Origin of the sequence: Bradyrhizobium sp. SSBR45G, assembly GCF_030159255.1 — a bacterium.
In the GTDB taxonomy this organism is placed as follows: Bacteria; Pseudomonadota; Alphaproteobacteria; order Rhizobiales; family Xanthobacteraceae; genus Bradyrhizobium.
Genome location: NZ_BSCT01000031.1, coordinates 1 through 57,671, shown reverse-complemented (window position 1 = coordinate 57,671; position 57,671 = coordinate 1). Strand labels below are relative to the sequence as shown.

Here is a 57,671-nt window from a genome sequence, read left to right as displayed (position 1 = left end):
CGAAGGCGGCCCGCGCAAGCTGCGGGTTGTCGGCCAGCATCGCCCATTGCGCGGGCGCCTTGGCCAGATTGTACAAGGCAATGCCGATCCCGCTGATCGTGGTGTCGAGCCCTGCCGACAGCAGCGAGCGCACCAGCAGCGCCGCCTCTTCCGCGCTGATCTCTCCTGCATCGGCGGCTTCGTAGATCTGCGCGCCGAAGCTTCCGGGACGCAGCTGGTCCCGCTGGCACTTCGCCGCCACCCAGGGCAGAACGGCCTCGGCCTTGGTCATCAGCGCGCGGAAATAGTCGTTCTCGGGACCGAACCCGGCAAACACCATCGCGCCATAGGTCAGGAAATTGTCCCGGCTATCGTCCTCGATTCCGAGCGCATCGGGAAAGACGCTGGTCGGAAACACCTCGGAAATGTCGCGAACGCCGTCGCAAGAGCCCGCCTTCACGAGCGGCTCAACCAGGGCGACGGCCTTGGCCTTGAAGCCTTCCGCGAGCTTGCGCATCACGCCCGGCGACAGCACGCGCGCCAGCACGGCGCGCGTCCGGGTATGAAGCGGCGGATCGGCCTCGAGCACGATGCTGGGCGGCCGCCAGGGCTTCTGCTTGAAATAGTTCGCCAGACCGGCGCCACCGGCGCTGCTGAAGTTGACCGGGTCCTCCAGGATCGCCTTGGTTTCCGCAAATCGCGGGACCGCCCAGATGCCGTATCTGGTGAGCCTGACCACCGGACCCGCCGCACGCAGTTCGTCATATCGACCGTACGGATCGTGCCGCGTCTCGGAACTGAATGGATCGAAATCGCTCGACACGACAGCAGCGAAAGCCATCGCAAACCCTCCCCGATGTTTTGTTGGACGGTAGATAAATGACCCTGGTCATTTAAGTCAAGGGACGTGTTGCCTCATCGCTTGCGCGGTTCGGCGAAGCGCGGCATTCCATGCGCCAGGGGAGGATGATCTGCAGTGCAAGGAACATCAGGAGGTACGGGGTCTCGACGCTTTCAGAAGCGCGCACGGGGTGACGCCGACAAGGAGGCGTTGAAATCCCGGATTCTCGAGACCGCACGCAAGGAGTTTGCCGCGGGGTCGCTGGAGTCCGTCTCGATCCAGAAGATCGCCGACAGCCTGGGTTATTCGAAGGGGACAATTCTCAAATACTACCCGACGAAGATCCTGCTGCTGCTGGCGGTCAAGCAGCAGAACCTCGATGCGGTCGCAGCCGAACTGGAGGCGGTCCGGACCCAGACCGCCGATGCTGAACTGCGGCTGCGCCGGGTGATGGAAACCTATGTCGCCTACTGGATCGCGAACCCAGACAATTTCCGATCGCTGTATTCGATGGCTGGTACCGTCGAGGACCGCCGTTTTCCGGATGGCACGTATTTTGGTGATACTGCGGTCGCCCGCCGCAGCTTAGAGATCTTCGTCAAGACCGTACGGGAGTTTCTGCTGTCTCAGGACGCCGACCCTTCCCCTGGCCTCGCCCCGAGGCTCGCCTCGGCATTGCTGTCGGCAGCCCACGGCGTGATCGCCCTGCCGCTGGGAACACCGACGATGAAGCAGCCCGATGCCCGCACCAACGGACGGCTCGTGATCGGCGCCATCGTCGATGCATGGACCGCGAAATTGAGGGCCGCTCGCGCCGAGGCCAGCTGGCCGCGCATCACATTGGCGACCTTTTTCTGAGCTGGAGCCCGCCGCGTTCGGGCTTGATCAAATCAACGGCCGAGGATTGGCTCGGGCGCCAACGATTGGCTGACATATTGGCTGACATCCAGTCGATCACCGCAGTTCGAACGATTCCTGATGGAAACGTGAGGCCGGCAGGCCCTGCCGCGCTGACGTTTGTGGCGCGACGAGACGATGACCTTGGTGCGCTCGCAGAGAAGCGCTATGGCGCCAGGTGCCTGCGCGACAGCTCGCTGTCCTGACGACGAGGAAGGTTGAGCCTGTCCCAGACCTTTACCATCGCATGAACCAGCTGGTTCGTGAGTTCGTCATCGTGATAGGGCGTTGGCGTGAGACGCAGGCGCTCCGTGCCCCGCATGACTGTGGGGTAATTGATCGGCTGGATGTAGATGCCGTGCTCCGACAGCAGCAGGTCCGAAGCTGCGCGGCACCTCTCGGGGTCGCCGACCTGCACCGGCACGATATGGCTCTCGCTCGGCATCACCGGCAAGCCCGCCTCCATCAGGACGGACTTCAACCGCGCCGCACGCGCCTGATGCCGCTCCCGCTCGGCTGTCGAGACTTTGAGATGCTGGATTGCCGCCGTCGCAGCGGCGCAGACCGGCGGCGGCAATGCCGTCGTAAAGATGAATCCCGGTGCGTAGGAGCGCACCGCATCGATCAGGTTCGCCCCCGCCGCAATATAGCCGCCCAAACAGCCATAGGCTTTTGCCAGCGTGCCCTCGATAACATCGATTCGGTCCATGACGCCGTCGCGCTCGGCTATGCCCCCGCCGCGCCGGCCATACATCCCCACCGCATGCACCTCGTCGACATAGGTCAGCGCGCCATAGCGCTCGGCCAGATCGCAGATACGATGCAGCGGTGCGATGTCCCCATCCATCGAGTAGAGGCTCTCGCACACGATGAGCTTGGGCCGTTCGGGGCCAGCTGCGCGCAGGAGCCGTTCGAGGTGCCCCATGTCATTGTGCAGCCAGATCTGTTTCTCCACGCCGGCCTTGCGAACACCTTCGATCATGGAGTTGTGGTTCAATGCGTCGGATAACAACAGACACCCGGGCAACAGCTTGGCAATCGTCGATATCCCCGTCTCGTTGGAAACGTAGCCGGAAGTGAACACCAGCGCGGCTTCCTTGCCGTGGAGGTCGGCAAGCTCCTGCTCAAGGACGACGAGCGGATGATTAGTCCCTGCGATATTGCGGGTGCCGCCAGCTCCCGTACCCATGCGCCACGTGGTATCGATCATGGCGCTGATCACCTTCGGGTGCTGGCTCATGCCCAGATAGTCGTTTGAGCACCAGATCACGACCTCGCGCCTGCCCTCTCCCGAATGCCAGATCGCATGCGGATAGCGGCCCGCCAGGCGTTCGAGGTCCGCAAAGACACGATAGCGCCGCTCCTGATGCAGCCGATCCAGTGCATCGTGGAACATCGCGTCGTAGTCGGGGAAGACGCCGGATGGTCGAATCTGATAGTTCATGAGAAGGCGCCTGCTATCTTCCGCGGCTGAACTGGTAGGAGCCCTGGACGAAGACGCCATAGCGCTCCGTCGTGTATCTCAGGACCTGATTGAACGAATCGACCGCGTTTGTGCTGAGATGCCACCAACGCCCACCGATGCCGATCCGGAAGTTGTCGGTCAGCTGATAGTTCAGGACAGTCTCCGCCTGGAAGCCGGTTCCTTGTCCAGAAGCAGGATCGCGCCCGAACGTGAAATAGTGCGTGTCGATCGCGTTCTGCGAGGTCCAGACATAGGCGGCCTCTACCTGCCAGTTGAGCCGATCCGACAGCCGCGTGTCGAGTGAGACTCCGGCCCGTCCGCTGTGCCACCGGTCCTGCTCGGTCACCACCTTGACGCCAGCGCCCAGGGCAGGACTGCAGATCACCGGATTGCCGCCCACCTGCGTGCAGCCTCGCGCGTCGACGGTTTCAGTCCAATACTGATAGCCGACGAAGGCACCAAGCCGGAAGCGGTCCGTCTCCAGGAGATTGAAGCCGACATCGAGATTCGCGTATTGCAGCCGCCCTCCGACATTGCTGACGGTCTTGGACGACGGATTGACGAAGGGAGCGAAGTCCTCGTCGACCAGCGTGCCCGAGCTGATCTTGCCCGCTCCGACATAGCCCTTCAGGAACATGTTGGTGAACGGGCCGTCGAGCGCATCGACCCTGAAGAACATCTCGCCGCTGTGCCCGGTCATGCCGCCATAGGCGAGCCGGGAGACCTGCAGCGTGGCGGCCTGGTCGGCGAAATAACGATAGCGATTCTGCCCCGAGCTGAACCAGTAGCGAACGCCGGTCTCCAGCATGTAGGACGGCATGATCGACGCCCGCGACTGCAGCGGCATATCGCCCGAGCCCACCCCCTGCCCGCCTTGCAGCGCCGCGGGCCTGGCCCAGGCGCAACTGACGATCGAGGCGTTGCACTTGGTAACACCGTCGGCGTTGAAATCGCGCCGCAACGTGACCGTCGCGAACAGGTCCTTGGTCGTCGTCTTGACGTTGGCCAGCGTGCTGTCGACGAACCGGTAGCCGATCTCCGTTTCAAGGCTGATCTCCTTCGACCAGAGATAGCTGACCAGCAGCGACGGCAGGATCGTGTACTCCTTCAGGTCGGTCCGGGTCCCGGACCTGTACCCCGCCCGCAGCCGCGGGCTGATGGCGAGGTCGGGCGTGATGGGATAGCGGGTGGCGAGATCGAGCACATAGAACTTCGAATCCGCCAGGCTCGCGTAGCGCAGCGCGCCCATGAACAGATCGCCCGGCTTGATGATGCCGTTCCCGGTCAGCTGAGCCGACAGGTAGTATTCGAGACCGCTCGCCGGCGTGCCGTCGACGCCTCCGGACGGCAGCGTGCCGGTCAGATTGGTCACCGTGGCGTCGGCGGCGACCTGCCATGTCTCGTTCAATGGCCGCGAATAGCTCACCATCGCAGACTGGAACGTGGGCGTCCGGTCGATCGCGAGCTGCCTGATCTCGCCCGCGGTATTGAACTTCATCATGTCGTAGAGAGTAAGGAACGGCTGCCCTTGCAATGCATTCCAGGTCGAGAGAAACGGCACCCGCCGATAGTCGAATGAGGCATTGACGACCGACTTGTCCTCGAACGTATAGGTTCCGGAGAACACGGCCGCATTGAGCGCACGGAAATGCGTGTCGTAGTCGATCAGGCCGAGCAGTGACTTGTTGGCATCGAAGTAGCGGAACTCAGCGCCGATCGCCTGGCGGTCGATGATGTTGCGGTCGTATTGCGTGATCAGGTAGACCGTCGTCTCGAGGCCGCCGAGAATTTTGCCGAAGTCGATGCTTGCGCCATAGAGCGTCTTGCCGTCCTTGAACGGTGCGTCGAAGCGGCTCCAGTTCGGCGAGCCCGCGAGCACGTTCAGGCGCAGCCCGGGGCTCTTCTGCCAGCTCAGCACCGCGCCGTCGAAACGGCCGATCACGCCACCGGTGTTGCGGGATTGCCGTCCGACGCGCAACGTCACGTCGGCTTCCTTCAGCGTGTAGTCGACCTGCGCGGTCGAGACGCCGTACTTGTCGTTTCCAGTATCGAACTGGCGCTCATGCGTGAACGCCAGCCTGAACTTGGTCCTGATGCGATCGTTGTCGGCGGTGCCGAGATAGTCGAAATTGGTCAGCAGCGTGTTCTGATGCACCCGGTGTGCGTCGGGATCGGCATTCGGGTTCGGCGCGATCGCCCTGTCCTTGACGGCGCTGGTCGTGTCGTTGGTGATGAAGGTGGTCGAGAGGCTGCCCGACATCGACCAGCGGGTATCGCCGTTCGGCCCCGCCGCCGTGGCCGGCATGCCCGCTCCCATGTCGCCGCCGTCGGGCGTCGCAGAAGGCATGTCGCGCGGCCGCGCCGGTGCGCTGCTGGTCGCGGTGAGAAGCGCGGCGAGCCGCTGCCTCACGCGCTCGGCGCCCTCGCCGCTCGGATAGCGGCGCAGATAGTCCTCATATTCGGCCTGGGCTGCAGCGGTCTGGCCGGCCTTCTGGCGCGCGACGCCGAGCAGCTCCTGGGCCTCGGCGCTCGAGCCGTTCTCGGGGAGTTTCAACACTTTCCGCAGGAGATCGATCGCCGCGTTGAAGTTGCCCTTCTTGATCGATGCGCGCGCCTCGTCCATCGAGGCCTCCGCAAACCGGATGTCCGCAGCGGACGGCTGCTGCATCGTGCGATTGTCGTTGCGGACCGACGCCGCCGCGCCGGGGACCGCAGCCGGTTTCGGCGCATCCGGAGCGGCCACGCTCGGCACCAGGGCTTTCACCTTGCAAGCCGACACCGGGCCCTTCCGGGCAATCACGATCGCCACCTGCTCGAAGCTGCCGGACTGCACGATCTGGTAGGTGAACTCGCCGGCAAACTGGACGACGAGGATCGGTCCCCTGTTCTGATCGAGCGTCAGATAGACGTCTTGGATGCCGGAGCCCTGGGCGTTGTCGACACGCACGCCTTCGCGCCTGACCACGCGCCGCGCCATGATGGCGTCCCGATCGACCAATTGCAGCGAGACGCTGAGCTGGCTGCCCTGATCGAGCGGGAAATGCCCGGTGTAACGGACACGAACGTGAAAATTGACCCGCAGAAGGCTGCAGTTTCCGACCGTGGTGGCGTTCGCGCCGGCCACAAACTGATCGATGACCGGCTGGGCCGGTACGACGCCGAAGGCGCCATCGAGCAGGATTGCAAGCAGGACGGACAGCAGACTGATCCGCCATCCCGCCGACCTCGCTGCGGCGACTTGTCCGGAGGGGCCGCGCATCACCAGCCGCCTCCATTGACCCGGTGCTGCCGCTGGCGGCGGGTGATGATGGTGGTCTGCGACTTGTCAGCATAGATATGGCACGCGCCGGTGCAGTCCTTGAGCTCTGCGACGGTGTAGTCCAGCGGCGCCGGCTTCACGAGCTTGGCGTGCTGCTGCGGCCGGAAATCACTGGCGTGACAGGCGGCGCAGTCGGGCTTGTAGGCCGGGAACTTGAACAGAACGGCCTGCGAGTTGCCGCTGTGACAGGCCGTGCAGCCAATTGCCGCGCTATGGTTCGGATAGCTCGCCGACATATGCCGGTAATTGACCGAGCTCCAGCTCACCGTCCGGTGGCAGCTCTCGCAGGGGACGTTGGTCACGAAGTGCTTCGGCGACTTGCCTGTGGCGTTCGAGCCGTTGTGACAGCTGGCGCATGGCGCGGTCAGGCTGGTGTGATCCATCCGTGCGCCCGAGAACGACACGGTGTTCTTGTGGCAGCTTTCGCATGGCGCGGTGGTGACCACGTGACGCGGCGGCTTTCCGCTCGCGGCCGTGCCGTTGTGACAGCTCGCGCAGGCCGCCATCGTCCCGGTGTGGCTGAAGCGGGCGCCGCTGAACGTCGTCGTGCTCTTATGGCAGGTCTCGCACGGCGCGCTGGTCGCGACGTGCTTCTGCGGCTTGCCGCTCGCGGCCATGTTGTTGTGGCAGCTCGCGCAGGCCGCCGTCGTTCCGGTGTGACTGAAGCGGGCGCCGCTGAACGTCGTCGTGCTCTTGTGGCAGGTCTCGCACGGCGCGTTGGTCACGACGTGCTTCTGCGGCTTGCCGGTCGCGGCCATGCCGTTGTGGCAGCTCGTGCAGGCCGCCGTCGTTCCGGTGTGGCTGAAGCGGGCGCCGCTGAACGTCGTCGTGCTCTTGTGGCACGTCTCGCACGGCGCATTGGTCGCGACGTGCTTCGGCGGCTTGCCGCTCGCGGCCATGCCGTTGTGACAGCTCGCGCAGGCCGCCGTCGTTCCGGTGTGGCTGAAGCGGGCGCCGCTGAACGTCGTCGTGCTCTTGTGGCAGGTCTCGCATGGCGCGCTGGTCGCGACGTGCTTCGGCGGCTTTCCAGGAGCGGTCATTCCGCTGTGGCAGGATGCGCATGGTCCTTGCGCCGTCATGTGATTGAATCTGGAGCCGGCCTCCGTGGTGCTCGATCCGGCAAGCCCTGCCCTCGGGTTGAACGTCGGCAGCAGCGATGGAAGCCGACCGGCATTCTTCGCTTCCGAGGAGTCGGCGCCAGCAGCACCGATCGAAGGCGCGAGCTTGCTGCGCCCATCGTTCGGCACGAGCGCTGATGGGGCGGATGTCATTTGCGGCAGCGTCGGCTGCGGCACGGAACCCGCCGTGCCGGCAGCTTTGGCTGAACCGTCGGGCTTGGGAGAACCCGGCGCGGCGGCGGAGACCCCTGCTTCAGACCCCGCGGTCGGGGCCGTCGACGTCGCAGCCGTGTTCGCCAGCGGCTTGCTGCTGAACAGGAGCGTCGAGCTGGATGGCGCAGGCCTCGCGGCAGCGCCGGCCGCGGCAGCAGACTGAGATGCCGCCGGAGCGGCGCTCATACCCGGGGCTGCATCGGGCGTCGTCGCCGCGGTCATGGTGCGGTTGGCGGTCGAGGCCGGCGTGACCGCCTTGACGGCCGGCGCCTGGGCCGGCACCACCGACCGGGCCGTGGTGGAGCAGCCTGCTGCCGGCTTCTGCGGATCGTCGTCCCAGGTGGAGAAGTTGGCGGCGGCGCGCACGTGGCAGCAGCCGCAATCCTGCGTCTTGGCGCCATGATCCGGCCCCTGCGCCCCTCTGCGGCCCTGGCTGCGGTACGAGCCGTTGTGACAGCTGTCGCAGCGCGTCGCGTGCACGGCTGCGTGGCTCATCGTGTAGGTCGTGAAGCTCGCCGCGGTGTTGCTGTGGCAATTCGAGCATTGCACGCCCGTCACCGGAATGTGTGGCGGGGTCGTCAAGCCCTTCGCGCTCGAACCGTTGTGGCAGGCGGAGCAATTGGTATTGGCCGCAGAGTGGGTGAACGCAGCCCCACCCCAGCTCACATAGCCGCCGCTGGCCGCCTTGCTGTGACAACTGACGCAGTCGGCTCCGCCGGTGGCGACGTGGTTCGGGAACGACGCCGTGCCCAGCGCGCCCTTGGTGCCCTGGCCGGTGAAGGAGCCGTTGTGACAGCTGTCGCAGCGCGCGGTCGCCACTGCGGTGTGGTTCATCGTGTAAGTCGTGAAGCTCGCCGCGGTGTTGCTGTGGCAGTTCGAGCACTGCAGCGTGCCGGTCGGGATATGCGGCGGCGTGGTCATGCCCTGCGCAGTCTTGCCGTTGTGGCAGGTCGCGCAATTGGTGTCGGTGGCAGCATGCTTGAACGCCGCGCCGCCCCAGCTGGTGAAGCCGCTGGCCGCCTTGCTGTGACAGCTGACGCAGTCCGCTCCGCCAGTGGCGACATGGTTCGGGAACGACGCGGTGCCCAGCGCGCCCTTGGTGCCCTGGCCGGTAAAGCTGCCGTTGTGACAGCTGTCGCAGCGCGCCGTCGCCACTGCGGCGTGGTTCATGGTGTAGGTCGTAAAGCTTGCCGCGGTGTTGCTATGGCAGTTCGAGCATTGCAACATGCCGGTCGGAATGTGCGGCGGCGTGGTCATGCCCTGCGCGATCTTGCCGTTGTGGCAGGTCGCGCAATTGGTGTCGGTCGCGGCGTGCTTGAATGCCGCACCGCCCCAGCTAGTGTAGCCGCCGCTCGCGGCCTTGGCGTGACAGCTGACGCAGTCGGCTCCGCCGGTGGCGACGTGGTTCGGATACGACGCGGTGCCCATGGCACCCTTGGTGCCCTGGCCGGTGTAGCTGCCGTTGTGGCAGCTGTCGCAGCGGGCGGTCGACACCGCGGCGTGGTTCATGGTGTACGTGGCAAAGCTCGCCGCGGTGTTGCTGTGGCAGTACGAGCATTGCAGCGTCCCGGTCGGGATATGCGGCGGCGTGGTCATGCCCTGTGCCGTCTTGCCGTTGTGGCAGGTCGCGCAGTTGGTGTCGGTGGCCGCATGCTTGAACGCTGCGCCGCCCCAGCTGCCGAAGCCGCCGCTCGCGGCCTTGGCGTGGCAACTGACGCAGTCGGCTCCGCCGGTGGCGACGTGATTCGGATACGACGCCGTGCCTAGCGCCCCCTTGGTGCCCTGGCCGGTGTAGCTGCCGTTGTGGCAGCTGTCGCAGCGCGCGGTCGACACCGCGGCGTGGTTCATGGTGTAGGTGGTGAAGCTCGCCGCAGTGTTGCTATGGCAGTTCGAGCATTGCATCGTGCCGGTCGGGATGTGCGGCGGCGTGGTCATGCCCATCGCCGTCTTGCCGTTATGGCAAGTCGCGCAGTTGGTGTCGGTGGCCGCATGCTTGAACGCTGCGCCGCCCCAGCTGGCGAAGCCGTTCGCGGCCTTGGCGTGGCAGCTGATGCAGTCGGCGCCACCGGTGGCGACGTGGTTCGGATACGACGCCGTGCCCAGCGCACCCTCGGTGCCCTGTCCGGTGAAGGATCCATTGTGGCAACTGTCGCAGCGCGCCGTCGACACCGCAGCGTGGTTCATGGTGTAGGTCGTGAAGCTTGCCGCCGTGTTGCTATGGCAGTTCGAGCATTGCAACGTCCCGGTCGGGATGTGCGGCGGCGTGGTCATGCCCATCGCGGTCTTGCCGTTGTGGCAGGTCGCGCAATTGGTGTCGGTCGCCGCATGCTTGAACGCCGCACCGCCCCAGCTGGTGAAGCCGCTCGCGGCGTTGGCGTGGCAGCTGACGCAGTCGGCGCCGCCGGTGGCGACGTGGTTCGGATACGAAGCGGTGCCCAGCGCGCCCTTGGTGCCCTGGCCGGTAAAGCTGCCGTTGTGACAGCTGTCGCAGCGCGCCGTCGCCACTGCGGCGTGGTTCATCGTGTAGGTCGTAAAGCTTGCCGCGGTGTTGCTATGGCAGTTCGAGCATTGCAACATGCCGGTCGGAATGTGCGGCGGCGTGGTCATGCCCTGCGCGGTCTTGCCGTTGTGGCAGGTCACGCAGTTAGTGTCGGTCGCGGCGTGCTTGAACGCCGCGCCGCCCCAGCTGGCGAAGCCGCTCGCGGCCTTGGCGTGGCAGCTGATGCAGTCTGCGCCACCGGTGGCGACGTGGTTCGGATACGACGCGGTGCCCATGACACCCTTGGTGCCCTGGCCGGTGAAGCTGCCGTTGTGGCAACTGTCGCAGCGCGCCGTCGACACCGCAGCGTGGTTCATGGTGTACGTGGCAAAGCTCGCCGCGGTGTTGCTGTGACAGTTCGAGCACTGCAGCGTCCCGGTCGGGATATGTGGCGGCGTGGTCATGCCCTGTGCCGTCTTGCCATTGTGGCAGGTGGCGCAGTTGGTGTCGGTGGCCTTGTGAGCGAAGGCGCCGCCACCCCAGCTGGTGAAGCCGCCACTCGCGGCCTTGACGTGACAGCTGACGCAGTCGGCGCCGCCGGTGGCGACGTGGTTCGGGAACGACGCCGTGCCCATGGCTCCCTTGGTGCCCTGGCCGGTGAAGGAGCCGTTGTGGCAACTGTCGCAGCGCGCCGTCGCTACCGCGGCGTGGTTCATCGTGTAGGTGGTGAAGCTCGCCGCGGTATTGCTGTGGCAGTTCGAGCACTGCAGCGTGCCGGTCGGGATGTGCGGCGGCGTGGTCATGCCCATCGCGGTCTTGCCGTTGTGGCAGGTCGCGCAGTTGGTGTCGGTCGCCGCATGCTTGAATGCCGCGCCGCCCCAGCTGCTGAAGCCGCCCGAGGCCGCTTTGCTATGACAGCTGGCGCAGTCGGCGCCACCAGTCGCGACGTGGTTCGGATACGACGCCGTGCCCAGCGCGCCCTTGGTGCCCTGGCCGGTGAAGGATCCGTTGTGGCAACTATCGCAGCGCGCCGTCGCCACGGCGGCGTGGTTCATCGTGTAGGTCGTGAAGCTCGCTGCGGTGTTGCTGTGGCAGTTCGAGCATTGCAGCGTCCCAGTCGGGATATGCGGCGGCGTGGTCATGCCCAGCGCCGTCTTGCCGTTGTGGCAGGTCGCGCAGTTGGTGTCGGTGTCAGCATGCTTGAACGCCGCGCCGCCCCAGCTGGTGAAGCCACTCGCGGCCCTTGCGTGGCAGCTGACGCAGTCGGCTCCGCCGGTGGCGACGTGGTTCGAGAACGACGCCGTGCCCAGCGCGCCCTTGGTGCCCTGGCCGGTGAAGGATCCGTTGTGGCAACTATCGCAGCGCGCCGTCGCCACGGCGGCGTGGTTCATCGTGTAGGTCGTGAAGCTCGCTGCGGTGTTGCTGTGGCAGTTCGAGCATTGCAGCGTCCCAGTCGGGATATGCGGCGGCGTGGTCATGCCCAGCGCCGTCTTGCCGTTGTGGCAGGTCGCGCAGTTGGTGTCGGTGTCAGCATGCTTGAACGCCGCGCCGCCCCAGCTGGTGAAGCCGCCCGAGGCCGCCTTGGCGTGACAGCTGACGCAGTCCGCGCCGCCGGTGGCGACATGGTTGGGATACGACGCGGTACCCAGCGCACCTTTGGTGCCCTGGCCGGTGAAGGAGCCGTTGTGGCAACTGTCGCAGCGCGCCGTCGCTACCGCGGCGTGGTTCATCGTGTAGGTGGTGAAGCTCGCCGCGGTGTTGCTGTGGCAGTTGGAGCACTGCAGCGTCCCGGTCGGGATGTGCGGCGGCGTGGTCATGCCCATCGCGGTCTTGCCGTTGTGGCAGGTCGCGCAATTGGTGTCGGTCGCCGCATGCTTGAACGCCGCGCCGCCCCAGCTGGTGAAGCCGCCCGAGGCCTTGGCGTGGCAGCTGATGCAGTCGGCGCCACCGGTGGCGACGTGGTTCGGGAACGACGCCGTGCCCAGCGCACCCTTGGTGCCCTGGCCGGTGAAGGAGCCGTTGTGACAGCTGTCGCAGCGCGCCGTCGCCACCGCGGCGTGGTTCATCGTGTAGGTCGCAAAGCTTGCCGCGGTGTTGCTGTGGCAGTTCGAGCACTGCAGCGTGCCGGTCGGAATGTGCGGCGGCGTGGTCATGCCCATCGCGGTCTTGCCGTTGTGGCAGGTCGCGCAGTGGGTGTCGGTCGCGGCGTGCTTGAAGCCTGTGCCACCGAAGCTGGACGTGCTGGTGTGGCAGGATTCGCACGGCAGACTGGTCTGGAGATGGTTGCTGGACTTGCCGCGCGCCGTCGTCCCGTTGTGACAGTTGGCACATCCGGCGACGATGCCGGCGTGATCCATCTTCATCCTGACGCGAAAGCTGGCCGTTGACTTGTGGCACACATCGCACGGCGCCGCCGTCGTGATGTGGCTCTTCGGCTTACCCAATGCCATCATGCCGTTGTGGCAGGTCGTACATGACGCCTTTGCTTGCGTATGATCGATCGCCCGGACGTCCTTCCATCCCGAAGTCTGATGGCAGCTCTCACAGCGCCGCGTGGTCATCGGATGATTGACCGACATGCCCGCCGTCTGCGCGCCGTTGTGGCAACTGGCACATTGCGTCTGCGTGCCCTTGAACCGCCCACCGACGTGGCAGGACGAGCACTCCACGCCGACATGGCTTCCGGTCAGCGGAAACCCGGTCGAGAGATGGTCGAATGAGCTCTGCGCGGCAGCATCCCCTGCCAACGCCAGAGCGAGCAGCATAGCGGCGAGCAGCCATCGCACCATGCAGTGCGAGGCTCGCCCCAACAGCCCCAGCTTGCTGTAGCAGCTGCTCAACTCCAACTCCGCTCTTCACTCTCGACCCGATCGCCTGCCGGACATCCGACGGCGACCGGCCGACCTCAATCCAGCCGAGATCGTTGAGCGCCCCGCTGCTCAGCGGTCGCCCTGACAAACCCAAGACACTCTTCGCGGATTTCCCCCTGCGGCCCGGCGGCACGCCTTCCCTAGAAACCGACTACTCGGAACGCCCCTTGCTCCTTCAATCGAGCGCTACGCCGCCCCCGCGACGACGGCTCCATCAACCAGACCGCGCAGCCTCCGCTACGCCTACGACTGAGCTTCCAGAGACGTGCAAAGCTGGCCCAAAACTGGGCCAAGCTGAACTCAAGCTGAATGGAGGTTGAAGTTTCTACAGCCCAGCGCGCGCGAGGCTTCCGCAACTCCATCGCGCAAGCCATTAGATTTGCAGACGAACTGATAGCCGTTGCGAGCTCATCTCAGCTCGACACGATGTCAGGCTTCCGGTGCAGCTCGGCAGCCGACCGAATCAGTTCCTACGAATCAGTTCCTACGAATCAGTTCCTGATCTGAACGTTGCGCCATCCGGTCGCGACATGACAGCGCTCGCATGTCTGGCCGAAGGTACCATTGTGTACGTCCGAGCTGCGATGACAACTGAAGCAATCCATCGGCAGCTTCAGGCCCGGCGGCGACTTCGCCTTGTGACAGGCCTCGCATGTGATCTTCTGATGAACGCCGACCAGCGGGAAGCGCGTCTGCCGCGCGTGATCGAAGCGCCAGAGCCGCCACCCGTTCGGATTGTGGCACGTGGCGCATCGTCCACCGAGCTTCCCCTGATGAAAATCCTTGTGGCAACTTTCACAGGCCATCGGCGTGTTCTTGTAGGTCGGCGTCCGGTGGCACTCCTCGCAGGGCACCGACTTGTGCAGGCCTATCAACGGGAAACGTGTGATTTCATGATCGAAGGAGAGCTTCTTCCGCCAGCCGATATCGCTATGGCAGGTCTCGCAACGCTCGCCGAGCTTGCCCTGATGCGGATCCTGCTTGCGGTGGCAGGATACGCATGACGTCGCGAGCTTGTCCCGATAGAGGTCGCCCGTATGGCAGCCCTCACATTTCACTTTGGCATGCGCATTTCGCAGCGGGAAGCGGGTCTTGTCATGATTGAAGCGGACCGTCTTCCACTTCTCCTGGTCGTGGCAGGTCTCGCATTTGTCGCCGAAACGGCCGCCATGAACGTCCTGAAGACGGTGGCATGAGCCGCACGACGTTTGCAGATCCTTGTACTGCTGGCCGGAATGACACGTTGCACAAGCGACCGACTTGTGGGCGCCCACGAGGGGAAACCGGGTCTTCGTGTGGTCGAATTCCTTGGTCGCACGCCATTTCACCGCCGTGTGGCAGCTTTCGCAGCGCTCACCGAGGCGGCCGCGATGCGGATCGAGCGCCTTGTGGCACTCGAAACAGGTCGATGGCGCGTTGCGAAACTTCACCTTTGCGACATGACACCCTGCACACGGGACGTTCCTGTGCGCATCGACAAGCCGGTAGTTCGTCATGTCGTGGTTGAAGGTCTCCTTGTCGAGCTGAACGATGTCGGTCCCTCGCCCCTTGTGGTCGGTGTGACACTGCCTGCATTCCTGGGTCAGCGCTGCCTGGTCGCGTCCATGCAGGCGCTCACGCTGCTGGCGATCGACCGCAATCTCCTTGTGACAATCGAGGCAGAGGCCCGACTGCGCCTTCCGCGTAAAGGCTTCGTGGCACTTTCCGCATTCGCTCTCCAGCTTGGCGTGCCTTTCGACCAGCGGGCCAGGCATGACGAGCTTCTCCAGCAACGTCTGCGCGCGAAGTCCGGCCGACGGCATGGCGACGCCGACCAGGACGGCGACAAGGACCGCGAGGCGCCACCGCATCACGCAACTCCGTCAGTAGTGATGGACGGCCCAGACATGCACGACGCCCGCCAGCAGCATAAGGAAAAACAGCGGCAGATGAAGCACATGCCACAGTGAAAACAGTCGTTCGAAGAATGTCAGCTCAGCGGCCTTCCGCACGGCCGCAGCATACCGCCGCACGACCGCTTCGATCCGCTTCTCGCGACGCCGGCGCTCGGACCACGACCATCGCGCACGCTTCGCTTCAGCGCGAATGAGCCGGCGCGCTTCTGCAACCACGTTGGCACGCAGCCGCCTCGTGCGCGCAGCAATGATCGCCCCTGTCCGCAGGCTGCCCAGCGCGGTTCGCGGCACCCTGTTGTCCAGCCCCTTGCTGAAGGCGGCCAGTTCCCGCGACACGAACGACGCAGCCTGCATCTCCTGCCCGAGCTCCGTCCTCATGGCCTCTGCTTCCGCAATCAGCTCCCTGACCCGCGCCTTCCCGCCATGAAGGCCCATATGGATCTTGCCGTAGATGTAGCGGCCGATCACACCGCTGATCGCCACGATCATCATGGCGAAGAACGCCACGTTGCTGTTGAGCGCTCCCAGCTTGAAATTGGCGTGGAACAGGATGAGCACGGGACCGACGACGCCGAGCAGCATGTGGGTCCTGAACCAGAACGGCACCGATCCGATCCCACGCAGCGACTTGAAGCGCTTGCGCATCGAATAGGCCAGCAGCGACAGCATCGCGACGCTGCCATAGATTCCGAGCCAGTATCCGGTGCCCGATCCCGGCGTAAGATACTCTTCCTCCTTCTGCAGCCAGCCGACAGCAATCGCTGCGAGAACGATGACCGTGACGACGACCGGAACGGTTCCTCGAAGAGGATTTCCGCTCGCGCGAGCGACCGCTGCCCTGCTCATGTGCCCGCAACGTCCAGTGAAACCCGAATGCCGGATCGGTGGATGCCCGGCTCGTCTGCGGATCTCCGGATCTCAATCGGGAAAACGCCTAGTGATAACCACTTGCAACTACTCCTCCTGTCTTTCGACACTGGCCTCATTAGTTCGATATCAGTGCGAGCCATATTTCCGCCGACGGCATCTGTTCAACGAATGATCCAAACCTTGTCTGCAAGACGACAGATCATTCTGGAATTTCTATGTCGACATCTCTTGAGAGGAATTTGCATCTAGCACCGCAGCAAACTGCTTCACGCGGAATCCGCGGCCAACGGCTCTCCTGTCCAGCTATTAGTTCGTAAGATCAGGGAGAGAGACGACATGGCCCTCGATCTCCTGATCGTCTACGCGGCGCCGATGCTCGGCGTCTGGGCCACCTACATGGCCGTGCGCAAGAGAAAAGAGATAAAGAGCGTAGCGAAGCTCTCGGCCGCCAAGGACGCCGGTCTGCTGGAGCCGGCATCGCTGCACCCCATCATCGATCCCGCCTTGTGCATCGGCTGCGGCTCCTGCGTCAGGGCTTGTCCGGAGGGCGACATTCTCGGACTGATCGGCGGCAAGGCCTCGCTGGTCGAGCCGTCGCATTGCATCGGACACGGCGCCTGCAAAGCGGTATGCCCCGTGAACGCTATCACGCTGGTGTTCGGCACCGAAACGCGCGGCATCGACATTCCAAACGTGGACGAGACGTTCCAGACCAATGTGCCGGGCATCTTCATTGCGGGGGAGCTCGGCGGGATGGGGCTGGTCCGCAACGCCATCGAGCAGGGACGTCAGGCGATCGACTCCGTCCGCAAGCTCAAGACCATCGGCAAGTCTGACATGCTCGACGTCGTGATCGTCGGCTGCGGTCCGGCCGGACTCTCCGCCAGTCTCGCCTGCCTGCAGCATGGGCTGCGCTTCGTCACCCTCGAACAGGATTCGCTCGGCGGCACCGTCGCGCACTTCCCCCGCGGCAAGCTGGTGATGACCGCTCCCTTCACGCTGCCGCTCGCGGGCAAGTTCAATTTCAGGGAGCTCAGCAAGGAACAGCTGATCGCCTTCTTCATGGGCATCGTGCGCAAGGCCCGTCTCAAGGTGAACGTCGGTGAACGCGTCGAAGCCGTCACGCGAGCCGGAGAGAGCTTCGATGTCAGGACGAACCGCGCCAACTACAGAACGCATGCCGTGCTCCTGGCGATCGGACGCCGCGGAACGCCGCGCAAGCTCGAAGCTCCGGGCGAAGAGCAGGCCAAGGTCGTCTACCGGCTGGTCGACCCCGAACAGTATCGCGGCCAGCACGTGCTGGTCGTCGGCGGCGGCGACGCCGCATTGGAGGCCGCGTGCTCCATCGCCGACGAGCCTGGAACGACGGTGACCCTGTCGCATCGCAGCGAGTCGTTCAGTCGCGCCAAGCTGAAGAATCGCCAGCGAGTGGAGACAGCCGTTCGATCCGGGTGGCTCCGCGTCATCTACAACTCGTCGGTCAAACGGATCGGCCGTGACGACGTCGACATCGATGTCGGCGGCAGCTTGAGCACGATCCGAAACGATGCCGTCATCGTCTGCGTCGGCGGCATTCTGCCCACCGCATTCCTGAAGAGCATGGGTATCGAGGTCGAGACGAAGTATGGCACGGCGTAAGTTCTCTGTTGTCCTCATCAACCTGACCTGTCTCGTCAGCTTGAACATGGCGTCGGTGGCGCTGTCTGACGATGCGCCGATGGGCACAAGTTCCGGCGCGAGCCAGGCTGCCGATACGGCGATCCGGGCCGGACGTCCCGAGGAAGCCCTGAAGCTGCTCGAGCGCGCCGCCAACGCCGGCGATCCCGAGGCGCAGTACCGGCTTGCATCACTCTACCGCTCGGGTCTCGGCACCCGATCCGATGACGCGCTGGCGTTCAGATGGATGGAAACGAGTGCGAGGAAGGGACACGTCAAGGCGCAATACAATGTCGCGGCGATGTATCTCGCGGGACGCGGGACGCCGGCAGATCCCGAGCGCGCGCGAGATTGGCTGCGCAAATCGGCGGCGGCCGGCTATCAACCCGCCGAGCGGTTGCTGGCCGACATGGCCAATCGAACTTCGTTCCCCCGGCCCCGCGACACGGAGCGCGCAGCACCGCGCAAGCCGCTTCCGACGCTCGATGCGCAGGCCGCGATACGAAACGGCCATCCAGCCATCATCGATGCGGCCCTCCGCGGTCAGCTCGATCCGATGCGCCAATTGATCGCTGCCAGGGCCGATGTCAATGCCGTCAACGAGGACGGCGATACGCCGCTGGCGATCGCCGCGGCCGCCGGGCATCTGCGGCTGGTGGACCTGCTGCTGGCCTCAGGCGCCGACCCGAACACGCGCAACAGGCGCGGCGACACGCCGTTGATGCTGGCCGCTGACAAGGACCACGCAGACGTCGTCAAACTGCTGCTGACAAAGGCGGCCGACCCATCGGCCGGGCGACCGGACGGCTCGACCGCGCTGCTAATGGCGGTCAGCCGTTGCAACGGCGCTGCCATCGCCGCGCTTCTCGGCGGCGTTTCGGGCAGTCTGCCAACGACAGCGGACGGCCGGACCCCGCTGATGATCGCTGTCGCATCATGCACCGATGCTGCGCTCGATCCGCAGCTCGTTCAGAAGTCCGACCTCGATGCCGCTGATGCGCAAGGCCGTACCGCACTCTGGCACGCCGCCAACAACGGCAATGCACGCGCCCTCGAGCAATTGATCCGTGCCGGTGCCGACGTCGACCGCGCCGACGCCGACGGAAAGACGCCGTTGCTGAACGCCATCGAAGGCCGCAGCGCCCCGGCCTCGCTGCTTCTACTGGACCATGGCGCCGATCCCAAGCGTGCGACCACAAACGGAAATACCGCGCTGATTCTCGCTGCTCGCGCGGGGCTCGCCGATGTCGTCGCTGAACTTCTCAGACGCAAGGCCGATCCGAACTTGCGCAACGCCCAGGGCATGAGCGCATTGATGATGGCCGCGAGTGACGGCCATATCGGCATCGTGCAGAGCCTGCTTGCCGCCGGGGCCGAGAAGCAATTGAAGAACAAGCGGCGCGAACGTGCCGCGGACATAGCGACCGCCAGCGGCCACAGCGACATTGCCAAGCTCCTGGAATAGCTGACGAGCGGTTCTGCGTCCGCTTCTGTACCAGCGCCGATGCGGCCGCCGCTCACCATGTGAAGGTATCAGCGCGCATCCCTCGCCCAGCAATACACTTCGTCGCAAGACACTCCATCATATCGCTCACCGAAGAGCCCATGCGACTGAGTTGCACTTACACTACGACGCACGTCGAATGATCATCATCATTCGGTACGAATGATGCCTTATTCGGCGCATTGAGTGTCAACTCATCACAGACACTTGATAGTTAGTCGCAGGAATATTCGCTGCGGTCGGGGAGCCAACATGACAGCGGAGGCCGGATCCTTTGCACTCATTCTCGCGCTCGTCGTGTCTCTGGTGCAGTCGATCGTTCCGTTCGCCGCGCTGCGTCGCCAGTCCGCGATGATCGCCGGCTTCGTTCGTCACGCCGCCCTGACCCAGTTTTTGTTCGTCGCGATCGCGTTCGCATGCCTGACGTCGCTATTCGTCCACTCCGACTTCTCGGTACAGGTCGTCGCAGCCAATTCGCACACGCTGAAGCCGCTGCTCTACAAGATCTCTGGCGTATGGGGAAACCACGAGGGATCCATGCTGTTGTGGGTCCTGATCCTCACGGTGTTCGGCGCGGCGGTTGCACTGTTCGGGACGAACCTGCCCGACAGGCTGCAGAGCAACGTGCTTGGCGTCCACGGCATGATCGGCCTTGGCTTCCTGGCCTTCATCGTCTCGACCTCGAATCCGTTCGCGCGGCTGATCGATGCTCCCCTTGAAGGCAACGGGCTCAATCCGATCCTGCAGGATCCCGGTCTCGCATTTCATCCGCCGTTTCTGTATCTGGGCTATGTCGGCTTCTCGATGGCTTTCTCATTCTCGGTTGCCGCGCTGATCGAGGGCAGGGTCGATGCGAGTTGGGCCCGCTGGGTACGGCCGTGGGTACTGGCGGCCTGGTGCTTTCTCACGATCGGAATCACGCTCGGGAGCGCATGGGCCTACTATACGCTCGGCTGGGGCGGCTGGTGGTTCTGGGACCCAGTCGAGAACGCCTCCTTCATGCCGTGGCTTGCGGGGACAGCGCTGCTGCATTCCGCCCTGGTGGTCGAGCGTCGGAGCGCGCTGCAGAGCTGGACGATCCTGCTGGGGATCGTGACCTTCTCCTTGAGCCTGATCGGCACTTTCCTGGTGAGGTCCGGAGTACTCACCAGCGTTCATGCCTTCGCACAGGACCCGTCGCGCGGCGCATTCATCCTGGCGCTGATCCTGCTGGCAACCGGCGGAGCACTGACGCTTTATGCGATCCGGGCGCCAGCCCTGAAGCACGGCGCATTGTTCGCGGCCGTCAGCCGTGAGAGTGGCCTCGTGCTCAACAATGTGCTGCTGACCGCAGCCGTGGCCACCGTCTTTCTCGGCACGTTCTACCCGCTGATCGTCGACATGCTGGGCAACGACAAGATCTCGGTCGGCCCGCCCTACTACAATATGACATTCGTTCCCATCATGGTCCCGCTGCTGCTCGCCATGGTGATCGGCCCGGTGCTGAAGTGGAAGCGCGATCTGCTCGTCACGGCGCTGCAGCGGCTCCGCCTGGCCGGAGGGCTTGCGGCATTCGTCGTCGTTGCCGTTCTCATTGCGACGTTCGGGCAGCGTTTCCTGGTCGCGTTGTTCTTCGGCATCGCCGTTTGGCTCGTCGTCGGCTCGCTGATGGTCCTGATTCATCGCGTGCGACTCGGCCCGGCGACCCCGCTGGCGACCTCGCTCAGCCTCGCGCGCACCACCCCGCTCGCGGTCTACGGGCTGGTGCTGGCCCATGCTGGGATGGGCGTCACCGTCGCCGGCATCACGGGAATGACGGCGTGGGCCAGCGAAAAGGTGCAGATGCTGCGGCCGGGCGAGAGCCTGCAACTCGCTGGCTACGACATCAAGCTGCGCTCGATCGGAAAGTTTCCAGGCCCCAACTACGAAGCCGAGCGGGGTGTGTTCGACATCACGCGCAACGGCAAGCCGTTCACGCAGCTGTCCAGCGAGCGCCGCTTCTATCCCGTCCGGCAGCAGATGACCACCGCCGCGGGCATCCGCACCAACCTGATCTGGAACGTGTACGTGACGCTCGGCGATCCCGACGACAAGGGCGGCTGGGCGGTGCGCTGCTACTATCATCCTCTCGTGCCGCTGGTCTGGATCGGCGCGCTGATGATGGCCTGTGGCGGCTTCATTTCGCTGGCCGACCGGAGACTGCGCGTCGGCGCGCCGCGCCGGGCGATGCGGGCCGTGCCGACTGCCGTTCCCGCCGAATAGGACGAGACATGCCGCGCCTTCCTTATCTCATCCCCGTCGTGGCCTTCGCCGCCCTGGCCGTCGGGCTGGCGTTCAGCCTGACCAACGATCCCCGGCGGATGCCCTCGACTCTCATCGACAAGCCGACGCCGCGCTTCCAGCTCGCATCGCTCGACGGCAAGAGTGCCGGTCTTGCCAGTACCGATCTGCAAGGCGACGTCCTGCTGCTCAACGTGTTCGCATCCTGGTGTCCCGGGTGCCGCGTCGAGCACCCGATGCTGCTCAAGCTCGCAGAGAGCGCCGCAATCCCGATCTACGGGCTGAACTGGAAAGACGATCGGAACGACGGCAAGCGCTGGCTTGCCAAGCATGGCAGTCCCTATGCACGTGTCGGCTCCGATGAGTCCGGCCGGACCGGCATCGATCTCGGCGTGACCGGCGTTCCCGAAACCTTCGTGATCGACCGGGCCGGGCGGATCCGCTTCCGCTATCCCGGCCCGCTGACTGAGGATGTCTGGCGTGAGGATTTCGAGCCGCTGCTGAAGGCGCTCAGGAGTGAGTCATGAGCGGCCGGCAGATCAGGCGCCTGGTCGAAGCGCTGCTCCTCACCTCGCTCGTGTTGACGGCGATATGGTCGCCGTGCCGTGCCGTGTTGCCCGACGAAATGCTGCAGGACGAAAGGCTGGAAACACGCGCGCGCGCGCTGGGCCAGCAATTGCGCTGCGTCGTGTGTCAAAATCAGAGCATCGACGATTCCAACGCACCGTTGGCCCACGACCTGAGGGTCCTGCTGCGCGATCGCCTGCAGGCCGGCGACAGCGATCAACAAGCGGTCGACTTCCTCGTCGCGCGCTACGGCAACTTCGTTCTGCTCAGGCCGCCGTTGCAGTGGAATACGATTCCGCTTTGGATCGGTCCGTTCCTGGCGCTGCTCACGGCGGTCATCGTCTTTGGCCGTTACATGCGCCGCGCGGCTGGCAATGCGACATCTCCCGAGGCAGGGCCTGCTGCGCCGCTCAGCGCCGACGAACTCAAAGCCATCGAGGTGATCCTCGATCGACGGAGCCTTTCATGATGCTTTGGCTGATCCTGACGGCGATGATTTCCGTGGCCGCCGTGCTCGTCTCGGCGCCCTTCATCCGCGGCTACGAGCGGAGACAGCTGGCCTCGGCGCGGGAAATCGCCGTCCACCGCGACCAGCTCCGCGAGATCGAGAACGACACCACGCGCGGCCTGATCGACAAGTCGGACGGCGAGACCACGGCCAATGAGATCAGGCGGCGCATTCTCGCCGCGGTCGCCGCCGAACAGCCGCCAGCCGCCTCCCTCACCAGCTCTGAACGAAAGTTCGCGCTCACGGTCGTCACGACGACGGTGGTGTTCGGCTCCGTCGCTCTGTATGCGCTCGTCGGAAATCCGGATGTACCCGCAGCCGGGCCGGGCCAGGCCGCCAGCAGCACCACCGCAAGGTCAGTCGGCGAGGCGCGATCCGACGCCGGCACCCAGGCCATTGCCACGCTCGAGCAGATGACCGGGCAGGACGGACGCGACCGGCCGCAGCAGAGCAGCGGACTGCCGCCGGTCGAGGAGATGATCCAGCGTGTCCAGACCAGACTGGAGCGCAATCCACGGGATGCCGACGGGTGGCGCCTGCTCGGCTGGTCGTTGTTCAACATCGAGCGTTTTGCCGAGGCGGCACAGGCCTACGGGCGCGCCACCGAACTGCGGCCCGGCTCGGCCGAATATCGCAGTGCGCGAGGCGAAGCGCTGGTGCGGGCCGCGGACGGCACCGTCACGTCAGACGCTCACGCGGATTTTGACGAAGCCCTCAGACTCGATCCCAAGGACGCGCGCGCTCGCTTCTTCATCGGCGTCGTGAAGGAGCAGGAGGGAGACAAAAAAGGTGCGATGGCCGACTGGACAGCCATCGTCTCGGAGGCCGATCCGAACGAACCGTGGCTGCCCGATCTCAAGCAGCGGCTGGATGCGCTTCGCCGCGAGCTCGGAGAGAATGACAGCTCGCCCTCGCCTGTTCGGCCTGACCTTTCCGCCGAGCGCATGCAACAGCTGCTGCGCTCCGGACAGACAGCCGCGAGCGAGACGGCCGAACCGCACGGCCCCCGAGCCGCGGACATCCGCAAGGCGGAAATGATGTCCACGGATGACCGCAACCTGATGATCCGCGGCATGGTGGACGGCCTTGCGGCACGGCTCGAGCAATCACCAAGAGATGCAGAAGGCTGGATCAAGCTGATCCGCTCGCGGGTAGTGCTGGGCGAGGTCGAGGCGGCGAAGCAATCGCTGCAGCGCGCCCTGTCGATTTTCGCAGAGGACGTCGCCGAACGCACGCGCATCGCCGACACCGCGAGGCAGCTCGGGATCAATCCATAGCGTTCGGGGCCGATCCGCGTCTCGGCATCGTCGGCCTCCTTCTGCAAACCGGAGTCGTGGCAAATGCGCATTCTGCTCATCGAGGACGAGCCCGTCTACGCCGAGCGCATCAAGGAAAGCCTGGCCGACGCCGGCTTCGAGGCGGATCTCGCGACCGATGGCAGGCAAGGCTGGATGCTGGGCAATAGCCAGCCCTATGATGCCGCGGTGCTCGATCTCGGTCTGCCGTGCATTTCGGGCCTCGACGTGCTGCAGCGCTGGCGCCATACGGGACACACGCTGCCGGTGCTGATCCTGTCCGCGCGCAGCGGCTGGGCCGAGCGCGTCAACGGTCTCAACGCGGGCGCGGACGACTATCTGGAAAAGCCGTTCAAGACCCAGGAGCTCGTCGCACGGGTCAAATCGCTGCTACGCCGGGTCAGCAACAGACCTGAGGCGGTGCTCCGTCTCCGTCAGATCGAATTCAATCCTGCGGCAGGCTCGGTCAAGAAGGACGGTGAGATTGTCGATCTGACCGCACTCGAGTTACGTGTCCTCGAACTCCTCATGCGCCGCGCCGATCATATCGTGTCGCAGACCGAGCTGCTGGACCACATCTATACCGGCAACGATCATGGCGACTCCAACACCGTCGAGGTCTACATTGCCCGGCTCAGGAGAAAGCTGGGACGCGACTGCATTCGTACCATCAGAGGCATGGGATATCGCTTCGGATAGAACAATGTTCCGTCGCAATTTCCGGGCCCGAATGATGGCCGTCGCCGCGATCTGGATTTCGATCGTCTCGTTCTCCAGCGGACTCGGGCTGTCGATCATCATTCGCCGTGTCGTCGAGGCGCACATCGATCATGACCTGCTTGATCATGCCCGCGAGCTCGTCGATCTCGTCGAGCTCGATGCCGCGCAGCGGCCAATCATCACCCGTCATCTGAGCGACCCGCGTTTCTCCCCTGCCCGGTCCGGCATGTATTGGCAGGTCATTCTGCAGAACGGCAACAGCGCGCGTTCGCCGTCGCTGCAGGATGATCTCTTTCTTTCATTGCCCCCCGACCAAGATCGCGACGGATCCCCGAGCACCATGGCGGCGCTCACGAATATGGAGGGGCCGACTGGGCCGCTGCGCATGATTCGAACCGTCAGCGAGCCGTCTCGTCTCGGGCAACCGGTGGAAGTTCGCATCGGTGCGGATGAGCGGCTGATAAGCGACGAGATGCAGCACCTGAATCGGACGCTGGTGGCGATGCTGGGCTTCATGGCGCTCGCCATGGTAGGCACAGCCTACGCACAGGTCGTCTACGGATTGCGGCCACTGCAACGCATGGGTCGCGCCATCATGGACGTGCGCAGCGGCAAGACCACCCGCCTGCCCGAGGACCTGCCGGGGGAAATCATGCCGCTGGTGACCGAGTTGAATGGAATGATCACGGCCAATCTCACGATGGTCGAGCGCGCCCGCGGGCTCGCGGGCAATTTTGCACATGCGCTGAAGACACCGCTGGCCATTCTCGACGAGGAAGCAGCGCGGCTGAGGGCGTCCGGCCAGGAGCATCACGCGCGAGCCCTCTCCGAGCAATGCTCGCGAATGGCGCTGCTGATCGACTATCAGACAGCGCGCGCCAAGGCGTCCGGAATCGCAAATGCGGGCGCGTGCTCGCTGTTGGCAGACGTCCTGAGGAGCGTCATCAACACCTATTCGCGATTTGGTCCGGGGCACGAGCGGCGGTTCGAGGTTGAAGGCCCGACCGACCTCGTCGTGGCCTGTGACTCCAACGATCTGACCGAGCTGATCGGAAACCTGCTCGATAACGCCGCCAAATGGGCGCGCGACCGCGTCGTGATTGCGATCGAAGACCTCGATAGCACCGTTTTGATCACGGTGGAGGACGATGGGCCGGGCATTCCAGTCGAACATCGAACCCGCGTGTTCGATGTGGGCACGAGACTGGACGATACGAAGCCGGGGACCGGGCTCGGTCTCGCGATCGCCCGCGACTTGATCAGCCTCTATGACGGTCGACTGTGGATCGAGGATTCGAGAATGGGGGGTGCCGCTCTCAAGCTCGTGCTGCAAAAGAAGACCAGCTCAAGCTGATTCTAACTCGGCTCCTTCTGGCACCACCTCGCCTCAAATACTCCCATCTTGCAAATTACCCCATGGGGGTATATTCGTCCATGGGCGACCTGGCGAGGTAGAATGGCTTCGGTCACGATTTCTTGAGCGGGATCAAGGATCTGCGTCCGTGCCGGAGTATGCTAATTGAGTAGCGCTGCGGCCCGAAAGGTAAGTCGATTCACGATGCGGCTCGTCCGTACCCTCCTCGCGTTTGCGATCGCCGTCTCGCTGGCGATGCTGCCGCTCGGCGCGTCCGCCGCCGGCTACGCGGCGCCGTCGGGTGAGATGCGCGCGACGATGCACATGACGGCCGGCGATGACATGTCGATGGACGATTGTTGCCCGGACGGCATGAAAGGGACGACTTCCCACAAGGACGGCGACAAGTGCCGGATGGGCTTCTGCTGCGTCGGCGGGGCTCTCGCACTTGGTGAAGTACGCGTCCTCGGCTTCGAGTTTTTCTTCCTGCCGGCGAGCAAGATCGCCATTCCCGCGGATCAGGTGATGTCCTACCGCGGCGGCAGCCCTCCCTTCCGCCCTCCTCGAACCTGATCTCGCAGACCCGGACGCGCGCAGCACGGCTGCGCGCGATGACGGCTGACGTGTGCGCCCATGGCGCCACGGCCGAGATCAGATCATGAGGACAGGACAATGCTTTCCAAATTCGCGACCGCGGCTTTCGCCGCAACCCTTTCGCTTGCCGCTTCAGCGGCGATGGCGGGCGCAGGCGACTACACGTTCGAGCCGGTCAATCCGGAGATGAAGAAGGGTGACGACGTCACGCTCGCCGTCCGTCTGACCAACAAGCAGACCGGGAAGCCGGTACCGGATGCGGTGATCTTCAAGACCCGCGTCGACATGGCGCCGGACGGCATGGCCGACATGGAATCGGCAGTCTCGCCGCTCCCGTCCAAGGAGCCTGGCGTCTACAACTTCAAGACCGATCTGCCGATGGCCGGCCGCTACCAGGTCACGCTGTCCGCGAAGGTGCAGGGCGAGACCGAGACCGTCACCGGCAAGGTGATCGTCAAGGCGACGAAGTGAGCCTCCGGGCGCCGCCCGGCGGCGCCCGGACTTCTCTCACCCATTCACATGGACGCGCGCCCTGAGCGCGCGGGTAGCACATCATGAACACGCAGCGTCTTTTGACGGCACTCGCAATGATGGCCGGCATGGCCCTCGGTGCCATTTGGTACGCGAAGGGCGAGCATTGGTCCGTCCATGCTGAAGCACCCGCAGCCGCGTCCGCGGGCCGAACTCCGCTCTATTTCCGCGATCCGAGCGGCGCGGCGCTATGGTCGGCCGGCCCCAAGAAGGATGAGCGCGGGCGCGACTACCTGCCCGTCTACGACGACGATCAGCCCGCCCCCGAGCCGGAGAAGCCGAAGCAACAAGCGGACTCATCGCGCAAGATCATCTACTACCGGAACCCTATGGGCCTGCCCGACACCTCGCCGGTGCCGAAGAAGGATCCCATGGGGATGAACTACGTGCCCGTCTACGAAGGCGACGACGTCGATGACGGCGCGGTGAAACTCTCACCAGGCAAGATTCAGCGGACCGGAGTGAAGTCGGAGCCCGTCGAGCGGCGCACCGTCCGGGTCTCGGTGAAGGCTCCCGGCACGATACAGTTGGACGAGCGCCGCGTGTCCGTGATCGCCATGCGGGCCGAGAGCTTTGTCCAGAAGATCGCCGACGTGACCACGGGCAGCCGCGTCAAAGCGGGCCAGCCGCTGATGGACATCTACAGTTCGGCGGTCGCTTCCGCCGCCGCGGAGTATCTGGCGACGATCACGTCCAGGACCGTCGGGGGCGTTGAGATGTACGGCCGCGGGTCCCGGCAGCGGCTGGTCAATCTCGACGTACCGGAATCGGTGATCGCGGAAATGGAACGAACACGGGTCGCGCCCGTCACCATCCGCTGGTCCGCGCCGCGCGACGGGATCGTGCTCGAGCGCAACGCGATCGAGGGCATGCGGGCCAATCCGGGCGACGTGCTGTTCCGCATCGCCGACACCTCGGTGGTATGGGCCTTGGTCGACGTTGCCGAACGCGATCTCGGCAACATCGCCGTGGGTCTGCCCGTGACGGTCCGCGCGAGAAGCTTTGTCGGTCGCACCTTCGCCGGCAAGATCGCCGTCGTCTATCCGCAGGTGAACCGCGACACCCGAACCGTTCGTGTCCGGATCGAGCTCGCCAACCCCGACGCGGCGCTGCTGCCCGACATGTATGTCGATGCCGACATCGACACCGCCGATCCCGCGCCGGTCCTGGCGGTCCCCGACAGTTCCGTGCTCGACACCGGCAGCCGCCAGGCCGTCCTTGTCGACAAAGGCGAAGGGCGCTTCGAGCCCCGCGAAGTCAAACTGGGGCGCAGAGGCGGCGGCTACGTCGAGGTGCGGGACGGTCTAGCCTCCGGCGAAGCCGTGGTCACCTCCGCCAACTTCCTGATCGATGCGGAAAGCAACCTGAAGGCGGCGCTGAAGGGCTTCGCCGAAGCCGGCGCCTCCCAGTCCGAAGGCGCTTCGCACAGCGATATGGGAGAACACAAATGATCTCCCGCATCATCGCCTGGTCGGCCCGCAACCTGCTTCTGGTGCTGTTCGGCACCGGCTTCGCGGCCGCTGCCGGGCTCTACGCCCTGGTCCGACTTCCCCTCGACGCGATACCAGACCTCTCTGACACGCAGGTGATCGTCTACACGGAATACCCGGGCCAGGCCCCGCAGGTGATCGAGGATCAGGTCACGTATCCGCTGACGACCGCCATGCTGACGGTCCCGAAGTCGAAGGTCGTGCGCGGATTTTCGTTCTTCGGAGTGTCATTCGTCTACGTGATCTTCGAGGATGGGACGGATATCTACTGGGCGCGCTCGCGGGTGATGGAGTTTCTGAACGGGGCCGCCTCCCGGCTTCCGGCCGGAGTGACGCCGACGATCGGCCCCGACGCGACCGGCGTCGGCTGGGTCTATCAGTACGCCGTCATGTCAAAGGAGCTCAATCTCGCCGAGACGCGCACCATCCAGGACTGGACGCTGAAATTCGCGCTGGCCAAGGCCGAGGGCGTCGCCGAGGTCGCCAGCATCGGCGGCTTCGTCAAGCAGTACAACGTGGTCCTCGATCCGCAGCGCATGCGGGACCGCGGGATCAGCATGCAGAAGATCCGGGAGGCGATCCGTGCTTCAAACGCGGACGTCGGCGGCCGGACCGTGGAGCTGTCCGAGTTCGAGTACGTCATCCGCGGCAAAGGCTATATCAAGAGCATCAACGATCTCGGCAATATCGTCCTGAAGTCCAGCAACGGCACGCCGGTGTTGTTGCGTGATGTCGCCACCGTCGAGCTCGGTCCTGACGAGCGGCGTGGCATCGCCGAGCTCAACGGTGAAGGCGAGGTCGCGAGCGGCATCGTGCTGCAGCGCTTCGGGGTCAACGCCCTCGACGTCATCGAGAACGTCAAGAAGCGCTTCAAGGAAATCGCGAGCAGCCTGCCGAAGTCCGTCGAGATCGTCCCGGTCTACGACCGCTCCAACCTGATCTACGCCGCCATCGACACCCTCAAGCATACGCTCCTCGAAGAGAGCATCGTCGTGGCGCTGGTCTGCGTGGTCTTCCTGCTGCACGTCCGCAGCGCGCTCGTCGCCATCCTGATGTTGCCGGTCGGCGTGCTGATGGCGTTCGGCGCCATGAAGCTGCTGGGGCTGGGCTCCAACATCATGAGCCTCGGCGGGATCGCAATCGCGATCGGTGCCATGGTGGATGCCGCCATCGTCATGATCGAAAACGCGCACAAGCATCTGGAACGAGCGAAGCCGGATCAGTCGCGCGTCCAGATCCTGATCGAAGCGGCCTCAGAAGTGGGGCCGGCGTTGTTCTTCAGCCTGCTGATCATCACCGTGTCGTTCATGCCGATCTTCACCCTGGAGTCTCAGGAGGGACGGCTGTTCAGCCCGCTGGCGTTCACCAAGACGTTCTCCATGGCCGCGGCGGCGCTCCTCTCGGTGACCCTGGTGCCGGCGCTGATGGTGATCTTCGTCCGCGGCAGGATCGTCCCGGAGCACAAGAACTTCATCAACCGTTTCCTGATCTGGATCTACCGGCCGGTCATCAAGAGGGTGCTGCGCGCCAAGACCCTCGTGATCCTCGCGTCGTTGGCGGTCCTCGCAGTTACGGTCTGGCCGGCCCGTCAGCTCGGCACCGAGTTCATGCCTGCGTTGAACGAGGGCACCCTGCTCTACATGCCGACGACGCTGCCGGGCATCTCGGTCACCAAGGCAGCCGAGCTGATGCAGATGCAGGACCGGATCATCAAGTCCTTTCCGGAGGTCGCGTCGGTCTACGGCAAGGCGGGACGGGCGGCGACTGCGACCGATCCCGCGCCGACGGAGATGTTCGAGACCGTGGTCAACCTGAAGCCGAAGGAGCAGTGGCGACCGGGCGTGACTGTCGACAGCCTGATCGCCGAGATGGACAAGGCGCTGCAGTTTCCCGGTGTCTCCAACGCCTGGACCATGCCGATCAAGGCACGCATCGACATGCTCTCCACCGGCATCCGCACCCCGATCGGCGTGAAGGTAATGGGCACCGACCTGGTCGAGATCGACCGTCTTGCCAAGCAGATCGAGCGCGTCCTCAAGGCCGTGCCAGGGACTTCATCTGCCTACGCAGAGCGAGGCATCGGCGGCTACTATCTGGAGATCACGCCAGACCGGGAGGCGCTCGCCCGTTACGGACTCCTGATCCAGGACGTCCAGGATACCATCGCCGCGGCGCTCGGTGGCCAGACGGTCACGACGACGGTCGAAGGCCGGCAGCGGTTCGCCGTGAACATGCGCTATCCGCGCGACCTCCGTGACAGTCCGAAAGCCATCGCCAGCGACATCCTCGTGCCGATGCCGGCGGGGGGCGCCGTGCCTCTGGGAGAAGTGGCGAGGATCGAGCCCGCACGCGGGCCGACGTCGATCCGGACGGAGAACGGGCAGCTCGCCACCTACATCTATGTCGACATCCGCGATCGAGATATCGGAGGCTACGTCGCCGACGCACAGCGCGCGGTCAACGACAGCATCCAGTTTCCCGCCGGCACCTACGTGGTCTGGAGCGGCCAGTACGAATATCTGCAGCGGGCCGCCGCACGGCTGAAGGTCGTAGTGCCGGTCACTCTGACCATCATCTTCCTGCTGTTGTACCTGAACTTCAGGGCGATGACAGAGACCTTGATCGTGATGCTATCGCTGCCGTTCGCGCTGGTCGGCGGCATCTGGATGATGTGGTGGCTGGGCTTCAACCTGTCCGTCGCGGTGGCGGTCGGATTCATCGCGCTCGCCGGCGTCGCCGCCGAGACCGGCGTGGTGATGCTGATCTATCTCGATCACGCGTTGGCCGAGGTGAAGGCCAGGCGCAGTGTCGAGGGGCGCGCTTTGACCCGACGAGATCTCCATGATGCGATCATGGTGGGCGCCGTCGAGCGCGTTCGACCGAAGATGATGACCGTGGTTGCCATCATGGCCGGCCTTCTGCCGATCATGTGGAGCACCGGCACCGGATCCGAGATCATGCAGCGCATCGCCGTGCCTATGATCGGCGGCATGATCTCGTCGACGCTGCTGACGCTGATCGTCATCCCGGCGATCTTCGGCCTGGTGAAGGGGCGAGGGCTGCCGCCCGGCGAGCAGCCGGTCGCGGACCATCCCGTTGACACGGCGGCGGACGTCACGCGCGCGCCGCAAGCCGCAGCGTAGGACAGTTGGTTCTTTTCCGAAAAGAGGAGGTGGACGTCATGAAATCAGTCGTTTTGGTCACTGCCTTGCTGGTCCCGGTGCTGGCCTGGGCACAGACGCCGTACGCCGGCATGCAGTCGCGGCAGGTCAAGGCACTCTCCGAGCAGCAGATCGCAGACCTCCAGGCCGGACGCGGCATGGGTCTCGCGCTCGCCGCCGAGCTCAACGGCTATCCGGGCCCCTCTCATGTCGTCGAACTCGCGGACCAACTGGGATTGACTGCCGAGCAGCGGAGCAAGGTCCAGGAGATGTTCTCCGCGATGAAGACCGAGACCACTCCGATCGGCAACAGGTTGATCGAGCAGGAGAGCGATCTGGATCGTCAATTCGCGGAGCGAACGATCACGGCCGAGAGCCTGAGGTCGACAACAGCGGCGATCTCGACGACGCAGGGACAGCTCCGCCAGACCCACCTCAAATATCACCTGCTCACCGCCGCGGTCCTCGATAAGGCCCAGTTGGAGAAGTACGCCGAGCTGCGCGGGTATACGGCCGAGAGTCCGGCAAAACAGCACGACCACCAGCGCCACCACTAGGAGACACGACTTGAAGAAGACGATCCTTGTCTGTGCCGTAACCTTCGCTACGGCCCCCTGCCGCGGCCATCCCCCTGGTTGACCTGAATCAACTCGCATCAAGCGGCGAGGGTCACAATCCATTCAATGCCAGACCTCAGGAGGACTACGATGCGAAGTCCAACGCTTGCAGCAGCCTTGCTGCTCACGATCGTCGGCAATCCCTCTTTCGCGCAATCACCTGCCGAGCATCAGGGCCATCATCTCGACCAGAAGGAGGCACCGGCAGCCAAGGAGCCGGCGGCTCCGGAGCCGCCGCGCGGCGCAGGATCGTCCCAGGGCATGAACCGTGGGGGCATGACGAACATGATGGGCAGTAACATGTCGATGTCGGACATGCCGCGGATGATGGGCATGATGCGGCAGTCCGGCGACGGCATGGAGACGATCGACCACGTGGAGGGACGGATCGCCTTCCTCCGGACAGAGCTCAAGATCACCGACGCCCAGGCGCCGGCCTGGAACGCGTTTGCCGACGCGCTGCGGGCCAACGCCAAGGCCCTCGGCGAGTTGCGGACATCGATGATGTCTCAGGCCGAGTCCGGATCTGAGACTTTGGTAGACCGGCTGAGTTGGCAGGAGAAGTGGTTGGCCGCCCGGCTCGAGGCCACGCGTGCGATGAAATCCGCGTTGATCAATCTCGTCGCCGGCTTTTCCGACGAGCAGAAGACGACCTCTGACGATCTACTCGCGCCGCAGATGGGCATGATGCCGATGATGTCAGCCATGCGGAGCGGAGCCATGATGGGCATGGCAATGAGGCCAGGCAAGCCGATGCATTAGGGCCTTGCGGACCCCGACGACGCCGGATGACTACACCGTCTCGGCCCCCATCGCAGGCAAGGTTCTGAGGATTTCGCATCCGCTCGGCGAACACGGACCGTCGCGGCACGTCGGCGACGAGGGTGTCGCCAACCAGACCGTCATCGCGCTGATGCAGCCGACATTGCCAAGCTTCATCGACATGCGCTCGCGCGACCAGCTTCAGGCGGAAGTTGCGGCCGCCGACGCATTGCCAGCGTCGCAGAGGCATCGACCGTGCCTCAAACGACAGCTCCAAACAACTTTCCGATGCCTGCGGTGAGACCCAGGGCGAAGGCTCCCCAAAATGTCACGCGAACGGTGGCGCGCGGAATGTTCGCTCCGCCTGCCTTCGCGCCGATCGCCCCCAGCACAGCGAGGAAAGCGAGCGAAGCCGCGGAAACGATCGGAACCAGCGCATTTGCGGGCGACACGACGACCATCAACAAGGGCATGGCGGCCCCAACCGAAAACATCATCGCAGAGGTCAGCGCGGCCTGGACAGGCCGCGCTGCGGTGATCTCCGAAATTCCCAGTTCGTCTCGGGCATGAGCCGTCAACGCGTCTTTCGCCATCAGCTGCTCGGCCACCTGCCGCGCGAGGGGCTCATCGACACCTCGCTTGACGTATATCTCGGCAAGCTCGTCGCGCTCAAATGTCGGGTTGTCGCTCAACTCCTTGCGTTCCCGTGCAAGGTCGGCCTGCTCCGTATCCGACTGCGAGCTGACGGAGACATATTCACCGGCGGCCATCGACATCGCTCCAGCGACCAATCCCGCGACACCCGCGATCAGGACGTCGTTTCGTGTCGCTGCTGCGGCAGCGACACCGACGATCAGGCTCGCGGTGGAAATGATGCCGTCATTGGCTCCCAGAACGGCCGCTCTGAGCCACCCGATCCGGGCAACCAGGTGGCTTTCAGGGTGGACGTGAAGACGGCTCATGCTTTTCTCCTGATAATGCCTTGGAGCTTAGCCACTGCCACGGTACTCAAGAATGTCCCAGACTTCATGACATTCCGTTGAAGCAATTCGGAGCCGATCGAGGTCACCATCGGCGGGCTGTCCTGACGGACGCCGGTCAGGTGCACGTCAACACCGCGCAGGCGAGTGCACCTTGGCAGTCCATCGATCGGCATTGGGCGCCACGGTTGTATCCTTCAATCTGCGACGCTCTCAAACGTGCCCATTCGCCTGTGATGCTGACGCGGTACTCCGGCATCGGTCAGCTTCCCGGCAATGCGTCCTGGGACTGGCAATCAGAAGCATGAGCAGAGCGATTGATCAGATCGTGAAGGCCGAGCGTTCGGCCGCGGTCGTCGAAACGTCCGGACCATCCGTCGTGCCCTACAGCCGTGTCGCGTGCTCTAATTGTCCGAATGAGGCAGCATGCGCATCAGCGTCCGATCGCGGAAGATCCAGTGATGGATCAGCGCAGCCGCCGCATGCAAGGCGGCCAGGACGACGAGGGCATGGGCGAGAAGCTCATGAACTTCCTTGACGTTGTGAGCGAACACGCGGTCCTTTGTCCATGGCGACGCGATCTCGGAGATGCCAAACAGCAGCAAGGCATCACCCCGCGCAAATTGCAATACGATTCCAACGACAGGCACGGCAAACAGCAGCGCATAGAGAACGTAATGCGCGACACGTGCGGCCGGATCCTGCCACTTTCCCATCCAAGTCGCGAACTCGGTCACTTCGGATGGCGGAGAGGGATCGGCCAGCCGCCAAACCAAACGCACCACCAGTAGCGCGAGGATCACGATCCCGGCCGTCGCATGGACGAACAGACCCGACTCACGCGGTGCCCCTTTAGGCAGCACGTCACCGAAGACGCCAAGCGCCCAGGCGACGGCCACGAGAACGACCGTGAGCCAATGCAGAGCCTGAGGAATCGCGCCGTAGTTCCTCGCGGAGTTGAACAGCTGCATCTCGAAATCCTCTCGCCGCTATATACCTTTTGCACGAGCGCGCCTCGTTGACGTGGATCAACCGCTCGTACCCGATCGTCCTTTTGGACCATACGGTGGGCTAAATTCGCACTCGATCTGGATTGTCGCGATACTCATGATGGCGATCAGCGTGCAGTACGTATATTGGGCGCCAGACTTGGACTTCCGGTCGCCGGCCTCGCTTCGGGCTTCATTTCGAGCACAGCAACCATTGCCGCGATGGGAGCTTGTGCGGCCAAGGCCAAGGAGGTGCTCGCCGCTGCCGTTGCCGGCGCCGTGTTGTCCACGATAGCGACCATCATTCAGATGGCACTCGTTCTGGCGATTACGAGCATGACGACGTCGCTATCCCTTGCAATTCCTCTGACGATCGCCGGAATGGCTGCCTTCGCCTGTGGCGCGGCATTCACCGTGCTCGCGCTGCGACGGACAACGGACGTCGAATTGCAGGGAGGCCGCGCGTTCAGTCTTTGGACGACACTCGTGTTTGCAGTCACGCTCTCCATCATTCTCGTCGCATGCGCCGCGCTGCAAGTTCGATTCGGCGAGAACGGCATCATCTTCGCTGCGGCCATTGTTGGCCTCGCCGATACGCATTCCGCTGCGATATCGGTCGCTTCGCTTGTTGCGTCGGGAAAGCTCACGGCCGCTGATGCGCTCCTTCCGATTCTGGCTGGGCTTTCAACGAATACGATGAGCAAGATCGTTCTTGCCACCACGAGCGGCGGACGTTCCTTTGCTGTTCGCGTCGTCCCGGGGTTGATCTTGGTTGCTTTAGCTGCATGGGCTGGTGCACTTTACGGTCAGGCGGCCGGCTGAGAACAAGACGGGCTTGGATGTGCCCGGATTTTGATCATCCCCTTCCCCAGCCGAACCGTGATCGAGATCGGTTTTGCCGTGGGGACGCGCTAGGTGCGCTTGTCATTCCATCCGAGGAGAACGTCGAATGTCTATCGGGGCTGCTGGCTCGCCGGCCGAGTCGAAGCGCCTTTTGCGGTCACTGACGCTGACCCATGCGGTGCTCTATGGCCTTGGCGTCACCATCGGAGCAGGAATCTACGTCCTCGTTGGAATCGCCGCAGCACGGAGTGGCATGCATGCGCCACTCGCCTTCATCGCTGCAGCACTCGTGATGGCGTTCAGCGCAGCCACATTTGCCGAACTGGGAACGCGCATGCCAGTGAGCGCCAGCGAGGCGGCCTATGTGCAGGCCGCCTTTCGTCGCGAATGGTTCAGCCTCGCGGTCGGACTTCTCGTGGTCGCGACAGCAACAATCTCGGCTGCGACCATCAGCGTTGGCAGCGCAGGCTATATTGCGGTGTTCCTGGCCATTCCGGCGCCATGGATCATCTCGGGCGTGGTGCTTGCGATGGGGGTCGTGGCATGTCTCGCCACGGTACAGTCGGTCACGTTCGCGGGGATCATGACGCTCGTCGAGGTGGGTGGCCTCGTGCTGATTATCACGGCCGGCCTCGGTCACGGAACCGACGTTGTCACCCGCCTGCCGGAACTTTGGCCTTCCGCGCGTGATGCGACGGCCTGGATTGGAATCGGCGGAACGACGCTCATCGCAGTCTTTTCCTTCATCGGCTTCGAGCATCTGGTCAACGTCGCGGAAGAAATGAAGGAGCCGAGCCGTACCCTGCCCCGCGCGCTGTTTCTGACCCTCGGCTTGACGGCGCTGATCTACGCGCTGGTTGTGTGGATCGCGGTGACGGCGGTGCCCCCACAAGAACTCGCACGCTCGTCGGCACCGCTCGCGCTTGTCTTCGAGCGGCTGACGGGCCTTCCGCTCGTTACGATGAGCGCAATTGCTGTTGTGGCCACGCTCAACGGCATCATTGTTCACATGATCATGATCGGCCGCGTGATCTATGGTCTCGCCGATCAGGGCAACTTGCCCAAGATCCTTGCACGGTTGAACCCGGTGACGCACACACCGCTTCTTGCGACGGCGTTCGGTATTGGAGCGATCCTGGTGCTCTCACTGGCCGTCCCGCTTGGTGGCCTTGCAGATTTGACGGCACGCTTCACTCTGGTTGTTTTCGCAATCGTCAATGTCGCGCTGATCCGAATCAAACGTCGACATGAAGCGTCGCCGCCGGGTGCGTTCATTTGCCCAATGTGGGTACCGTTTCTGGGTCTTGTCTCCAGCCTCCTGCTTCTCATTGTCGATCTTATCGCGTGACCCTGGTCAGGACGTGGCCGTTGGCCATCGTCTCTTACCTTGACCGCTTATAGGGTACCCCCCTATCTTATTCAGATGTCACACACCATCAAGCAAAAGTCGAAGCTCCTGGCGCGGGTGAAGCGCATCAAGGGACAGCTGGACGCGGTCGAACGCGCGCTGGAGGCCGAGCTTGGCTGCACGGACGTCCTGATGCTGGTCGCGTCGGTCCGGGGTGCCGTCGGCGGCCTGACCACCGAGCTGATCGAGGACCACATCCGCCATCACGTGGTGGATCCGGATCGCGAGAAGGATCCCGAGAAGGCCAGGGGCGCAGCCGACCTGATCGACGTCGTCAGAACCTACCTGAAGTGAATTTCATGACCGATCTGTCGCAACTGCTGCAACAGAGCAGCGCGCACGCCTGGCTCTTCGTCCCCAGCGCGATCCTTCTCGGAGCGCTGCATGGCCTCGAGCCCGGCCATTCCAAGACCATGATGGCGGCGTTCATCGTCGCGATCCGAGGTACGGTCGTCCAGGCCGTCCTTCTTGGATTGTCGGCGACGATCTCGCACACGGCGGTGGTGTGGGTGGTTGCCCTTCTCGGTCTCTATTTCGGCCAGGATCTCTCGGGAGAGCGCAGCGAGGCCTATCTCCAGATCGGGTCGGCACTCATCATCTTCGGCGTGGCCGCCTGGATGGTGTGGCGCACCTGGCGCCAGCAGAACGAGGAGCACCATCACGATCATCACCACGATGAAACGCAGGTCGTCGCGCTCGCCGGCAGGACGCTTTCGATCGAAGTCTTCGAGGACGGCGTTCCGCCGCGCTGGCGGATCCGGAGCGACGGAGGCGGCCTCCCCTCCGCTTCGGACGTCAGGATGACGACCATCCGGGCCGACGGCACCGAGCAGACCTTCGCATTCGTCTCCCGCGACGGATATCTGGAGAGCATCGACGAGACTCCGGAACCGCACGCCTTCAAGGCGCGCCTCGCGCTCGCCGGTGACGTCACCGAGATGCTGTTCGAGGAGCACGATCACGACCACATGGACCTCGGCGAACAGGATGACGCCCACGCACGCGCTCACGCCGCGGACATCCGCAAGCGCTTCGCCGGACGCACCGTGACGACGCCGCAAATCATCCTGTTCGGTCTCACCGGTGGCCTCATTCCGTGCCCGGCGGCCATCACCGTCCTTCTGCTCTGCATCCAGTTGAAGCAGTTCAGCCTCGGCTTCGTGCTGGTCCTCTGCTTCGGCGTCGGCCTCGCCATCACGATGGTGTCCGCTGGCGTCGTCGCCGCTCTTGGCATCCGGCACGTCGAACGCCATTGGAGCGGCTTCAGCCGCTTCACGCATCGCGCGCCCTATGTGTCTGCCGCGTTGATCGTGCTGGTCGGCCTCTACACTGGCTGGTTGGGCCTGCACGAATTGATGATCTGAACCGGCGGCCGCGCCGATTTGCCGTGCCGAACGGCGGCACGGGCCATTGCACGGCGGACCATGCCGTCAAACGCTTTCGACCGCACCTATCGTCATTTGTCCGCCGACCACGTCATTGCGTTGATCGGCATCGAATTGATGACCGTAGCGCCGGGATTGCTGGCGCCCGTATCTCCGGCGGCGCGGCGCAGCGATCGCATTGAAACTGCACCGCACCAACTTCGTAGTTCCGTAGCGGCTCAAGCACCGTCGAGAGCATCGTTTGGCTTCCGGATCGGGTGACTTCGCGGCTCAACTCTTCGTGCTGGCGGTCTTGTCGAGGGCCGCGCGCAAGCCTTCGGCGAGTTTGACGGCGTCGTCGTTCGCCCAGAAATGCATGAAGAATAGCCGGGGCTGCTCGTTTAGCATGTGGCTATGAAGAGCGGTCACCTCGATGCCGTGCGCCCGCAGCGCCAAAATGACCGGGTTGACCTCCTCGCCGGTCAGTACGAAGTCGCCTGTGATGGCCGCCTTGCCGCCACCGGTCGGCTGGAAGTTGATGCCGATCGCCACTCCCATCGGACCGACGGGAGTCAACGGCAAGCCCTCTTGCGTGATCGGATCGCGCCGCTTGATGTTGAATTGGTAGACGCCGCCATTGGCCTGGCCGTTGACGCCGATGATCTGGTCGAGCTTTGCCGTGTCGAGTTCGACGACCGACGGCGGACTGGCGGCTGTCGCGACGGTCAGCGGGGTCGCGCTTTCAGCAAGCGCATCGTGAATTGCCGAGGCCAGCTTGACCGCGTCCCCGTGCCCGGCGACGTGCATGTAGAAGGTCGCCGGATTTGCGCGCAGCAGATGATTATGCACGGCGGTGATTTCGAGTCCGCTTGCGACCATCTTCGCCATCACGGGATTGATCTCGTTCTCGAGCAGTACGAGGTCGCCCATAACCATGGTTCCGCCGTGCGCAGGCTTGAACGCGACCCAGCCGCCGAGCGCCAGCGTCGGCTTGATTGCCACGCCGTCCAACATCACGGAGAGATCGGTACGGGGAAAGCCGTAGCGATGGACGTCGTCGGAGACGGCGGGCTTGCGCCCCAGCGTCTCGTCGACGCTCTGCCAATCGACGTTTTGCGCATGGGCCGCCGAGACGAAGGAAACGGCAGCAGGTGCAAGGAAACATGCGCCGAGGGTGAAAAGTGCGCGAATTGTCCGCTTCATGTGACTGCTCCGAACTCAGTTTTGTTCTTTGATCTGGCCGCTGCTGTCGACGACGAGCCGGACTTCCTTGCCGCTCTTCATCGCCTTGACGGTCGTGCCTTCTGGCGTCGACTTGATGTCGCTGACCTGCGAGTAGCCGGCCGCCTGGATCTTGGCGATCAGTTCTTCTTGGGTCAGGGCTTGGGCGGGCGACAGCCAGCCCAAGATCGCCGTGAGCATGGCGGCGGTACCAATCATTGCTGTTCGCATTTGCGTTCTCCTGGCATGTAGCTCTGCCCCGATGCAGCGGAGAATGACGGGCGATGCCTCCGCTGAGCTTCTGGCCCTCGTGGCAAACCACGACGAGCGTTCGGCGGAGAGGTCCCCGTCGATGCACGACATCGACCAGCATCAGCGCGACCGCCGTGCCTACCGATCGTGAAGCTGTCGGACAAAATGGAGATGAGGAATGAAGGCATGCTGCGCCCTTGGTGAAAAGGACGCGATGCTTGGGCATGTCGCCTCGCGGGGAGATCGCAAATCCCCGATAGCGCAAATTGAACCCCCGAGGCCGAACGCTGTCAACACCTCCGCAGCGAAGATGCCACGCGGGAACGTCACGAAGATTTCACTGGTCCGGAGCCGCCCTGGCGATAGCGACATCGCCCGGCCGCCCGTCATCGGGGAGAAACCCTGCTCGGTCGTCTTGAAAGGGCCTGCCGTTCTCCCATACAATGGTTCCGAGGGGACAAGCAGACTCCCCGTGAGACTTCGGTCCAAGCTCTGTGCAGCACGTATGACGTGGAGCTTGCGCATGACCGAACGCCGATCGCCTTCCCTGTATTCCGTGGCCGTGCTCTCGCGAGGAGATGCTGAGGCGCGCCGGAATGCGAGCACGAAAAGCAGCCGCTTCACCGACGTTTTCGAGGCGCTCGCCGCCGTCGGCGTCGAAGCTCGCCCAACGATCTACGATGAAAGTTTCGCCGAGGATGTCCGCGAAGAGTTGCTCGCGGTGGACGGCGTGCTCGTGTGGGTCAATCCGATTCAAGACGGCAGAAACCGCGCCGGTCTCGATGCCCTGCTACGCGACGTTGCCGCGCGCGGGGTGTGGGTAAGCGCTCATCCGGACGTCATCCTCAAGATGGGCACCAAGGAGGTCCTCTATCGGACCCGCGCGATGGGCTGGGGAAGCGATACGGCGCTGTATCGAACCTCCGGGGCGATGCGCGCCGAGTTGCCGACGCAGCTCGCCGCCGGCCCGCGCGTGATCAAGCGCAACCGCGGCAATGGCGGCCAGGGCGTCTGGAAGGTCGAGAAGCTGTCGAATTCCGCCAACATAAGGGTGCTGGACGCGACCAAGGACGCGCCCGAGGAACTCGCGCTGGATGATTTTCTGCGTCGCTGCGCCGAGTATTTCGAGAACGGCAGCGTGATCGACCAACCGTTCCAGCCGCGCCTCAGCGAGGGCGTCGTGCGCTGTTACATGGCGGGCGAACGCTGCGCCGGGTTCGGCTCCCACAAAGTCAAAGCCCTGGTCGATTCGCCGGCTGCGCGATCAGAGGCTGGACCGCGGCTCTATTCGTCCCAAGCCGATCCGCGCTTCCAGCGGCTGCGCCGGTTGATGGAGGACGAATGGACGCCGCAGCTGACCTCGTTGCTCGATATTGCGCGAGACGACTTGCCCATGATCTGGGACGCCGACTTCATGCTCGGCCCCGTCCAGGCGGATGGAAGCGACAGCTACGTGCTCGGTGAGATCAATGTCAGCTCGGTGCATCCCTACCCCCAGGAAGCGCCGGCAGAGATCGCCAGGGGAGTTCTCGATCGGCTGCAGCACAAGCTTTGACGCCATGCTGACAGTCAGCGGACTCAAGCGCCTGCACATCTCCGTGTCGTTCGACTTGCAGGACGGCGAATGCGTCGCCCTGCAAGGGCCTTCCGGAGTCGGGAAGACCGAGCTGCTTCGCTCCATCGCCGATCTCGATCCCAACGAGGGAACAGTAAAGCTGGACGGGACGCTCAGGGAGGCGATACCCGCCCCGGCCTGGCGAAAGCAAGTGACCTACCTCGCGACCGAGCCTGGCTGGTGGTCCGACATTGTGCAGGAACACTTCACGGTCTGGGACGATGCTCGACCTCTGGTCACACGCCTAGGATTACCGGACGGCTGCGGACCTTGGCCGATCCAAAGACTTTCGACCGGCGAAAGACAGCGGTTGGGGCTTGTGCGGGCGCTCATGCTCCGATCGCGCGTGTTTCTGCTGGACGAGCCAACCTCGGCGCTCGACGCCGCATCCACCACGGCGGTGGAATCCCTGATCGCCGAACGCATTGCGAATGGAACGAGCGTCGTTTGGAGCACCCACGACAACGCGCAAGCCCGCCGCATCGGGACGTTCGTGGGGCTGAACGGGCAGGCCGGCGCCTTCGTCGGCGCCGGGCTGGCGATGGGTCTGTTCGTGATTGCCGGCCCCCTGCTCGATTTGCTTTAAGGCTCCAATGATCCGGTGCTCTGGCTGTTGCCTTTGTTTGGTTGGCTTCCGCCACTGTTCACGATGGGCGTGGTCCGTGTCGGGCGCTGGCTCTCGTCCGACGACGAGAACTGGATCCTCGGTGCGATCAAGTCCGCCCTGGTCAAGGGCAAGCGCGCGGGCCTTGCCTGATCGCTAATTCCTCATCAGCAGGTCGAACCGCCGGCGGTCGATCGCCTCGCGCTCGGTCAGCCCGGCCGCCCTGCAGAGATCCGGCGCATAAAGCTGGCATCGGCGCTGCTGCGTCTCGATCGCGGCGTCGATGCGGTCCAGCAGGCTCCTTGGATCCATGCCGGGTGGCGCCGCGATCTTCCCCCTCACGACATGCTTCTCCATTCTCTCATGGTTATCGTGATCGCGATCCGGGTCGCGCCAGCAGTTCGCGCACAACATGACGGTGCTCTCGGAATGTGGGTAGATCACCGCATCTTCCTCCAGCGCCTCGCTCAGGTCGGCCAATTGCCTGTTCGCCTCCTGGGTTCCGGCAAAGTCGAAGACCTGATAGCTGCGGCGGATCAGCGTCGCCAGATGCGGGAAGACGGGGACCTTGATCTCGCCGTAGGTATGATGGGTGATCGGCGCACCGTCGAACAGCACGTCGTCGCCATAGTCGACGCCGAGCTTCTGGTAGAGCACGCTGCGGACGACGCCGTGACACGGGCTCAGCCGTTCGATCCAGATCGTCTCTTCCGCGCCGGGATCGTCACTGTCGGCCGAACGTTCGGCCAGCGGACGCTCGGCCAGTTTCACTTTGCATTGGCCCAGATTGCAGTCCGGCAGGCCGAAGCGGCCGATCGCGATGTCCAGCCCGAGGCCCTTCCAGACGTCGAGCGCGACCGCCGCATTCCCCGCGCCGGTGGCGCAGATCCCGAGGTTCCATTGGTAGCTCTGGATGGGCTCTTCAAGCAGACTGGCCGCGACCTGGTTCGCCGACATGCCCTCGGCGAACCGGCCGCGCGTCTTGTAGAACAGTCCAAGGCCATAGTGATATTGAGCGTTGCTCGGATCGATCTCGGTGAGCGCCCGGTAGCTGCGCTCAGCCGTCTCATCGTGCTGGCGCGCCAGCATACGGGCAGCGGTGGCCAATCCATTGAGAATCGACTCATGTTCGGGCTTGCCCTCATAGTCCGCAACCAGCTCGTTCAGCCGCTCGAACACCGAGGCAAAGAGAGGATTGTCGGGCGGCGGCGCGTTGAGATCATCGATGTCGCGCACCGCTTCGAGGCAGCGTCCGAGCCCGGTCAGGACGCGAGCGTCCTGGTCGTGCGCGCGTGCGATCTCCGACAGAATGTCGGCGGCGACGTCCCGCTCCAGGCAGAACTGATCGACGACCCATAGCAGCGCCATGGCTGCCTCTTGCTGGCGGGACTGCGCGGTCCGCAACGGCGCCAGCTTCTGCAACGCCATTCCGGCACGCCCATCCTGCGCGTCGGCGAGAGCGCCGCGCGCCAATGTCTCGATTGCGTCGGACGAGAGGACCGCGCTTGGACCGTTCGACGTCATTCACCGTTCTCCTCTCACGCCTCATGCGCGCTTCGAAAATCAACGCTCGGCACTCCATGTGCTACAGACCGGGGATCGCGACCAGGAGCAAGTTTGGAAAGACGCAAGAGATGCCTCCCGGATCGGTTCACTGCCGGCTCTCTCCGGGGCGCGCGCCGGGTCCGGGCGGTCGTCGCCGCATTGCACGCCATGCGCGCGGGGGTTCGTCCCACTGATCCCCCGTCCTGGGCTTGACCTCTCAAAAGAGCCCTTAACCTCCCGAAAAGGCTGCAGAAATCGACGTCGACGGTCGACGGGTCCGCCTACTACCTTCCGCCTATAAGAGCGCGCGGGAGGTGATGGTGTAATTCGCCCGGATGATTGCAGCGCGACTGCACATCGGGGGCCAGGCGCAGCGCTTGCGCCATCACAAACAAACAAAACGCGGAGGGAACTGATGAATTCCACGAGCAGGAGATTCTTGGCTGGCATCTCGACGGTCGCCTTCCTCATGGCGGGCGCGTGGGGTGTGCGCGCCAACGACTCGGCACTGAAGGCTGCCAGCGAACCCGGGTCATGGGCGATGACGGGCCATGACTACGGCAACACCCGGTTCAGCCCGCTCAAGGACATCAACACCGAGAACGCCGGCAAGCTGTCGCTGGTCTATTCGTTCTCGCTGGCCTCGCTGCGCTCGAACGAGGCCTCACCCATCGTGGTCGGCAATACGCTCTATGTCTCGACCTCCTGGGGACCGAAATACGTCTATGCGCTGGATGCGGCGACGGGCGCACGCAAATGGACCTACGAGCCCGACATTCCGGACGACGTGCTGCAATATGCCTGCTGCGACGTCAACAACCGCGGCGTCACCTACGCCGACGGCAAGCTGTTCGTCGGCCGACTCGACGGCAAGCTGACCGCCGTCGATGCGGCGACCGGCAAGGAGCTGTGGACGTCGAAAGTGGTCGACTACAAGCAGGGCTCGGTGATCACCTCGCCGCCGCTGGTGGTGCGCGACAAGGTCATCACCGGCTTCGGCGGCGGCGAGTATGGCGTGCGTGGCTCGCTGCAGGCCTTCGACATCAAATCCGGCAAGGCGTTGTGGCAGACCTACACCGTCCCCGCTCCCGGCGAGCCCGGCAGCGAGACCTGGAAGGGAGACACCGGCCTGCATGGCGGCGGCGCGGCCTGGCTGGTCGGCTCGTATGATCCGAAGAGCGACACGGTCTATTGGGGCACCAGCAATCCCGGCCCCTGGAATACCGCGGTGCGCTCGACCGGCAACGGCGATTTCGGCAAGCTGACCAATCTCTACACCGCCTCCACGCTGGCGATCGATCCGAACAACGGCGCGATCAAGTGGCACATCCAGGGCACGCCGGCGGATGCCTGGGACTATGACGGCGTCAACGAGGCCCTGCTGGCCGACCTGAAGATCGGCGGGACGAGCGTTCCGACCTTGATGAAGGCCGATCGCAACGGCTTCTTCTTCGTCGCCAACCGCGAGACCGGCAAGGTGATCTCGGCCGAGAAATACGTCTTCGCCAACTGGGCGCAGAAATGGGACGTCGCGACCTCGCGTGCGGTCGAGGATCCGGACAAGCGGCCGGGCCCGGGACATCCGGCCAAGGACATCTGCCCGAACCTGATCGGCGGCAAGAACTGGCAGCCGATGTCGTTCAGTCCGGACACCGGCCTCGTCTACATCCCGACCAACAACGTCTGCATGGATTGGGCGGTCAGCGACGTCGCCTACAAGCGCGGCGTGTTCTATCTCGGCGCCGAATTCCCGACCAAGGAAGGTCCGGGCGGCTTCCTGGGCGAACTCGTCGCCTGGGATCCCGTCGCCAACAAGAAGGTCTGGTCGATCAAGGAAGACCTGCCGTTCAACGGCGGCACGTTGGCCACCGCGGGCGGCCTGGTGTTCTCCGGCAATCTGCACGGTGACTTCCGCGCCGTCGACGCCAAGACCGGCAAGATTCTCTGGAGCAAGAATCTCGGCTCCGGCATCGGCGCCGGTCCAGTGAGCTATTCCGTCGACGGCAAGCAATACGTCGCCGTGGTCGTCGGGCGCACCGCCTCGATCCCGGCGTTCCTTGGCGAGATCGGGAAGAAGATGACCAACGCGGCTCCCGAGGGTGGTTCCTTGTTCGTCTTCGCGGTCCAATAGGCCGCAACGGCCACGACAGACGCGCGTGTCCCCCCTGGATCGGGACACGCGCCTTGCTCGGCAATCCGCATGCAACGAAGGACACGGCGCGCCGCACGGATGGAGCCGGTCCGCACAAACGACATAACAAGAACGAGGGATCGAGGATGCGCCTGAATCGTCGTCAGACCGGTTGGACTTGGCGGGCGGCTGCCGAACTGTCGGCACGCGCGACCGCTTTCGCGGCATTGATGGCGTCAACCCTGCTGACGTCGTCGGCGGTGGCGGACGAGGCGGGCCCGCTGCGGCTGTGCGCCGATCCCACCAACCTCCCGTTCTCGAGCGACAATCCGGCGCAGCCGGGCTTCTATCTCGAAATCGGCCAGGCCTTGTCGCAGCAGCTCGGCCGCCCTGTGACGTATGACTGGTACAAATCCTATTTCGGCAAGCGCACCGTACGCGTGACACTGCTCGGCAAGCAGTGCGATGCGATGATAGGCCTGCCGCTGTCCTCCGAGTTCATGGGACCGGCCGTGATCTTCTCGACGAGGATCACGACTGAAACCTACGCGCTGGTCAGCCGACCGACGCTCGTCGTCAACAGCATCGATGACCTTCGCGCCAAGCGCGTCGCGGTGCAATACCAGACCACTCCGCAAAATCTGCTGGCCGAGCGCGACGATATCGAGAAGGTCACCGTCCTGACACCGGAAGAGGGCATGGTGGCGCTCGCCCAGGGCAAGGTCGACGTCGCTTTCGTCTGGGGACCCGTTGCCGGCTGGCTCAACAAGACGGCCTACGAAAGCCGCTTCCGGGTTCAGCCGGTCGAGGGACCCGGCCTGTCCTGGGATGCCGCGATCGGCTTCGCCAGAACCTCGACGCAGCTGCGCGACCGGATCGACGCGGCGTTGCCGCAGCTCGGGCCGCGGATTGCAGAACTCGCCGCCAAATACGGACTGCCGAGCGATCCGCCCGTCAAGCTCGGCGCGGCGCCGAGCCCGATCAGGCTGGCCTCGCTCGATGGTCTTTCCCAGGCCGTTCGGAAGCCGGTCGCTGAAGCCCCGCTGATCAGGGTCTCTGACTCCAACGTGACCGATGCCAAGACCGAGATGGCGACCCTCGGCAAGGAGATCTTCAACGGCACCTGCGCACATTGTCACGGCCCCGACGCCGTGCAGGCGGAACGCCGGATCGACCTGCGACGGCTGCAGACCCGCTACGGCGAGGACATGCGCGACAAGTACTGGACCACCGTGCATGAAGGCCGTCCGTCCAAGGGCATGCCGGCTTGGAAGGAAGTCTTTACCGACGACCAGTTCGAGAGCATCTATTCATTCCTGATGACCGTGCAGTCGTCGGAAACGACCAATTGAAGGAGGCGGATCCCGAACGGCACGGTCCACCGGATCGCCCGCAGCATGCTGGCGAGAAGTGAGAGTCGGATATGACGCGCTTTCTGATCATCGACGATCATCCGCTGTTTCGCGAGGCGCTCGGCAACGCCGTGCGTCTGGCGCATCCGGACGCCCAGATCTTCGAGGCGTTGTCGATTGCCGATGCGCTGAACATCCTGGCGTCCGAAACCGAAATGGATCTGGCGCTGCTGGATCTGACGCTGCCGGACGCCACCGGCTTTTCAGGCTTCCTGCGGCTTCGCGCAACTCATCCGCGGCTTCCGGTCGCGATCGTCTCCAGCGATGAAGACCAGCATGTCGTGCGCGAAGCGCTTTCGCTCGGCGCGGCCGGCTATCTGCCGAAATCGACGTCCAAGCGCGAGCTGACATCCTCGATCGAACGCGTGCTCAGCGGCTCGATCTCTGTCCCGAAGGACTTCGTGCCTGCCACCGAACGAGACGGGGTTGACTCGTCTCGCGCGTTGCAGGCCCGCCTCGAGCAGCTGACTCCACAACAGCTTCGCGTCCTCGACCTGATCAGGCGTGGCTATCAGAACCGGGAAATCGCCAGCGAACTGCAGTTGGCGGAATCCACCGTCAAGGCGCACATCACCGAAATCCTGAAGAAACTTCGCCTGTTCAGTCGCAACAAGGCCGTGATCGAAACCGGCAAGATCGAGCTGCCCATTCCCGGCGAGCGGCAGGGATCGCGGACCGCGTCGCGCAGCAAGCACCAGTAGCTGATGTAGCGGAAATGCTGCAACGCAGGACGGGGCGGCGGTGGCAGACGTCGCGACATCGATCGCGTCTTGCTCATTGATTGATCCGGAGCGCCGCGGTATCGGTAGCGTTCCGGTCTGACATTCGCACGCCTTCGCGCATATCCTGAAGCGAATGTCAGATCCGCGACACTGACAAACCGGATGTTCGATCCGGCCGGGGAGTGACAGGCAGTGGCTCGATTGCTGATCGTCGAGGACCATCCGCTCTTTCGCGAGGCGCTGGAAAGCGCGATCCACGTGGCTCTGCCTGGTGCCGAAATGGTCGAAGCGGCATCCATCGACATGGCGGTGTGCCGCCTGTCGTCTCCGCCCAGATTCGACTTGATCCTGCTCGACCTCTCGACACCTGGAACGACCGGCCTCTCCGGCGTCATTCGCATCCGCAAGACCGCGCCGCGAACACCGATCCTCGTCGTTTCAGCGTATCAGGACCCGCAGCTCGTCGCCCATGTTCTCACGCTCGGCGTGGCCGGCTATATCTCGAAATCGACATCCAAGGAGCAGCTGGCTGATGCGATCAGCGCCGTGCTGCGCGGCGAGGTCCATGTTCAAGGCGGCGCCATCAGCCCCGCGACGCGCCGGGCCAGGCTTCCCGCTCACGATCTCCTGAAACGCCTTCACGAATTGACGCCGCAGCAGCTACGCGTGCTCGATTTGATCCGCTGCGGATTGCAGAACAAGCAGATCGCCTATGAGCTCGGGATCTGCGAGACCACGGTGAAGGTCCACGTCTCGGAGATCCTGCGGAAGCTCCGGGTCATGAGCCGGACCAAGGCCATCATCGAGATGGAAAAGATCGATTTCGTGAACCTCATCGGCGAGCCGCGCGCGCCGGCAGCGGGCACCGAGACGGTCATGACAGCAGGTACGACAACAGGGCGCGAAGCTCCGCTGGCCTGACCGGCTTGGTCAGGATCTCGAGCCCGTACAGGCTCGCTTCCTCGGCCGCAGCTTCCGAATAGTCCGCGGTCACGATCATGGCCGGCACGTCTTTACCGAGCAATCGGCGGATCTCCCGGATGGCGGCAAGTCCGCTCTCGTCACTATCCAAATGGAGATCCGCAATGATCGTCTCGGGGACCGCGCCAAGTGCGTTCAAGCGCTGCAAGGCATCCTGCAACGACGCCGTGGCCACGACGTCGCAACCCCATTTCTCCAGCAGGCTGACCATGGCCTCGGCAGAGGCCCGGTCGTTCTCGATCAGCAAAATCTTGGCGGCTTCGAGCCCGCCATAGTCATGATCGATGTGATCTGCGGGATGCGGGTCCGACAGCACCGCCGCCGGATCTGCCCGGTCGAGCTCAAGCTTGAACGTAGATCCGTGGCCGACCTTCGAGGCCAGCCCGACTTCATGATCCAACGCCTTGGCGAAGCGCCGGACGATCGACAGCCCGAGCCCAAAGCCGGCCTGATCCTCGGCGCTCGGCCGACCGCGCTGGAATTCGAGAAAGATCGCCTCCTGCTGCGGTTTGGGAATGCCTGGGCCGGTGTCATACACCTCGATCCGAACACGGCCTGCCCCCGACCCCGGTCGGCACCCCATGACCACGCCACCTCGCCGCGTGTAGCGCAGTGCGTTGGCCAGGAGGTTCTGCAGGATGCGCCGCAGCATCATCGCATCCGAGACGACGGCGGCAGAGGACGGGCAGATGCGCAGCGACAGGCCGCGTTTCGCTGCGATGGGAGCGAACTCGCGTTCGAGCGGCTCGAACAGGGCGGAGAGCAGAATGGGTCGGACATCCGGACGCAGGGCGCCCGCATCCAGCTTGGCGATCTCGAGCAGTGAGCGCAGCAGATCCTCGAGCATGGCCAGGGAGTGGTCGACCTGGCCGACCATCGTTATTCCACGTTCGGACTGCACCTCGTCCGCCAAGGTCGACAGCGTCAGCCGCGCCGCGTTGAGCGGCTGAAGCAGATCATGCGTCACGGAGATCAGGACCGACGATTTCAAGGAGCTGGCCGCTTCGGCCTGCTGCTTGGCCCGATAGAGATCCTTGTTGGCCGTCTCGATCGAATGCAGCGCATCGCGCAACTGCCGCGTCCGCTCGCGCACCTGCTGATCGAGCGCGATCGCCGTTTCGAACAACGAGAACGCGTTCAGCTGCTGGTCCATCGAGCGTTCGACCCTGGACATCAGCGCGGCGTTGATCTTCCTGAGCTTGGCCGCCTCGCGCTGCAGATCTTCAGGGGACCCCGACCCGGTCATTGCGGCGCCCCGACGCGCTTGCCGATCGCGACGCCCGTCAGCGTCTGATTGACATGCATCGAACCGTACTGCTCGCCATAGGTATGGAAGCCCACGATCCGGTTGTCGCGATAGAGCTCGGACATTTCCCGCGCGAACTGATGCTGCTCTGCGTCGAGACGCCTGAGAATGCACTCGAAGCCGATGAAGATCGCAACCTCGCCGAGCTCGTCGCGGACCTCGGCCAGCATCTCACGGGCGGCAGCTACCGAGTTGCGCGACCTCGCGGCGGTCAGCACCATTCCCTCGTCGATCGCGCAGAAGAAGCGGAGCGAACCGTCAGGGCTGACTCGCTGGATCGAGCGCGCGAAATACGAGCCACCGACACGCACCAGGACCGGATGGGCCGCGAACAGGAACGGATCGAGCTCGGAATCCGCGATACCGATCGCACGACAATATTCCTCCGCCGCCGGCTCCGCATTGAGCTGCTTGACGATACGCTGCTCGAGATCGGCTTCGGTCACCACCATCTTGGTCGAGGTCGGCTCGAAATTGTCGCACTTGAACAGACGGAACGGCAATGACGTCCTGATCAGGATCAACACGGCCGTATCGGTGTGGGCCTCGCCGTCGTGGAACACCCAGGTCCGTTCGAACCGCAGACCATCGCCGGCCGATCCGCCGACGAGCGGAATATTGTCGAGCGACGCGTAGATCGCCGACATGATCGCCTCTTCCCGCTGGCACATGCCGTCGATCAGAACGAGCCCGAACACGCCTTCATCGTCGCGACCAGCCTGCCGCAGCAGCTCCTGCCTCAACTGATTGCCGAGTCGGCGCCCTTCATCGACGCGAAAGCCCGACAGCCCAGAGATGGGCTGGGCCATCACGGTGAAATCGTCCGCGGCAAACGCGAGAGCAACGACGCTGTTATCCTCCCAGCCATCGGGCGACAGCTCTCCGGCCGTCGTGCAGCCATACACCGGGATGCCCGGGAGGCGGTTCGTCACCCCGGCGATGAATTCGTGCGGGTCATAATGGGGCGACACGAAGATCAGCACCATCGCGAGGCCGTCGGCCGGCAATTGCGCGCAGATGTCGGCGGCTGCCGCCACCACCGTCGCAGCCTTCGTCTTTGCAGCGATCACCCCAGACGGGCGCGCAGGCCGAGGATCGGCGTCTCCCACCAGGCACCTCCCTTACCGACAATTTGGCCGGGTTCGTTTTTTTAGAAGATTAGGCCAGTTGAGCAGCAACGGCAACCTTGCGGATTGATCCAGGACAAGGACGGAAGCCGGTCTCTTGCCTGATCATTTGCGCGATCCGCTGCCACGCGCAGCCGACGATCTCCGGGTCTCCGTGCCTCCAAGAAGGGAAGATTCGCATGCTCCGACGCATCGTGCCGCTCGTCATCGTTGCAGGTTTTGCATCGAATGCCCTGGCGCTGGACGGAGACCCCGTCGCGGGCAAGGTCGTCTTCCAGCGAACCTGCCAGACCTGCCACTCCGCGGAGATCGGCATCAACAAGATCGGCCCGAGCCTCTGGAATGTCGTGGGCCGACAACCGGCAAAGGTGCCCGACTACGCCTATTCCGAAACGATGAAGCTCAACACGACGCCTTGGACGCCGGCGGCTCTGGATATCTATATCGCCGATCCGCGCGGGGACATCCACGGCGTGAAGATGTACTTCAAGGGGCTGCCGGACACGAAGGAGCGGGCCGACGTCGTCGCCTATCTCTCGACATTGAAATAGCGGCTTGCGAAACGTTGCGGCGCAGGGGCCGCTTTTGCCGGCTGCCGCACATGTGGCGCACGCGTCCTCAACGACCTCAGCCTTGGTTCCACCTCCCCAGATGCGGTTGCGACGTGTCGGACCGCTCGCCTCGCTGCACCGCCGCGCCCGAACTCGCTTGCGCACGCGCATGGGATCCCTGCGTCTACCGCAAGCGTCACAGAATGCGCCCGCTGCTCGCGGGGCGGGCGCTGCAAGGCGGCTTTTGCGGGGCGGCGCGCTCACGTTTTCCTGATTCCTGCGTCAGAACGCCGCGGAGCGAATTCGCCTATGGTCCGGCGCGTTTTCCAACCCACGGAGGTTTCCCGCATGCGTAAACTGATCATCGCCACCGCCGCCCTCGCGTTCGTCTCGTCGGCCGCCCTCGCCCAGTCTGCCGAGAAGCCGATGACGACCACCGGCCAGTCGGCGAAGAGCGGCGACGCCACGGGCTCCGGCGACGACATGAAGATGACGAAGCCGAAGAAGAAGTCGGCGAAGAAGCCGTCCGGCGACGGCATGTCGAAGTAGTCAGCGCCGCGCTGGCCGCCCCCCGCGGGGGCGGCCTTCGGCGCACAAGGGCCGCTAGCGCGGCCGCGATTGGCTGGACGGCACGCTTTGCAGTTGTCGGAGGAAGTCGCTGGTCGCCTTGTCCAGCACAACGCCGCTGCCGCCGGCGGGCGTTGCCGTCGCAGCATAGGCCGGCGCGGGCTGAGGCGGCGGTGGAACCGTTTGCGCCGGAGCGGCCTGCTGCGATGATTGCACCGGCGGCGAATACGATCGCGACGGGACGGACTCCCGCGCATAGATCCACAACACGCCGCTGACGACCAGCACGAGGATGCCCCCGGCCGCGACGACAAGCGTCGTGCCCATCTGGCCGAACGCCCACGCTTCATCGGCGGAGGCGCCCGCCGACGCTGCCGCAGCATACGACGCCCCCGACGATGCGCTCTGTCCCTCGAGCCCAAATACCTGCGCGATGGCCTCGCTCGCAGCCTGCCTCGGCTGTCGCCCGGGCACCGAGGCCGCCACGATCAGCAGCGCGAAGTTCACGATTCCGGAGACCCAGCCATAGACATTCATGGCCGCCATGAAGCCGTCCATCGGGAGGTTGTTGGCGATCGCATAGGCGGCCACACCCAGCGGCCCGAGGCCCATGGTCAGCAGCATGAAGCTGATGCCCATCCAGGCCGGCCAGCCAATGTCGCGAAAGCGCGCGCCAACGACCAGCGCAAGCGCGATCACGACCAACAGATCCAGCCCGCCGAGCTTGGCGCCGGACATCGTCGCGAAGGTCAGCAGCATGTGCGCGAGCACGAGCAGCACCGCCCACGGCCAGAACGCCGCCCGATCGAGAACCTTTGGAATGAACTTCATGATGACGCCGCCGCCCCCGACGCGCAGACACCGCTCGCATCGAGCGGCAGCTTACGGAAAACGCTAACAGCGGGGTTCCATCCCGGCAACATCACGGCCACATTGCGGCGCAAATTCTCCTGCGCCAGCGAACGAAATACTACTCTCAGTTGTTGGCCAGCCCCATCTGCTGCAATCGTCCCGCGAACCAGGCCGACAGCGGCGGATCGATGCGGGCGCCGACATAGACCTCCGGCGTGATCACGCTGCGGCGGTCGAGAATCACCAGCACGCCGATCCAATAGGCAAACCACAGATGCGGATCGGTCAGCGCCATCAGCTTGTGGCGGTCATGCGCGAGCGGCTGGTGATTGCTGGCCTTGCGGACCTCGATCGCCAGGAGATTGTCCGGCACGGCACGCTTGTGCACCACGATGTCGGGATAGATCGATTTTCCCAGCTCGTCGTCGGTCGAAACGATCGAGCCGCGCGGCAGCAGCATCGCGCGATCGCCGAGCCGATTGAACTCGCAATCGACGTCCCACCCCAGGAAGTTGCGTTCGAGATGCACCGCCAGCCGGTGCGTCAGAGCGCGCTCCCCGAGATCGCGGTCGAGGATGAAGCGCTCGCGCGCATAAAACTCCTGCAGCGCGGAGATCAGCCGGTTCAATTCACTGTGCATGCCGCTCAGATACAGGAGAGAAGGACACCTCGCCATCAACACGCGATCGGCGTGAGTCGCCAACCCCATAAATGCGGTGATGAGCCTTCCCCTGGCCGGCGGCCGTTTTGCGGCCGCCAGCGTTGCGGATTTACATCTGCACTTCGATCAGGCGCGGGCCGTATTCGGCATTGGCTTCCGCCAGCGCCACGTTGAACTCGTCAGCGGACGTCACGGCGCGGGCGGGAACGCCCATGCCCTTGGCCATGGCGACGAAGTCGAGCGTCGGGCGGTCGATCTTGAGCATGTCCTGGGCGCGCTGGCCGGGTTGGCCTGCGCCGACACCGTCGAACTCGCCGCGCAGGATCTGATAGATCCTGTTGGCGAACACCACCGTGACCACGTTGAGGTTCTCGCGCGCCTGGGTCCACAGCGACTGCAGCGTGTACATCGCGCTGCCGTCGCCGACCAGGCACATCACCTTGCGATCCGGGCAGGCCACCGCGGCGCCGGTCGCCACGGGGGTCGAGAAGCCGATCGAGCCACCCATGTTCTGCAGCCAGTCATGCGGCTTGGCGGCCGCCGTCGGCGGGAAGAAGCCGCGGCCGGTGGTGATGGATTCGTCGACGACGATCGCATTCTCCGGAATCGCATAGGCGATCGCCTGGGCAATGGTCGTATGGTTGAGAGCGCCGGTCGGCTTGATCAGCTCGGCGAGCGGCTGCGGCTTGACGTCGGCCGGCTTGGCGCCGAGATGGCCGGCGAGTGCCTCCAGCGCCGCGGCCGAGTTCTCGCCCCAGGCGGTCATGCGGTGCACCTCGGTGCCCTCGGCCTTCAGCATGCTCGGCTTGTTCGGATAGGCGAAGAAGGCGACGGGGTCGTTGGCCTCGACCAGCACGATGTGCTTGTAGTTCTTCAGGATCGGCAGCGCCTGCTCGATCACGTAGGGAATGCGGTCGATCGAGAACCGCCCGGCGCCGCGCGCCATGCGCGGGTGATAGGTCTGGCCCATCACGCGGCAGCCGGTCTTGCCGGCGATCTGCTGGGCGAAGGTCAGCGCCTGCTCGGTCAGCGCGCCCGCGGTCATCAGCACCAGGGTCTCCGGCCCGTGGGCGTGCAGGATCTTCGCCGCCTTCTCGACCGCATCGGCCGAATAGCTCGGGCGCTGCGCCTCGGTGGGAACCGGGGCGATGCCGTCGGCCTCGTTCCAGGCGGTGTCGGCGGGCAGGATCAGGGTCGCGATCTGCGGCGGCGCGCTCTTGGCGGCGGCGATCGCGGCGGCGCCGTCGGCGGCAACCGCCTTGGCGCTCGGCGAGGTCCGCACCCAGTCCGACATCGGCCGCGCCAGGCCCTCGATGTCGGAGGTCAGCGGCGCGTTGAAGCCGATGTGATAGGTGGCGTGCTGGCCGACGATGTTGACGATGCCCGAGCGCGCCTTCTTGGCGTTGTGCAGGTTGGCGAGGCCGTTGGCGAGGCCAGGACCCAGATGCAGCAAGGTCGAGGCCGGCGTGCCCTTCATGCGGAAATAGCCGTCGGCAGCACCGGTGACCACGCCTTCGAACAGTCCCAGCACGCAGCGCATGCCCTCGACCCGGTCGAGCGCGGCGACGAAGTGCATCTCGGACGTACCCGGATTGGTAAAGCAGACGTCAACGCCCCCCGCGACCAGGGTCCGTACCAGGCTTTCCGCACCGTTCATCCCGTTCTCCTGCTGATTCCGCGCGCCATTTGCAATGTGGGGGAGATCAATCATTGTTCGCCCGCGGCGTCAAAGGGGCTGGCCGCATTGCAGCCATCGCGGCGATGCTCGCGCATCGACTTGGCTAACAGGGTGTTGGCTCCCGGGCGGCTCGTGGATTTCCGTGGGATTTGGGCCACGGAGCGCCGCCACATACCGGCCTCACGCCGCCGTGGGTTGCGAATTGCAAGCGTTTATGGCCTGTCTGCGACCGGAATTCGATCATTGCCAGGGGATGGAAATGAAGCGGTCTTTTGCTTTGGGAATTGCTGCGGTCGCGTTGGTGGCCAGCGCCGGCATGGCGCGGGCGGAGACGTACGATACCAGGGACATCTTCGGCGGCGGGCCGAACTTCTTCCAGAGCGGCGCCAGCCCGATCCCGCGGCAGACCGTGATGTTCCAGGGCGACTATGCGCCCGGCACGATCATCGTGAACACCGGCGAGCGTCGGCTGTATCTGGTGCTGCCCGGCGGCCAGGCGCTGCGCTATGGCATCGGCGTCGGCCGCGACGGGTTCCGCTGGAGCGGCGTGCACCGCATCACCGCCAAGAAGGAGTGGCCGGCCTGGACCCCGCCGGCGGACATGCTGCGCCGCCGCCCCGATCTGCCGCGCCACATGGCCGGCGGCATCGAGAACCCGCTCGGCGCGCGCGCGATGTATCTCGGCTCCACGCTGTACCGCATCCACGGCTCCAACGAGCCGGAGACGATCGGGCAGGCGGTGTCGTCGGGCTGCTTCCGCATGACCAATGACGACGTCACCGATCTCTACGACCGCGTCTCGGTCGGCGCCACGGTCATCGTGAAGAACTGAGAGCCGCACGCGGGATCATGTCGCAAGGCCGGAGCGCCCATCCTGACCGCGAGCAGAACAGCTGCTCGCGGCCGCAGCTGCGCACTGTGGCGGTCGCCCTGACCGCCGCGGCGGCCTTGCTCGTGACCATGACGATCCCGCTGCCGGCCTCGACGGCGGAGATCCCGGCGATCGCGGCGCGCCAGCGTACCGAGAAGAAGAGCTTCACCGACGCCGAGATCAGCGACGGCTTCTTCAAGACCGCGTTCGGCGCCGAGTATCATCTCGCCGGGCGGGTCGACCGGATCCGGAAGTACAGCGCCCCGGTGCGGGTCTACGCCGACGGCCGCCGCGCCGACCGCAAGGCGCAGCTCGCCAAGGTCGTCGGCGACATCGGCAGCCGGGTGCAGCATCTCGACATCGCGATGACCGAGACCGACGGCGACGCCAATGTCCGCGTCAAGCTGGTACGCGACCGCGACCTCTATCACACCATCAGCCAAGCCTATGGCAGCGAGCGCGCGCGCGAGATCAAGACCTCGCTCGATCCGCAATGCCTGTCCGGCTTCCGCAAGAACGAGGCGTTCGAGATCGAGCATTCCGACGTGATCCTCACCGTCGACAATGGCGATTTCGTCTTCCTCGACTGCGCCTATGAGGAGCTGCTGCAGTCGCTCGGGCCGATCAACGACACCTCCAGCGTGCCCTGGACGATGTTCAACGACAACGTCTCGATGGGCTATTTCGACATTTACGACCAGTACATCCTCAACCTGCTCTACGACCCCCGCGTCAAGGCCGGCATGACGCTCGCCGAGGTCAAGGCCGTGCTGCCGGAGGTGCTGACGGACGTGCGGGCCTGGGTGAAGAAGGTCAACAATCTGACGGAGTGAGAAGCGTGCGAGCTTGGTTGAGAGCGGAGCCGAGACGCCGCCTCAACCTCGCTGTCGTCCCGGCGAACGCCGGGACCCATACGCCGCGGCGAAGCGATCGGGCACGCTGAGCGATACCTTCTTCCAACAATCAGACTCGGTGGTTATGGGTCCCGGCGTTCGCCCATAGGCGCTAAAATAGACTTGCGGCGAAG

46 protein-coding genes (1 of these 46 running past the window's edge) are annotated in these 57,671 nt (G+C 64.4%); 30 read left to right on the top strand and 16 right to left on the bottom strand.

All coding sequences use genetic code 11. From position 1 onward, the window contains the following. On the bottom strand, nucleotides 1-820 hold the 5' portion of the coding sequence (locus tag QQL87_RS28085; RefSeq protein WP_284422208.1) for a cytochrome P450. Its footprint begins 374 nt before the window's first position; 820 of the gene's 1,194 nt are visible here — the first part of the coding sequence; the start codon lies at nucleotides 818-820; its stop codon lies off the left edge, out of view. A 210-nt stretch (nucleotides 821-1,030) separates the two neighbouring features. On the opposite strand from QQL87_RS28085, the gene QQL87_RS28080 reads away from it, so the two are divergent. After that, nucleotides 1,031-1,678 carry a TetR/AcrR family transcriptional regulator gene (locus QQL87_RS28080; protein WP_284422207.1) on the top strand — a complete coding sequence of 216 codons (648 nt, stop codon included), beginning with the start codon at nucleotides 1,031-1,033 and terminating at the stop codon, nucleotides 1,676-1,678. Nucleotides 1,679-1,883: 205 nt separating this feature from the next. On the opposite strand, the gene hemA is transcribed toward QQL87_RS28080, so the two are convergent. From hemA to QQL87_RS28055, 5 genes are all read right to left on the bottom strand, one after another. Beyond that, nucleotides 1,884-3,161: a 5-aminolevulinate synthase gene (gene hemA / locus QQL87_RS28075; RefSeq protein WP_284422206.1), complete on the bottom strand. Its 1,278-nt coding sequence runs from the start codon at nucleotides 3,159-3,161 to the stop codon at nucleotides 1,884-1,886. A gap of 13 nt (nucleotides 3,162-3,174) precedes the next feature. Continuing rightward, nucleotides 3,175-6,441, bottom strand: a complete 3,267-nt coding sequence (locus QQL87_RS28070; RefSeq protein ID WP_284422205.1) for a hypothetical protein — start codon at nucleotides 6,439-6,441, stop codon at nucleotides 3,175-3,177. Continuing rightward, entirely contained in the window at nucleotides 6,441-13,151 is a 6,711-nt protein-coding gene (locus QQL87_RS28065; RefSeq protein ID WP_284422204.1) for a hypothetical protein, read from the bottom strand. The genes QQL87_RS28070 and QQL87_RS28065 overlap by 1 nt, the downstream gene beginning before the upstream one ends. A 521-nt stretch (nucleotides 13,152-13,672) precedes the next feature. Continuing rightward, on the bottom strand, nucleotides 13,673-15,031 hold the full coding sequence (locus tag QQL87_RS28060) for a cytochrome c3 family protein (RefSeq protein WP_284422203.1): 1,359 nt from the start codon (nucleotides 15,029-15,031) through the stop codon (nucleotides 13,673-13,675). Nucleotides 15,032-15,043: 12 nt separating this feature from the next. Continuing rightward, on the bottom strand, nucleotides 15,044-15,745 hold the full coding sequence (locus QQL87_RS28055; RefSeq protein WP_284422202.1) for a pyridine nucleotide-disulfide oxidoreductase: 702 nt from the start codon (nucleotides 15,743-15,745) through the stop codon (nucleotides 15,044-15,046). A 537-nt stretch (nucleotides 15,746-16,282) separates the two neighbouring features. Here QQL87_RS28055 and QQL87_RS28050 point away from each other — a divergent pair. The 14 genes from QQL87_RS28050 to QQL87_RS27985 all read left to right on the top strand — a co-directional run bounded on the left by QQL87_RS28050 (nucleotide 16,283) and on the right by QQL87_RS27985 (nucleotide 32,964). Then, the gene (locus QQL87_RS28050) at nucleotides 16,283-17,584 is read left to right on the top strand and encodes an NAD(P)-binding domain-containing protein (RefSeq protein ID WP_284422201.1); all 1,302 of its coding nucleotides are present in this window, start codon (nucleotides 16,283-16,285) and stop codon (nucleotides 17,582-17,584) included. Beyond that, on the top strand, nucleotides 17,571-19,067 hold the full coding sequence (locus tag QQL87_RS28045) for an ankyrin repeat domain-containing protein (protein ID WP_349817298.1): 1,497 nt from the start codon (nucleotides 17,571-17,573) through the stop codon (nucleotides 19,065-19,067). The genes QQL87_RS28050 and QQL87_RS28045 overlap by 14 nt, the downstream gene beginning before the upstream one ends. A gap of 291 nt (nucleotides 19,068-19,358) precedes the next feature. After that, nucleotides 19,359-21,347 (top strand): heme lyase CcmF/NrfE family subunit, encoded by a 1,989-nt coding sequence (locus QQL87_RS28040; protein WP_284422248.1) that lies wholly within the window; start codon nucleotides 19,359-19,361, stop codon nucleotides 21,345-21,347. Nucleotides 21,348-21,355: 8 nt separating this feature from the next. After that, nucleotides 21,356-21,892, top strand: a complete 537-nt coding sequence (locus QQL87_RS28035) for a DsbE family thiol:disulfide interchange protein (RefSeq protein ID WP_284422200.1) — start codon at nucleotides 21,356-21,358, stop codon at nucleotides 21,890-21,892. Then, a complete protein-coding gene (locus QQL87_RS28030; protein WP_284422199.1) occupies nucleotides 21,889-22,401 on the top strand; it encodes a cytochrome c-type biogenesis protein in 513 nt (170 codons plus the stop codon). Before QQL87_RS28035 ends, QQL87_RS28030 begins: the two co-directional genes overlap by 4 nt. Continuing rightward, on the top strand, nucleotides 22,398-23,717 hold the full coding sequence (gene ccmI, locus QQL87_RS28025) for a c-type cytochrome biogenesis protein CcmI (protein WP_284422198.1): 1,320 nt from the start codon (nucleotides 22,398-22,400) through the stop codon (nucleotides 23,715-23,717). Before QQL87_RS28030 ends, ccmI begins: the two co-directional genes overlap by 4 nt. 63 nt (nucleotides 23,718-23,780) lie before the next feature. After that, the gene (locus QQL87_RS28020; RefSeq protein WP_284422197.1) at nucleotides 23,781-24,434 is read left to right on the top strand and encodes a response regulator transcription factor; all 654 of its coding nucleotides are present in this window, start codon (nucleotides 23,781-23,783) and stop codon (nucleotides 24,432-24,434) included. A 4-nt stretch (nucleotides 24,435-24,438) separates the two neighbouring features. Further along, nucleotides 24,439-25,809 (top strand): ATP-binding protein, encoded by a 1,371-nt coding sequence (locus QQL87_RS28015; RefSeq protein WP_284422196.1) that lies wholly within the window; start codon nucleotides 24,439-24,441, stop codon nucleotides 25,807-25,809. Between the two features lie 204 nt (nucleotides 25,810-26,013). Further along, nucleotides 26,014-26,382 carry a hypothetical protein gene (locus QQL87_RS28010; RefSeq protein WP_284422193.1) on the top strand — a complete coding sequence of 123 codons (369 nt, stop codon included), beginning with the start codon at nucleotides 26,014-26,016 and terminating at the stop codon, nucleotides 26,380-26,382. A 99-nt stretch (nucleotides 26,383-26,481) separates the two neighbouring features. After that, on the top strand, nucleotides 26,482-26,874 hold the full coding sequence (locus QQL87_RS28005) for a FixH family protein (protein ID WP_284422192.1): 393 nt from the start codon (nucleotides 26,482-26,484) through the stop codon (nucleotides 26,872-26,874). Between the two features lie 83 nt (nucleotides 26,875-26,957). Beyond that, nucleotides 26,958-28,385, top strand: a complete 1,428-nt coding sequence (locus QQL87_RS28000) for an efflux RND transporter periplasmic adaptor subunit (protein ID WP_284422191.1) — start codon at nucleotides 26,958-26,960, stop codon at nucleotides 28,383-28,385. Beyond that, nucleotides 28,382-31,567 (top strand): efflux RND transporter permease subunit, encoded by a 3,186-nt coding sequence (locus tag QQL87_RS27995; protein ID WP_284422190.1) that lies wholly within the window; start codon nucleotides 28,382-28,384, stop codon nucleotides 31,565-31,567. Before QQL87_RS28000 ends, QQL87_RS27995 begins: the two co-directional genes overlap by 4 nt. Nucleotides 31,568-31,605: 38 nt before the next feature. Further along, entirely contained in the window at nucleotides 31,606-32,142 is a 537-nt protein-coding gene (locus tag QQL87_RS27990) for a Spy/CpxP family protein refolding chaperone (protein WP_284422189.1), read from the top strand. A gap of 150 nt (nucleotides 32,143-32,292) precedes the next feature. After that, on the top strand, nucleotides 32,293-32,964 hold the full coding sequence (locus tag QQL87_RS27985) for a Spy/CpxP family protein refolding chaperone (protein WP_284422188.1): 672 nt from the start codon (nucleotides 32,293-32,295) through the stop codon (nucleotides 32,962-32,964). Between the two features lie 260 nt (nucleotides 32,965-33,224). Here the strand turns inward: QQL87_RS27985 and QQL87_RS27980 are convergent, their stop codons facing one another. Further along, on the bottom strand, nucleotides 33,225-33,926 hold the full coding sequence (locus QQL87_RS27980; protein WP_284422187.1) for a VIT1/CCC1 transporter family protein: 702 nt from the start codon (nucleotides 33,924-33,926) through the stop codon (nucleotides 33,225-33,227). A 422-nt stretch (nucleotides 33,927-34,348) separates the two neighbouring features. Beyond that, on the bottom strand, nucleotides 34,349-34,915 hold the full coding sequence (locus QQL87_RS27975; protein ID WP_284422186.1) for a cytochrome b: 567 nt from the start codon (nucleotides 34,913-34,915) through the stop codon (nucleotides 34,349-34,351). A 165-nt stretch (nucleotides 34,916-35,080) separates the two neighbouring features. Between QQL87_RS27975 and QQL87_RS27970 the strand changes: the two genes are divergently transcribed. From QQL87_RS27970 to QQL87_RS27955, 4 genes are all read left to right on the top strand, one after another. Continuing rightward, entirely contained in the window at nucleotides 35,081-35,755 is a 675-nt protein-coding gene (locus QQL87_RS27970) for a DUF4010 domain-containing protein (RefSeq protein ID WP_284422185.1), read from the top strand. A 127-nt stretch (nucleotides 35,756-35,882) separates the two neighbouring features. Next, a complete protein-coding gene (locus tag QQL87_RS27965; protein WP_284422182.1) occupies nucleotides 35,883-37,124 on the top strand; it encodes an APC family permease in 1,242 nt (413 codons plus the stop codon). A 75-nt stretch (nucleotides 37,125-37,199) separates the two neighbouring features. Then, entirely contained in the window at nucleotides 37,200-37,478 is a 279-nt protein-coding gene (locus QQL87_RS27960; RefSeq protein ID WP_284422181.1) for a metal/formaldehyde-sensitive transcriptional repressor, read from the top strand. Nucleotides 37,479-37,483: 5 nt separating this feature from the next. Next, on the top strand, nucleotides 37,484-38,548 hold the full coding sequence (locus tag QQL87_RS27955) for a HoxN/HupN/NixA family nickel/cobalt transporter (RefSeq protein WP_284422180.1): 1,065 nt from the start codon (nucleotides 37,484-37,486) through the stop codon (nucleotides 38,546-38,548). 291 nt (nucleotides 38,549-38,839) lie between these two features. Here the strand turns inward: QQL87_RS27955 and QQL87_RS27950 are convergent, their stop codons facing one another. Beyond that, complete coding sequence (locus QQL87_RS27950; protein ID WP_284422179.1) at nucleotides 38,840-39,751, bottom strand: DUF1259 domain-containing protein; 912 nt, start codon at nucleotides 39,749-39,751, stop codon at nucleotides 38,840-38,842. A 15-nt stretch (nucleotides 39,752-39,766) separates the two neighbouring features. Then, a complete protein-coding gene (locus tag QQL87_RS27945; RefSeq protein ID WP_284422178.1) occupies nucleotides 39,767-40,000 on the bottom strand; it encodes a PepSY domain-containing protein in 234 nt (77 codons plus the stop codon). Between the two features lie 544 nt (nucleotides 40,001-40,544). Here QQL87_RS27945 and QQL87_RS27940 point away from each other — a divergent pair. Genes QQL87_RS27940 through QQL87_RS27930 form a run of 3 tightly spaced genes read left to right on the top strand, consistent with a single transcriptional unit; the run spans nucleotide 40,545 to nucleotide 42,393 of the window. Further along, nucleotides 40,545-41,576: a Cj0069 family protein gene (locus tag QQL87_RS27940; protein ID WP_284422177.1), complete on the top strand. Its 1,032-nt coding sequence runs from the start codon at nucleotides 40,545-40,547 to the stop codon at nucleotides 41,574-41,576. 4 nt (nucleotides 41,577-41,580) lie between these two features. Beyond that, nucleotides 41,581-42,222: an ABC transporter ATP-binding protein gene (locus tag QQL87_RS27935; protein ID WP_284422176.1), complete on the top strand. Its 642-nt coding sequence runs from the start codon at nucleotides 41,581-41,583 to the stop codon at nucleotides 42,220-42,222. A gap of 15 nt (nucleotides 42,223-42,237) precedes the next feature. Further along, nucleotides 42,238-42,393 carry a hypothetical protein gene (locus QQL87_RS27930; protein ID WP_284422175.1) on the top strand — a complete coding sequence of 52 codons (156 nt, stop codon included), beginning with the start codon at nucleotides 42,238-42,240 and terminating at the stop codon, nucleotides 42,391-42,393. Between the two features lie 3 nt (nucleotides 42,394-42,396). Here QQL87_RS27930 and QQL87_RS27925 read toward each other — a convergent pair whose 3' ends face one another. Next, the gene (locus tag QQL87_RS27925; protein WP_284422174.1) at nucleotides 42,397-43,764 is read right to left on the bottom strand and encodes a prenyltransferase; all 1,368 of its coding nucleotides are present in this window, start codon (nucleotides 43,762-43,764) and stop codon (nucleotides 42,397-42,399) included. Nucleotides 43,765-44,224: 460 nt separating this feature from the next. Between QQL87_RS27925 and QQL87_RS27920 the strand changes: the two genes are divergently transcribed. The 4 genes from QQL87_RS27920 to QQL87_RS27905 all read left to right on the top strand — a co-directional run bounded on the left by QQL87_RS27920 (nucleotide 44,225) and on the right by QQL87_RS27905 (nucleotide 48,971). Beyond that, a complete protein-coding gene (locus tag QQL87_RS27920; RefSeq protein WP_284422173.1) occupies nucleotides 44,225-45,916 on the top strand; it encodes a PQQ-dependent dehydrogenase, methanol/ethanol family in 1,692 nt (563 codons plus the stop codon). Nucleotides 45,917-46,062: 146 nt separating this feature from the next. Beyond that, nucleotides 46,063-47,268, top strand: coding sequence for a c-type cytochrome (locus tag QQL87_RS27915; RefSeq protein WP_284422171.1), 1,206 nt, complete (start codon nucleotides 46,063-46,065; stop codon nucleotides 47,266-47,268). Between the two features lie 71 nt (nucleotides 47,269-47,339). Beyond that, nucleotides 47,340-48,029: a response regulator gene (locus tag QQL87_RS27910; protein WP_284422170.1), complete on the top strand. Its 690-nt coding sequence runs from the start codon at nucleotides 47,340-47,342 to the stop codon at nucleotides 48,027-48,029. Nucleotides 48,030-48,242: 213 nt separating this feature from the next. After that, nucleotides 48,243-48,971, top strand: coding sequence for a response regulator (locus tag QQL87_RS27905; RefSeq protein WP_284422169.1), 729 nt, complete (start codon nucleotides 48,243-48,245; stop codon nucleotides 48,969-48,971). On the opposite strand, the gene QQL87_RS27900 is transcribed toward QQL87_RS27905, so the two are convergent. Together QQL87_RS27900 and QQL87_RS27895 are read right to left on the bottom strand one after the other, a co-directional pair. Continuing rightward, nucleotides 48,925-50,277, bottom strand: a complete 1,353-nt coding sequence (locus tag QQL87_RS27900; protein ID WP_284422168.1) for a hybrid sensor histidine kinase/response regulator — start codon at nucleotides 50,275-50,277, stop codon at nucleotides 48,925-48,927. The two genes, QQL87_RS27905 and QQL87_RS27900, sit on opposite strands and share 47 nt — an antisense overlap. Further along, complete coding sequence (locus QQL87_RS27895) at nucleotides 50,274-51,446, bottom strand: FIST N-terminal domain-containing protein (protein WP_284422167.1); 1,173 nt, start codon at nucleotides 51,444-51,446, stop codon at nucleotides 50,274-50,276. The genes QQL87_RS27900 and QQL87_RS27895 overlap by 4 nt, the downstream gene beginning before the upstream one ends. 197 nt (nucleotides 51,447-51,643) lie before the next feature. Between QQL87_RS27895 and QQL87_RS27890 the strand changes: the two genes are divergently transcribed. Then, nucleotides 51,644-52,015, top strand: a complete 372-nt coding sequence (locus QQL87_RS27890; protein WP_284424132.1) for a c-type cytochrome — start codon at nucleotides 51,644-51,646, stop codon at nucleotides 52,013-52,015. A gap of 348 nt (nucleotides 52,016-52,363) precedes the next feature. After that, nucleotides 52,364-52,564 (top strand): hypothetical protein, encoded by a 201-nt coding sequence (locus tag QQL87_RS27885; protein WP_284422165.1) that lies wholly within the window; start codon nucleotides 52,364-52,366, stop codon nucleotides 52,562-52,564. A gap of 54 nt (nucleotides 52,565-52,618) precedes the next feature. Here the strand turns inward: QQL87_RS27885 and QQL87_RS27880 are convergent, their stop codons facing one another. The 3 genes from QQL87_RS27880 to QQL87_RS27870 all read right to left on the bottom strand — a co-directional run bounded on the left by QQL87_RS27880 (nucleotide 52,619) and on the right by QQL87_RS27870 (nucleotide 55,752). Further along, nucleotides 52,619-53,413 carry a hypothetical protein gene (locus QQL87_RS27880; RefSeq protein ID WP_284422164.1) on the bottom strand — a complete coding sequence of 265 codons (795 nt, stop codon included), beginning with the start codon at nucleotides 53,411-53,413 and terminating at the stop codon, nucleotides 52,619-52,621. Between the two features lie 145 nt (nucleotides 53,414-53,558). Further along, a complete protein-coding gene (locus tag QQL87_RS27875; RefSeq protein WP_284422163.1) occupies nucleotides 53,559-54,074 on the bottom strand; it encodes a hypothetical protein in 516 nt (171 codons plus the stop codon). A 130-nt stretch (nucleotides 54,075-54,204) separates the two neighbouring features. Further along, nucleotides 54,205-55,752, bottom strand: coding sequence for an acetolactate synthase large subunit (locus QQL87_RS27870; RefSeq protein WP_284422162.1), 1,548 nt, complete (start codon nucleotides 55,750-55,752; stop codon nucleotides 54,205-54,207). A gap of 280 nt (nucleotides 55,753-56,032) precedes the next feature. On the opposite strand from QQL87_RS27870, the gene QQL87_RS27865 reads away from it, so the two are divergent. Both QQL87_RS27865 and QQL87_RS27860 read left to right on the top strand, forming a co-directional pair. Continuing rightward, complete coding sequence (locus tag QQL87_RS27865) at nucleotides 56,033-56,605, top strand: L,D-transpeptidase (protein ID WP_284422161.1); 573 nt, start codon at nucleotides 56,033-56,035, stop codon at nucleotides 56,603-56,605. A 128-nt stretch (nucleotides 56,606-56,733) separates the two neighbouring features. After that, on the top strand, nucleotides 56,734-57,477 hold the full coding sequence (locus QQL87_RS27860; RefSeq protein WP_284422247.1) for a DUF2927 domain-containing protein: 744 nt from the start codon (nucleotides 56,734-56,736) through the stop codon (nucleotides 57,475-57,477). Nucleotides 57,478-57,671: the final 194 nt, after the last annotated feature.

Bases quoted from the DNA above. Each gene is read 5' to 3' on its own strand.
- hemA (WP_284422206.1), bottom strand. From the start codon at position 3,161: ATGAACTATCAGATTCGACCATCCGGCGTCTTCCCCGACTACGACGCG.
- QQL87_RS28070 (WP_284422205.1), bottom strand. From the start codon at position 6,441: ATGCGCGGCCCCTCCGGACAAGTCGCCGCAGCGAGGTCGGCGGGATGG.
- QQL87_RS28060 (WP_284422203.1), bottom strand. From the start codon at position 15,031: ATGCGGTGGCGCCTCGCGGTCCTTGTCGCCGTCCTGGTCGGCGTCGCC.
- QQL87_RS28055 (WP_284422202.1), bottom strand. From the start codon at position 15,745: ATGCTGTCGCTGCTGGCCTATTCGATGCGCAAGCGCTTCAAGTCGCTG.
- QQL87_RS28050 (WP_284422201.1), top strand. From the start codon at position 16,283: ATGGCCCTCGATCTCCTGATCGTCTACGCGGCGCCGATGCTCGGCGTC.
- QQL87_RS28045 (WP_349817298.1), top strand. From the start codon at position 17,571: ATGGCACGGCGTAAGTTCTCTGTTGTCCTCATCAACCTGACCTGTCTC.
- QQL87_RS28040 (WP_284422248.1), top strand. From the start codon at position 19,359: ATGACAGCGGAGGCCGGATCCTTTGCACTCATTCTCGCGCTCGTCGTG.
- QQL87_RS28035 (WP_284422200.1), top strand. From the start codon at position 21,356: ATGCCGCGCCTTCCTTATCTCATCCCCGTCGTGGCCTTCGCCGCCCTG.
- QQL87_RS28030 (WP_284422199.1), top strand. From the start codon at position 21,889: ATGAGCGGCCGGCAGATCAGGCGCCTGGTCGAAGCGCTGCTCCTCACC.
- ccmI (WP_284422198.1), top strand. From the start codon at position 22,398: ATGATGCTTTGGCTGATCCTGACGGCGATGATTTCCGTGGCCGCCGTG.
- QQL87_RS28020 (WP_284422197.1), top strand. From the start codon at position 23,781: ATGCGCATTCTGCTCATCGAGGACGAGCCCGTCTACGCCGAGCGCATC.
- QQL87_RS28015 (WP_284422196.1), top strand. From the start codon at position 24,439: ATGTTCCGTCGCAATTTCCGGGCCCGAATGATGGCCGTCGCCGCGATC.
- QQL87_RS28010 (WP_284422193.1), top strand. From the start codon at position 26,014: ATGCGGCTCGTCCGTACCCTCCTCGCGTTTGCGATCGCCGTCTCGCTG.
- QQL87_RS28005 (WP_284422192.1), top strand. From the start codon at position 26,482: ATGCTTTCCAAATTCGCGACCGCGGCTTTCGCCGCAACCCTTTCGCTT.
- QQL87_RS28000 (WP_284422191.1), top strand. From the start codon at position 26,958: ATGAACACGCAGCGTCTTTTGACGGCACTCGCAATGATGGCCGGCATG.
- QQL87_RS27995 (WP_284422190.1), top strand. From the start codon at position 28,382: ATGATCTCCCGCATCATCGCCTGGTCGGCCCGCAACCTGCTTCTGGTG.
- QQL87_RS27990 (WP_284422189.1), top strand. From the start codon at position 31,606: ATGAAATCAGTCGTTTTGGTCACTGCCTTGCTGGTCCCGGTGCTGGCC.
- QQL87_RS27985 (WP_284422188.1), top strand. From the start codon at position 32,293: ATGCGAAGTCCAACGCTTGCAGCAGCCTTGCTGCTCACGATCGTCGGC.
- QQL87_RS27980 (WP_284422187.1), bottom strand. From the start codon at position 33,926: ATGAGCCGTCTTCACGTCCACCCTGAAAGCCACCTGGTTGCCCGGATC.
- QQL87_RS27975 (WP_284422186.1), bottom strand. From the start codon at position 34,915: ATGCAGCTGTTCAACTCCGCGAGGAACTACGGCGCGATTCCTCAGGCT.
- QQL87_RS27965 (WP_284422182.1), top strand. From the start codon at position 35,883: ATGTCTATCGGGGCTGCTGGCTCGCCGGCCGAGTCGAAGCGCCTTTTG.
- QQL87_RS27960 (WP_284422181.1), top strand. From the start codon at position 37,200: ATGTCACACACCATCAAGCAAAAGTCGAAGCTCCTGGCGCGGGTGAAG.
- QQL87_RS27955 (WP_284422180.1), top strand. From the start codon at position 37,484: ATGACCGATCTGTCGCAACTGCTGCAACAGAGCAGCGCGCACGCCTGG.
- QQL87_RS27950 (WP_284422179.1), bottom strand. From the start codon at position 39,751: ATGAAGCGGACAATTCGCGCACTTTTCACCCTCGGCGCATGTTTCCTT.
- QQL87_RS27945 (WP_284422178.1), bottom strand. From the start codon at position 40,000: ATGCGAACAGCAATGATTGGTACCGCCGCCATGCTCACGGCGATCTTG.
- QQL87_RS27940 (WP_284422177.1), top strand. From the start codon at position 40,545: ATGACCGAACGCCGATCGCCTTCCCTGTATTCCGTGGCCGTGCTCTCG.
- QQL87_RS27935 (WP_284422176.1), top strand. From the start codon at position 41,581: ATGCTGACAGTCAGCGGACTCAAGCGCCTGCACATCTCCGTGTCGTTC.
- QQL87_RS27925 (WP_284422174.1), bottom strand. From the start codon at position 43,764: ATGACGTCGAACGGTCCAAGCGCGGTCCTCTCGTCCGACGCAATCGAG.
- QQL87_RS27915 (WP_284422171.1), top strand. From the start codon at position 46,063: ATGCGCCTGAATCGTCGTCAGACCGGTTGGACTTGGCGGGCGGCTGCC.
- QQL87_RS27910 (WP_284422170.1), top strand. From the start codon at position 47,340: ATGACGCGCTTTCTGATCATCGACGATCATCCGCTGTTTCGCGAGGCG.
- QQL87_RS27900 (WP_284422168.1), bottom strand. From the start codon at position 50,277: ATGACCGGGTCGGGGTCCCCTGAAGATCTGCAGCGCGAGGCGGCCAAG.
- QQL87_RS27890 (WP_284424132.1), top strand. From the start codon at position 51,644: ATGCTCCGACGCATCGTGCCGCTCGTCATCGTTGCAGGTTTTGCATCG.
- QQL87_RS27885 (WP_284422165.1), top strand. From the start codon at position 52,364: ATGCGTAAACTGATCATCGCCACCGCCGCCCTCGCGTTCGTCTCGTCG.
- QQL87_RS27880 (WP_284422164.1), bottom strand. From the start codon at position 53,413: ATGAAGTTCATTCCAAAGGTTCTCGATCGGGCGGCGTTCTGGCCGTGG.
- QQL87_RS27875 (WP_284422163.1), bottom strand. From the start codon at position 54,074: ATGCACAGTGAATTGAACCGGCTGATCTCCGCGCTGCAGGAGTTTTAT.
- QQL87_RS27870 (WP_284422162.1), bottom strand. From the start codon at position 55,752: ATGAACGGTGCGGAAAGCCTGGTACGGACCCTGGTCGCGGGGGGCGTT.
- QQL87_RS27865 (WP_284422161.1), top strand. From the start codon at position 56,033: ATGAAGCGGTCTTTTGCTTTGGGAATTGCTGCGGTCGCGTTGGTGGCC.
- QQL87_RS27860 (WP_284422247.1), top strand. From the start codon at position 56,734: ATGACGATCCCGCTGCCGGCCTCGACGGCGGAGATCCCGGCGATCGCG.